Origin of the sequence: Clostridium sp. AM27-28, from assembly GCF_003480955.1 — a bacterium.
Classification (GTDB): Bacteria; Bacillota; Clostridia; order Lachnospirales; family Lachnospiraceae; genus Otoolea; species Otoolea fessa.
Window position 1 is genome coordinate 1 of the sequence record NZ_QUJT01000004.1, and the last position, 57,671, is coordinate 57,671.

Here is a 57,671-nt window from a genome sequence, read left to right on the forward strand (position 1 = left end):
CAAACCGGGCATTTGATTGAGGACTTTTTCCCAAGAAACGGTGTCCGCTATATTGCCATGAATGACGGTATCGACACCCTGCGGGATAACAACGACATCGCCCCGTTCAAGAATATCCTGAACGAGATGTACAGTAAGGATATTTCCAAGAAAGTCCATTCCTCTTATCTTCTGAAAGCGCAGAAAGGACAGTTTACCGGGTGTCTTGCCCCGTTTGGGTATCGGAAAGACCCGGAGGACAAAAACCATCTGCTCATTGACGAGGAAACCGCCCCGATTGTGCGGCTGATTTTCGGATATGCCCTGAACGGTCATGGTCCGAACTATATCCGCAGACGGCTGGAGGAAGAAAAAATCCCCTGCCCCACATGGTGGAACCGGGAACGGGGGCTTCGCAATACCCGTACCAAATGGGAAAAGAAAGACCCGGAAAATGGGCGGTATATGTGGGACTTCTCAGTTATCAAAGACCTTTTGATGAATCCCGTCTACACTGGGGCGATTGCTTCCCAGAAAAAGGACTACCGTTTCAAAATCGGCACGATTGGTGAAAAGAAGCCGGAGGACTGGATTGTGGTGGAGGGGCAGCATGAACCGCTGATTGACCGCATGAGCTTTGACATTGTGCAGAATAAGCTGAAATCCCGCCAGCGTCCGGGGCAGACCAATGAAATCAGCCTGTTTGCCGGACTGATAAAATGCGGCGAGTGTGGGAAGTCGCTGACGGTACGCTACACAAACGCAAAACATCCCCAGCAGATTTATTCCTGCAAGACCTACAATGCCTTTGGAAAGAACCACTGCACCCAGCATCGGATTGACTATGACACCCTTTACAGCCATGTGCTGCGGAAAATCCGGGAATGTGCCAGAGCTGCCCTGATGGACGGGGAAGCGGTTGCCGACCGCCTGACCAATACCTGTGAAGCCGAGCAGCGGGAACAGCGGGAAGCAATGGAACGCTCCCTCACAAGGGACGAGGAACGGATTGAGGTTCTGGACAAAATGGTAATGCGGCTTTATGAGGATATGATTGCAGGGCGTATCAGTGAACAGAATTTCAACACCATGCTGGAAAAGACACAGACCGAGCAGACGGAGCTTAAAACAAAAGTGTCCGAGGGCAGAAAGCGGCTGTCCGATGAAGTCCAGCTTGCCAATGACGCAAAACAATGGGTGGAAGCCATTCAGGAATACGCCAACATCACAGAGCTGGACGCAGCTACCCTCAACCGCTTAATCAAAGAAATCGTCGTGCATGAGCGCATTGACGAAGATAAAACAAGACACATTTCTATCGAAATTCATTTTAATCTCAAACCCATCCCGGAGGTGGAACAGGTCACTGCCTGACCTGTCCCGCCGGGACGGTTCTCTTAAAAACACCATATAGATTTTTTGTACGCCGCCGCCCGCCATCGAGCAGAGTTTTACACCTAATTGGGGATAAAACAGCTCATGGCTGGCGGCGGTGTCGTTCTGATCGGCCTTCAGCTTATCCCTCTGCTGTCCGGTCTGTTCAGCTAAGTGTCACCCGTTGTCCCTTTTTCCAGAAGGAGCTGATGTATGGACTTTATCATCGACGCAATCGTTGAATGGCTGAAAGGTCTGCTCGTCGATGGTATCATGGGAAATCTGGACGGCCTTTTCGATAACGTCAATCAGAGCGTTGGCGAGATCGCCACACAGGTCGGCACGACCCCGGCGGACTGGAACGCCGGGGTCTTTTCCATGATACGACAGATCTCTGAAACTGCCATCCTGCCAATCGCCGGGGTCATCCTCACTTTTGTAATGACCTATGAGCTGATACAGATGCTCATAGAACGCAACAACCTCCATGAAGTTGACACATGGATGTTTTTTAAGTGGGTGTTCAAAACCTTTGTGGCTGTGATGATCCTGACGAATACCTTCAATATCGTGCTGGCGGTCTTTGATGTGAGCCAGCATGTGATACAGCAGTCAGCGGGCATTATCCAGAACGGGACAGAGATCACGCCGGATGTGCTGGACAGTCTACGGACAGAACTTGAAGCGATGGAGTTGGGTCCTCTGTTCGGACTCTGGCTACAATCCTTCCTGATCCAGCTTACCATGATTGCCTTAAATATCGTGATCTTCGTCATCGTATATGGCCGTATGACTGAAATCTATTTACTCACAAGTTTAGCGCCTATCCCGTTTGCCACAGTCCCCAACAGGGAAACCGGACACATGGGGCAGAACTATTTCCGCTCCCTCTTTGCGGTGGGCTTTCAAGGTCTGTTGATCTTAGTCTGTGTCGCAATCTATGCGGTGCTGATCCAGAGTATCGCCACCGACGGCGACCCCATCGGGGCGATCTGGGGCTGCGTGGGATATACGGTGCTGCTGTGTTTTACCTTATTCAAAACAGGCAGTCTTGCAAAATCCATCTTCGGCTGCCATTAAGAGACTTCGGGCCATGCTGACCCGAAGCGGAAAGGAGGATCATGCCGAAAGAAAAATTTTCGATAATCTATGCAGATCCACCGTGGCGGTATGAGCAGAAAAACAGGCAGGGATCAGCAGAGCTTCATTATCCCACTATGAGTATTGAAGAAATTTGTTCCCTTCCAGTGGCCGACTTGGCTGCAAAAGACAGCGTTTTGTTTCTGTGGGCAACATTCCCACAACTGCCGGAAGCCTTAAAGGTCATTAAAGCATGGGGCTTTTCTTATCGTTCTGTGGCTTTTGTATGGATAAAGAGGAACCGGCGCTCCTACTCATGGTTTTACGGTCTGGGGTATTGGACCAGAGGCAATGCAGAAATTTGTCTTTTAGCAGTAAAAGGACATCCGAAGCGTAAGTCTACCGGTGTTCACCAGCTTATTGTTTCCCCGATAGAGCGCCACAGTAAAAAGCCGGACGAGGCCAGGCGGAAAATTGTAGAACTGATGGGCGATATACCACGAGTGGAATTGTTCGCCAGAGAAAAAAAGCCCGGATGGGACGTGTGGGGAAACGAAGTTGAAAGCACTGTAAACTTGTAACAGCTTCGGGTCATGCTGACCCGAAGCGGAAAGGAGAAATCCATGCAGGAAAAAAATGCGGGCGGAACACCAGCTGCCCCTATAAAGCTGGATGTAAGCGTGCGGGTCATCGAACCTGTGAAAAACCTCATGGGCTTTGCCAGCGTGAAATTCAATGACTGCTTTGTGGTGGAAAATCTGAAAATCGTACAGGGCAGCAAGGGGCTCTTTCTTGGGATGCCCAGCCAGCCAGACGGCAAAGGCGGCTACCGGGATATGGCCTACCCTGTCACAAAGGAGTTCCGGGAACAGCTCAACACCGCTGTTCTGCAAGCCTATGAGGCAAAGCTGGAACAGATGGCGGAGCGTGGCTCTGTGGGGCGTGCATCCATCAGCGACCAGCTCAAAGCCGGAAAAGCGGCTGCCGAACAGGCAAAGGCAGAACGGCCTCCGAAGGAAAAGCCCAGCCGCAGCGCAGAGCGTTGACCTCGGGCCATGCTGGCCCGAAGCAGAAAGGAGGCGGGAACCATGCCACGCAAACGGACGGGCTATGACGCGGCCTGCTATTACGACGGAAAACTGCTGGGCCGCTGTACCAAAGCGGACAGCGATGCCTATACCCTGTTGATGAACGCCTGCGGCGGGGAGGCCGCCCGTGTCCTGCGGGAATACGCCTACTTTTCCCCGGAACTTCGCGCCATATTGGAAAAGGCGGCGCTCATGCAGGCGGACCGGAGCCGGACGGGCGGAATGTTCCATGCGCCGAAAAGTTCCCCGTGGGGTGATGTGCAGAGCTGTGAAACCCTCTGTCCAGGGGTGTTTCTGGTATCTACCGCCAGCCACGGCGGAACGATGGTGGCAAACGAGGTAGCCGCCGTCCTCTCCCCAGCAGCGAAAAAGTGCGGCTTCAAGGATAAGGGCTATATCTGCTATGAGGAGGACGCGCAGGAAAGTGTGGTGCTCCGGGAACTGTTGGACAAAAAGCTGTGGAACATACCTGACCGCATTAAGGACAAAGGGCAGTTTGAAGAAAACCTCAACCAGTCCATCCGGCAGTATAATCCCGAATACTGGCGGGCAAGGCAGAGCGGACGTAAGGCCGCCGAAGCCGCCCGCAGTACAGCCCCGGCCAAAGAGGCCGCAAGATGACCTCGGGCCATGCTGGCCCGAAGCAGTAAAGGAGGTGTACCCAAATGGCCTATGTGCCAGTACCAAAAGACCTTTCCAAAATTAAGACAAAGCTGGCCTTCAATCTGACGAAGCGCCAGCTTGTTTGTTTTTCCGGCGCAGCGGCGGTGGGGCTCCCGGCCTACCTGCTTTCCCGTGACAGTATCGGGAACAGCGCCGCCATGTTCCTAATGATCGGCCTCATGCTCCCGTTCTTCTTTCTGGCTATGTATGAGCGGGACGGCCTGCCATTGGAAAAAGTGCTGAAAAACATCATCCGCACCCGGTTCCTCTATCCCCGGGTGCGGCCTTACAAAACCGAAAACTTCTATGCGCTGCTTAGCGCCAGAAAGGAGGCGCAGCCGATTGCAAAACAGCAGAAGGGCCGGAAAGCCCGCAGGCAGAAAGCCTGAAAAGCAGGGCCTTACCGGCCTGTTCACAAAGGGAAAGAACATTCCCACCACCGCCCAGCAGACCCTCCCTTACCGGGAAATGTACCGGGATGGGGTGTGCCGGGTAACGGACCGCTATTACACCAAAACCATTGAATACGAGGACATCAACTACCAGCTCGCACAGTCCGAAGATCAGGCGGCCATCTTTGACGGGTGGAGCGCCTGCCTCAACTACTTTGACAGCAGCCTTCCGTTCCAGCTTTCCTTCCTCAACCACCGAAGCCGCCCGGGCAGCCGGTACAGCGTGAACATCCCCATGCAGGATGACGATTACAACAGCGTCCGGTGTGAGTATGTGGAAATGCTGGAAAACCAGATCGCCAAAAGCAACAACGGCATTGTCCGCACAAAGCTCCTGACCTTCGGCGTGAACGTGGACGACCTTTCCACCGCCAGGGCAAGGCTGGAACGTGTAGAGGCGGACATTTGCGGGAACTTCAAAAAGCTGGGCGTCAAGTGCCGCTCCCTTTCAGGGCTGGAACGGCTGGAGCTTCTTCACGGGCAGCTCCACCCCGGCAGCGGCTCCCCCTTCCGGTTTTCATGGGATATGATCCCCAAAACCGGGCTTTCCACCAAAGACTTTATCGCCCCGGACAGTTTCGATTTTCGTTTCAGCCGACTGTTCCGGGTGGGGACGACTTGGGGCGCTGCCTCCTACTTGCAGATTTTGGCCTCGGAGCTCTCGGACAAGCTGCTGGCGGAGCTTTTGGAAATGGATGCGGAAATGACCATCACCCTCCATATCCAGACCGTTGATCAGGCCGCCGCCGTAAAATCCATCAAGGCCAAAGTCTCCGACATTGACAAGATGAAGGTGGAGGAACAAAAGAAGGCAGCCCGGTCAGGGTACGACATGGACATACTTCCGCCCGACCTCGTAACATACAGCAACGACGCAAAGACCCTTCTGGAAGATTTACAGAGCCGGAATGAAAGAATGTTCCTGCTGACCTTCCTTGTGGTAAACATGGCTCCGACCCGCCGGGAGCTGGACAATGACCTGTTCACGGTGTCCGGTATCGTCCAGAAATACAACTGCACCTTGAAGCGGCTGGACTTCCAGCAGGAGGACGGTTTTCTTTCCAGCCTTCCGCTGGGCCATAACGGCATTGAGATCAAGCGCGGCATGACGACCAGCTCCACGGCCATTTTCGTTCCCTTTATGACGCAGGAGCTCCGCATGGATGGCGAAGCCGTCTATTACGGGCTCAACGCACTTTCCCATAACGTCATCATGGCGAACCGGAAAAAGCTCAAAAACCCCAACGGCCTGTTCCTCGGCGTGCCTGGCTCCGGCAAATCCTTTGCCGCAAAGCGGGAGCTTGTGAATGTGTTCCTTGCCACAAAAGACCGCATTATCGTGGTGGACCCGATGGGCGAATATTCGCCCCTTATCAGGCGGCTGGGCGGACAGGTCATCGAGATCGCCCCGGACAGCCCCCACCACATCAATCCGATGGACATTGATTTGAGCTTCGACGAGGAAAACCCGATGGCGCTGAAAGCCGACTTTATCCTGTCGCTGATGGAGCTGATCGTTGGCGGCAAGGACGGCTTGCAGCCGGTGGAGCGTACCGTCATTGACCGCTGTGTGCGCCAGATGTACCGGGAACACTTGCAGGACCCGGAAACAAGCAAAATGCCGACCCTCCAAACCCTGTATGACCTGCTCTGTTCCCAGCCGGAGGGCGAGGCGGTGCGGCTGGCGACGGCTCTTGAAATCTATGTGTCCGGTTCCCTTAACGTGTTCAACCATGAAACCAACGTGGACTTAAACCGCCGTCTGGTATGCCTTGACTTAAAAAAGCTGGGAGCCGGGCTTCGGACGATTGCCATGCTCATTATGCAGGACTTGGTAAACTCGCAGGTGTCCATGAATTTCCTCCGCGGTATCGCTACATGGTGCTACTTTGACGAATTTCATGTGCTGCTCCGTGACCGTCTGACGGCAAGCTATTGTGTAGCGATCTGGAAAATGCTGCGGAAAAAAGGGTGCGTTCCGAGTGCTTTAACGCAGAACGTAAAGGATTTTCTGGCAAGCCCGGAGATCGAGAACATCTTTGAAAACTCGGACTTCCTTGTGCTGCTCTCGCAGGCACAGGGGGACCGGCAGATTTTAGCCAAACAGCTTGGGATCAGCCCCCACCAGCTTTCCTATGTGACCCATACCAATTCCGGCGAAGGGCTGCTGTTCTTCGGGAACACCACCATCCCGTTTGTTGACCGCTTCCCGCAGAACACCGAGCTGTACGCCATTATGACCACCCGCCCGGAGGACAAAAAACAGGAAATGAACCGGGCATAACACACTTCGGGCCATGCTGGCCCGAGGTTTGGAAAGGAGGGATACATCATCGGAAAGAAACCGGACAAACGGAGTTTTCAAAGGCCGGGGCCGACGGAGGATACCGGGGGCAATCGCCCCGGACCGGCGGAACGGGAAGGGCCTTCCCCTGCACCATCCCGACGCCTGCGGTTTGAGGACGAGGATACCGGGCAGGACAGCCCTTCGGGCCACGATGGCCCGAAGTCCAAAAGCGGCAAGTTTCAAGAGGACAGCCGCAAAAGCCGTCCCTCTGACCGCATGAGGCAGGAGGATGAAGCGGGCGGGCCGCAGGATACCAGCAAGGCACAGGAGCCGGAGGGCTCCGCAGAGAATGCCGGGAGCAAAAAGGACAAGTACCAGAAAGCACAGGCAAAAGCGGAACACGCCGGGAAAAAGCTGGGAAAGGCTCGGGAGAAACTGGACAAGACCGAGGCAAAACGGGCAGCGAAGAAACCGCCGGGGCTTGCAAAAAAGGCAGTCCGGGGAGCCCGTACAGAAGCATGGTTCTATGTCCACAACAAGATCCACGAAGTCGAGCATGAAAATGTGGGTGTGGAAGGAGCCCATAAGTCGGAACTTGTGGCCGAGGCCGGAGCCCGGAAACTGACCCGGTATGCCAAACGCCGCTGGCAGGAACACCCGGCCCGGAAGGTGGCAAAGTGGGAACGGAAGGACATAAAAGCCCGGGCCAATATGGATTTTCAGAAGATGGCCTCCGAGCACCCGGAGCTTGCCAGCAATCCGCTTTCCCGTGTGCAGCAGAAATGGAAACTGAAACGCCGGTATTCCAAAGAAGCAAAGGCGGCTGCAAAACAGGGCGCAAAGGCCGCAAAGAAAACCGCTGCCGCTTCGGGAACTGCGACCCGGCGGGCGGCGCAGTTTGTGACCCGTCATCCCGTGGCGGTGCTGGTCCTGCTCCTGCTGTTGCTGCTCTGTTTTCTTGTGTCGGCGGTAAGCTCCATCTTCCCCACGCTTGGCAGCGGCCTTGCCAATGCGTTATCCGGCACCTCCTACGCCTCGGAGGATACGGACCTGCTGGGCGTAGACGAGGACTACACGGCGCTGGAAAACGAGCTGGCGCAGACGGTGGCAAACATCGAAAGCACCCATCCCGGCTATGACGAGTACCGCTATTCCGTGGACGAGATCGGCCATAACCCCTATGAGCTGGCGTCCTATCTCTCGGCAAAGTACCATGTGTATTTCCGGGAACAGGTGCAGGACGAGCTGCGGGAGATCTTTGAGGCACAGTATGAACTGACCTTGACGGAGGAAGTCGAGATACGCTACCGCACCGAAACCAGCACCGACCCGGAGACAGGGGAAACCACCACCGAGGAAGTCCCCTATGAGTATTACATCTTAAATGTGACCCTCACAAACAAGACGCTGCCTGCCGTGATCCTGCCGAGGCTTAACGAACAGCAGCGGGAAATCTACACCGTTATGCAGCAGCTCAAAGGCAACAAGCCCTATCTGTGGGAAGGGATTTACAACGGCGGCGAAGATACCGGCCCCAGCTATGAGATACCCGGCGAGGCGCTGGATGACCCGGCTTTTGCGGCGCTCATGGAAGAAGCCACAAAGTATATCGGCTGGCCCTATGTGTGGGGCGGCTCCAGCCCGTCCACCTCCTTTGACTGTTCGGGCTTTGTCTGCTGGGTGTACACGGCCAGCGGCGTCCACAACCTGCCCCGTACCACGGCGCAGGGCATTTACAACCAGTGCGCTATCATTTCTCCCTCCGAGGCAAAGCCCGGCGACATTATCTTTTTCACGGGAACCTATGACAGCCCCGGCCCTGTGTCCCATGTGGGGATTTATGTGGGCGACGGGATGATGCTTCATTGTGGTTCGCCCATCCAATACGCAAACATCAATTCAAGCTACTGGCAGACACATTTCTATGCCTTCGGGCGTTTGTGAGCCAGAGGAAAGGAGTCCTTGCATGAACAAGATCGACAAGCTCGATAAGGAACTGGAAAAAGCCCGGGAGAAGGCAGCCGAGTGGCAGGCCAAAATCCGGGAGCTGGAAAAGCAGAAACAGGAGGAAGAAAACAGCCAGATCGTGCAGGCGGTGCGCTCGCTCAAACTGACCCCCGCCCAGCTTATGGCTTTTTTGAATGACCCCAAAAACAGCCTTACCGCTTCGGGCCATACTGACCCGAAGCCGGAGGCACCCGAAAAGGAGGACACAGCCCATGAAGAAAACTAAATACCGCAGGCTGGCGGCGATGGCTGCCAGCCTTTTGTGTTGCCTGATCTTTACGGTCCCGGCCTACGCCCAGAGCAGCGAGCCGCAGCCGGAGACAGCTCCCGCCCCGGTGGAAACCGAAGCGGAGCCGGAAACCCAGAACCCCTTTACCCCGGACGGGACGGGAACCGTGGTGGACAACGCCACCGACGAGGACGGTAAAGAGTTCTACACCATCACCACCGCAGACGAGAGCGTGTTTTATCTGGTGATCGACAAACAGAAAACCAGCGAGAACGTCTATTTCCTCAATACCGTTACCACAGACGACCTTCTGCCTCTTGCCGAACAGGGTAAGGAACCGCCCCAAGAAGTGACCCCGGAGCCAGAGCCAAAGCCCACCGAACCTGTGGAGGAAGTACCGGAACCCGAGCCGGAGAAAAAGGACAGCCCCCTTCTCTCTCTGCTCCTGATCGGTGCGGTGGTGCTGGCCGGCGGTGGGATTGGTTACTATTTCAAGATTTACAAGCCGAAGCATGAGGCCCCGGATTTGGAGGATGATTACTGCGAATATGAGGACGGGGAGCTGGAGGAGATCGCAGAGGAACCCGAGGACGAAGATACCCCGCCGTGGGAGGAAGATACGGAGGAATGAGAATGAATTTTACAAGCAGCCCTTTTGAACGAATGATGAAGGAAGTACCGCACCCCGGCTGGGACAATGACGATCCTTGTAAGGGATGCCGTTACTACAAGGAGTGCAAAGGAAAGAAAAAACAGTGCCGGAAGAAGTTCCGGGCGCTGATCGTGGAGCCCCGCCCTTCGGGCCATCGTGGCCCGAAGTCATAAATGGACGCCCGGGAGCTGACCCGTGACGAGAAGAAGAAAATCCGCACTCTGGTCACGGGGATGTGCGCCAACTATGACCGGGAAAGCGGCCTGTGCCTTCCTCTTGACTGTGCCTGCTATATGCTGCACAAGTGCTGGACAGGGGCGTACTGCCGTTATTTCCGTGAGGCTGTCCTGCCTCTTAACCCGGAGCTTCAAGCGTCGCTGACAACGGAAGGCATCTCCCCGGAGCTGCGGGCCTGTGCGGTCTGCGGAAAGGCGTTTTTGCCCGAGGGGCGTCAAGCCTACTGTTCCGACGCCTGCAAGGCCGAAGGGAACCGCCGGAAAAGCCGGGAACGCATGAGGAAAATGCGGGAGAAAAGGCCGGGCGGCTGTTACGATTTGCCGCCTCCAAAGGCTTGACATTCCGGGCTTTTTTGAGGGTGTTTCCGGGGTGGGAATATCTTATTACATTCCTCCCCGGTCTGCCCTCTTATTTCGTAACATCCAGCACTTCGGGTCATGTTGGCCCGAGGCACAGAAAGGAGGGATCTCTTGGAGACAGTACAAGGATATGTGATTTTGAAAGCTGCCACCTTTGAAACTGGACACGGCTTTGCGCTTGGGCATAATCCGGGAGCGCCGAGCCCCTTTGTGACCTGGCAGTTTACCGAGGGGGAAAACGGCCATCGGGATTACTACTGGGGCCGCTATGGAAACAGCCAGGCATGGGCGCAGCGGGATTTTGACCGCCGGGTGGACGATTATCAGCAGCTTTACCATGCGGCGGTCAAGCATACCGAGCTGGGACCGGAAGGCGTTTACCGCTATTATTCCACCCAGCGGCCCGTGGACATAGGAACTTACCCGAAGCCGCCGGATAACCAGCCTCTTTCCATTGTCAACTACGACGATGACAGGCGGCGTCCTGTGGCAGACGGCAGGCTGATGGCATGGGGCGAACTGACCTACACAAAGCCGCTGACCGAAAAGCAAATGGAGGATTATGAACTGAAACCAGCACCGGGCAATCCTGACCGGGTGCGCTCATCCATTACCGCCCGGCTCAAAGAAGGAACCAGAGGGCAGGAACCCCCGAAGGAGCCCGGCCAGAAGCGGAGCCATAAAAACCATGAGGAACGATAAAGGAGGATCGCCATGCACGAAAAAGACAACTATCTGAAAACCGCCGAGCTCTCCACGGAGCAGAACTGCAACATGATTGACGGCGTACCCAACAACACGCCCATCCAACCCACGCCCCCGGAGCTGGACGCAAAACCGCTGGATAAGGTAAAGGAACCCAAAAAGCGCCGGAAAGGCCGGGAGCTGGAACGATGATGGAGAACCGCAAGCGGAATGTCCATCTGCACGTCATGGTAACGCCGGACGAGCTGGCAGCCATCCATGAACGGATGGCCGAGGCGGGCATTTCCAACGCCGGGGCCTATGTACGGAAAATGGCTCTGAACGGGTATATCCTGCACATCGACCTTGCGCCCGTAAAAGAATTGATCTCTCTGCAACGGCGCTGTTCCAACAATCTCAATCAGGTCGCCGTACACGCACACACCTATGGCGTGTACCCGGAGGAAATCGACGGATTGAAGCGGGACTATGAAAAGCTGTGGGGCGAGGTGTCAAAAGTGCTGCGGGAGCTTTCCGAGCTGGTGGCAAAGTAAGACGAGGGCGGCAGGCTTCCGTTGTGGGGCTTGCCGCCCTGCTCTTTTTTTACCACTTCGGGCCAGCATGACCCGAAGCCCGTCATAAAAAATTCAGATTTTCAAGATTGTAGAACCAGCTCTATAATGATATAATAATTCAAGAAGGGAGGCTGATACCATGCTGAAAATGGTTATTCGCATGAATGATGATAAAATCACAGCCGAAAATAAGTACCGGCTGGATGGCATTTACAACACAATCAATCATACATTCCAAACCGTGGGCCTTCCCCGTATGGAGGATGGTTCCGGCGCTTTGGTATTCCGTGACTGCGGCAGAGCGAGGGATTTTAGTCTGTTCGGCCGGATCGTCAATACCTTGAAGCGGCAGACATGGTTCATGGATAATGTTTCTGTGTGGCGTCTTTGTGACAGTGACGATTCTGACAGTCCAGATGATTTCAATGAAGAAGATCTGTTGACCCACTATCAGGAAAAAACAGCAATGAGGGCTTGAGTTTTGGAGAGAAAATATTTCAAAGCCTTAAATTTTGATCTGGACACCCATCAATTAAAAGAGCATTACCCCGGAGCCAATTACCGGCAGGCGTATGACGACTTGCGCCGGTTCTTCAAACGGCATCGTTTTTCTCACCGTCAAGGCTCCGGCTACATATCGGATGATAAGCTGGCAACTGCTGATATATACGACTTGATGGATGAATTAAGCAGACAGTTTCCGTGGATTGGAATATGCGTGAATAAAATTGATGTGACCAACGTGGGACGGCAGCACGATTTGACAGAGCTCTTGAAACCAGCAGAGGATATTGTTATCGACACTTCGCTGCTGACAGTTCCCGATTGCCCGCAGCAGGAAACAGAATAGCAGAAATTTGGCAGGACATGAATGTGTCCTGCTTTTTCTGTTTTCGGGCCATCATGGCCCGAAGGTTTGGGACAGGATTCACTAATCTTTCGCAACATTTATGTCCCCGGGCAGGCATGATAAAATAGAGGTAGGAAGGATAGATAAAGGAGGTTTTGGAGATGAAGATACTGCTGAAAATATTGGTTGCTCCCTTTGCTTTAGCGTTGTCCCTTCTGGCGGCTCTGCTGGTATTCCTGTTTGATATTTGTGCCGTCCTGCTGACGATTGCCTCTGTGATTCTGGTGGTGCTGGGTGTCGCTCTCTTTTTCACGCCGACGCCCATAGGCGGGATTGTATTTCTGTTTCTCGCTTTCCTTCTTTCGCCGTATGGACTGCAAGCGGCGGCGGGCTCCCTTCTTTGGGCGCTGGACGGAGGCAAATCCGCTCTGTACCGGTTTCTGGCAAGTTAAACAGCCTCGGGCCATGTTGGCCCGAAGTCGGGGCGGTCTGGATGGGCCGCCCTTTTCTCATGGAAAGGAGGGATGATTTCTGGCTACCACAACTTTGTTGCAGCGCCATGCGGGCGAAGGCGAAACGATTGCCGAGGCAATCCGGGATTGTCTGGACTATGGCAAGGACCCGGAGAAAACAGAAAGAGGAAAGTATATCTCCGCTTATGAATGTGATCCGGCCACCGTGGCGGACGAGTTCCTTTTGGCAAAAGCCAGCTATGCCGCTATGACGGGCCGGGAACAGAAAAAAGAAAATGATGTGCTGTGCTATCAGATACGACAATCCTTCTATCCGGGCGAGATCACCCCGAAGGAGGCGAACCGTATCGGCTATGAGCTGGCTATGCGCTGGACAAAGGGGCGGCACGCTTTTATCGTTACCACGCACACCGATAAGCAGCACATCCATTGTCACATTTATTACAACTCCACCACCCTTGACTGCACCCGGAAATTCCGAAACTTTTGGGGCTCCAGCTTCGCCCTCCGGCGGCTCTCTGACAGGCTGTGCCTTGAAAACGGGCTGTCCATTGTAGAGAACCCGAAGCCCCGGAGCAAGGGCAAGTATCGGAATTATGGAGAATGGCAGAAAGAACGAAAAGGGCCGCTTTCCTATCAGGACAGACTGCGCCTTGCCATTGATACTGCGCTGGCGGAACGCCCCGCTGATCTGGACGAATTTCTCAATCTGATGAAGCGGGCCGGATATGAGGTCAAGACGGTTCGGGGCGGCGGTATCAGTTTCCGGCTGACCGGGCAGGGACAGGAACGCTTTACCCGTCTGCGGGCTTCCACGCTGGGAGACGGCTACGACTTGCAAGATGTTCTGTCTGCCATTGAGGGCAAAGAAAAACGCCCCGGGCGCTCGGAACGGAAAATCAGTCTGGCGGTGGATATTCAAGCAAAGCTGGCTGCCGGTAAGGGGCCTGGATATGAACGCTGGGCGAAGGTATTTAACATTAAGCAGATGGCCGCCGCTCTTGCCTATATACAGGACAATAACCTGACCGATTATGAGCAGTTGGCGCAGAAAGCCACCGAGGCGGCAGACCGTTTCCATGCTATTTCCGAGCAGGTCAAGCAGACGGAACAGGCTATGAAAACCAATGCCGGGCTAAAGGCTGCAACGGTTCAGTATGCCAAAACCCGCCCAGTCTTTGAGCAGTATAAGGCGACGAAGTACAGCAGGAAATTCCTTGCGGAGCATGAGGCCGACCTTGAACTGTACCGGGTTGCACAAGCGGAAATGCGCTCTCTGCTGGGCGGGGCAAAGCTCCCCAAAATGGATGTGCTGAAGGAAGAAGGCCGTAAGCTCACAGCAAAGAAAAAACAGCTCTATGGAGAATACCAGAAGGCACGACGGGATATGCAGGAGATCGTCACAATCAAGGCGAACATTGACACTCTGATGGGCTACACCGAGCCGGGAAGAAAGCAGGAAAAGGAGCGTTAAGGTTATGAAAATAAGGAGCAAAGCGACGCTGACACTTCGGGCCATGTTGGCCCGAAGATATGGGTTTGGGGCGAGCCCCAACAAGCAGCCTTTGTGCCACTTGTGGCCACAGAGGCATTGCTTGCCATTTAGCTATTTAGCAATATACTGCAAAAAAGATTATTGAGTTTATACAACATCTATTGTTTTACGCAATACCTCCTTAAAATATCTATATTAAGAAAATTCGCCACAAATTTTCGGTGATTTATCAATCGCTTTTCGAGTTTTTATATGTTTATGCAAAAAGAATGATATTTTTTTTATATCAACAAGTTCTCTTTCTTTTTATCGTTTTAACTCAAACATCAAAACACAAAACTTGAATACCCGGTTTTTATATCAGAAAAATATACGATATATGTTGATAATTAACAATTTATTAAGTTTTATTTACCATTTTTAGATTATATTGCATATATAGGGATTCTGTGGTATACTACAGTTAGTTATAAAAAGCTCATAACCGATTAGTAAAGGGAGGGATACCATTGGGGCTATAGAGGAGGAGAATTTGAGAGAATAGTGCCTTACATAATGGTGGGCGCTAAAAAATCTGAGTTTGTTACTATGGTAAAGTCTCAAGGAGGTCATTTATGAAGAAAGGTTTGAAAAAGGCATTGGGTCTGTTGGTAGCGCTGAGTCTCATGGTAGTTGGTAGCGCATTTAGTGCTCTTGCTGCTGATTCTCCAGAACAGAGACAAACATTCAGTGTCGATCTGAATAATTTTGACGAAAGCCAGCCCTATTCGGAAACATTACATTTCGAGAAGGACGGTCAGCCGGTAACAGTGACACTTAGCTATACGCCTCCTTTAACTCGTGATCCTGCTACTGAAGGAACGTGGAAATCGGATGCATTTTGGGGTGTCGCAGGTATGGATTACAGATTTGACTTATCAAAGAGTGGTAGCCAGTGGAAAATTTCTAATGCACGTGATTTAAATACCTACTGTGTTGGCGGAACGGTTGAAGATGAAAGTTTAGCCATTGGCCGTGCAACATCTACCTCAAGCAAAGCGGCCGAAGTGACTGGCTCTATGAGAGCAAATGTAGTCGGCGGAGTAGGAACACTTTCTTTCGCTTTAAGAACGGAAGTTTTTAATGGAGAAGTTTCTACCGTATTAAATTAAGAATAATATAAGTAGAGTCCTATTCAAAAAGGTGTTGATGTAAATATGTCGGCAATGTCTATATTTTTTCTAGTTGTATGCTCCGTCCTTGGACTTGGTGTTTTATACTGTATAGCTCGAATTATAGGATGGCTATTCAATCAGATAAAAAATAATGCTGATTAAGTGAAAGCAATTATACAATTTAAAAGGGTTGTTGCAAAGAGAAAAGTAATGTTCTGTATATGGTAGATTTAATAATTGACATATACTATATATAGTAAATTGAGTCTGTTTTGTAACAACCTTTTTAAAAGAAAATTTTTAGTAACAATTAGATAGAGTAGAGGTACGTTAACCATTAACATATCCTCTACTCTATTTTTTTATTTTTGCCTCCTATCTACGACAAATTTTGCAAAAAATACATTATATGATAATAAAAGAACTACGAGATTTTTACGCGGAGGTTGCTAATAACATGAGTTAGATTATTGAGAAAAAATAGATGAAGCAACGCCCCTTTTGCTTTACCTCCTCCTAGATGGGAGGAGTTTTATTCCAATTTAAACTTTTTTAAGGCTCAAACAAGCTGTTATTTGTTTGAGCTTTTTTTATGTTCGACACCTTATTTCAGGATTTGCTATCGAAACAGAGCCAGTCTTGAGATAAGCTGTCGAGGCTTTTTTAGAACGAGTAGCCATCTTTACTATTTTATAGATTTTTCACTGTTATTTTTTGAAAATTTCAGAAATTTCAGCCTACATATACGCTCCCCGCCGCTTCTGTTTTGTTGTCCATCCATCACAAAACAAAGCGGAGGTTCAATATGGCTATTATAAATTTACGGGACTATTACCCTTTTTATACGTCAGACTACTTTATGGAAGTACCAGAAGATGTTGTTGAAATGTTCAAGGAGTTTGACCGGAAGGAAGCCGCTTACCGTCTGCGTACATACCGGCACAAAGCCTATTACTCCCTGGATCGGAATGATGGAATTGAGCATGAGGCGCTTTTCGTTGCGTTCTCTCCCTATGAACTGTATGAGCGTAAAGTGACGATACAAGAACTCTATACCGCCATCTCACGACTGCCCGACAAACAGGCAAAGCGCATTTACGCTCATTTCATTCTCGGCTTGACGAAACAAGACATTGCCCGGGCCGAGGGTGTGGATGAAAAGGTCGTGCGGCTCGCCATTGAGCGCGGCCTTCGGAACTTGGAAAAAATTTTAAAAAAATTTTTATAAGGTGTACCGATTTCGCCTCAAAAATGAAATGGCTTATGAGAGGCAGTCAAAGCCTCGGGCCACATTGGCCCGAAGCGGGACACGCCTCACGCAGATTGAAAACTGAATAAAAGATAGACGGATACGAAGGGTGCTTGTGTCCAGTGACAGGCCCGCCATGACCTCTATTTTTACACTAGAGAGAGCGACCAGGCCCATGCCGTAGGCAGACTGTGGCAGGTCTGCCGGACAAAACACAAAACCCGGATACTTGCGATTAGTCACAATCCGAGCGTGCAGCGGTGTTGCGAACCGTGAGCCGTCGCAGGTAATGAGATCGCCTTGCCATCAGAATGGGGAGAGCTGAAATGCTATGGGACAAAAAGCCAACTGTCCGTCCGGTCTATCTGAAAAAACTTTCTAACCTGTGGGGCCCTTCCTCTATTACTGTCTGATGATAGGGCAACCGTTCTGGCTGGGCCCCATATTTTTCTATGAACAGGAGAATTTTATGAAGGAAAATATATCTAGTCCAGAATTAACGCTGAATATATGGAGTAATGACGCCTGCCGGGGCTATGTGATTATGGCCATGCAGGACTGTGGATTCACCCATAAAGATATTAGCCGTGTAGTAAATCAGCTTTATGGAGTGTTTGACTTATACACACTCAACGAGGCTGAACAGAAATATTATAACGGCGATTATTAGCTTCGGGCCAACGTGGCCCGAGGCTGGGGAAAGCTCAAAGGGCAGTTCCTTCCAGGGAGCCGCTTTTTTAGGTTTCCCCAGCAGACAAGAGGGAAGCTGGCCGCTGTTCATCCGTACTGAAAAGTGGAGGTTTTCGATGGTTCAATCTGTTACATACCAAAGCGAAAAACAATCCGTATATTTTCAAGGGAAACTTATCGTATTGGAAAATCTAATTCCGGTACTATCCCCGGATGAAAAGAACAAGCGAAAAAGAGAAATCGAAAATCACTTATATGATGTGTTCAGTAAATACACGGACAGATTTTACTAATCAACCGCAACATTGTTGTCCGGGGCTGCCTATGGTATAATATAATTGTAAGGTTGGTAGCTCCATTCCATACGGAAGGAGCCCAATATGGACATTATCAGAGAAGATTGTATATACGCGAGACAGTCGGTAGACCGTAAGGACAGTATCAGCATTGAAAGCCAGATTGATTTTTGTAAGTATGAGCTGAAAGGCGGAAGCTGTAAAGTATTCAAGGATAAAGGCTATTCCGGGAAGAATACGGACAGGCCGGAGTTTCAAAAGCTGTTAGGAGAAATCCGAAAGGGCCGGGTGCGGCGGGTAATCGTTTATAAGCTGGACAGAATCAGCCGTTCCATTCTGGACTTTGCAAACATGATGGAGCTGTTCCAGGAATATGACGTGGAGTTTGTTTCGTCCACAGAAAAGTTCGACACCTCAACCCCAATGGGGCGGGCCATGCTGAATATTTGTATCGTATTCGCACAGCTTGAACGTGAGACAATCCAGAAACGCGTCACGGACGCTTACTACTCCCGGTGCCTGAAAGGTTTTCACATGAGCGGACAGGCCCCCTATGGTTATCAGTTGGAGCCGACAGTGGTTGAAGGTATCCGCACAAAAAAGATGGTGGCAGACCCCGAAACTTCCCAATATGTAAAGCTCATGTTTGAAATGTATTCCGAGCCGGAAACGTCTTTTGGTGACATTACACGGTACTTTGAGGAACAGAACATCAAAGTTTACGGTAAATCGCTATTCCGTACCTTTATTTCACAGCTTTTAAGAAATCCTGTTTACGCACAAGCAGATTTAGAACTCTACGAATTTTTTAAAAGCCAGGGGGCGGCTATTGTCAATGACGCTTCCGATTTTGCCGGAACCAATGGCTGTTATCTCTATCAGGGCCGGGACGTGAAGGAGGATAAAGACAGGAGCCTGAAAGACCAGATACTTGTAATCGCTCCACATGAAGCGCTCATACCGTCTGATGTATGGCTGAAATGCAGGAAGAAGCTAATGACAAATAAGAGTTTTCAACAAGGACGTAAGCCGAAAAATACATGGCTTGCCGGAAAAGTTAAATGCGGGTGTTGCGGATATGCCTTAAAGGCAACACACGTTCCGAACAGCGAAGGCTATTTTCGCTGTAGTAAACGGACTGAAAATAAAGGCTGCCCGGGCTGTGGTAAAATCCGTAAATCTGAATTTGAGGAATTTATTTTCAGTGCTATGCGGGCGAGATTTAAAAATTTTCAAGTCCGCCATAGCCGGGAGGAAAAAGTCAATCCCAAACTGACCGCCCATCAAATTGAACTGGCGCAAGTTGAAGCCGAGATTGAAAAACTACTTGATACGCTAACCGGAGCCAACGCAACACTTCTTGCCTATGCTAACAAAAAAATTGAAGAACTGGACACTCGCCGCCAGACCATTTCAAAGGAGATTGCGGAAATGTCCATTGAAACAATGTCACCCCAAAAGGAGCAGGAACTCTCTTATTACCTCGACCATTGGGACAGCATTGAATTTGACGACAAAAGGAAAGCCGTTGACGGCCTGATTATTTCAATCAGCGCAACTAGCGACCACGTTCAAGTAGAGTGGAAAATCTAAGCTCTAACTTCTGGATTATCCCACTCTACTTACTTTCAAATCTATCTTTTCTTTTTAATCTTGTTTGTACCCCTTGTACACCGTTGCTTGGGAGAGAGTATGAAATTTCTAAAGATAAGTGCAAAATTATGTTTGATGCTGCTTGCAAGTCTGTTTGCAGGCATATTTTTACTATGGTGCGTATTTTTGCTGCCGGATCGTTTGACCCAGACGCATGCAGCCCGATCGGCGGAAACATTTTCTTATGAAGGGATAGGTGCGGCGGTTGGTTATACATATGCGGATCAGCTGGATAACTGGACGGATGCGCTTATGATTGGAAATGCCTGTTATCAGAAAGAAGATGCCAGTGCGCTGAACCGCGCGGCTGCAGCCTACCGACCAGATTATCAGAATGGAGATCCGATTACTTCGTTAGATGCATACGTGAAGGCGGAGGAGGACGTTGGCAGTATTGCGTACCCGCGTTATTGGCATGGCTATCTGGTGGCGCTTAGGCCGCTTTTGATGGTAACCGATTATTTGGGTATACGGTCAATTAATACAGTCTTTTTTGCGGTTACAATATTATTACTGGTGTTGGTTATAATAAAAAGAAAACAATATCAGTTGTTCCTGCCGTTGGGGATTACGATTTTATTTTTGCGTCCATTAGCGATTATTCATTCGCTGCAGCTTTCGACGGTATTTTACCCGACGATGCTGTCGGTTATTGTGTGTATTTATTTTCAGAAATGGATGTGCAGGGAGGGACATTTTCTTTATCTGTTTTTGATGAATGGGATTGTGATTGCATACGCGGATTTGCTTACATATCCGGTCGCTTCATTAGGGGTATTACTGACTGTTTTTATGATGATTCAGGAAAAAACGGCGCCTGCAGAGAAGATTCGGCAGATTGTGGCTGGTTCAGTCGTTTGGGGATTTGGCTATTTTGGCATGTGGGCAGGAAAATGGCTGATTTCTTCGATTATTTTACGTCAGAATGTTTTGGCAGATGCCGTTTCGCAGGCACAGGTCCGCGTTTCCAGCAGCTATGGAGAAAATCATTTTTCCAGAGTGATGGTATTTATGCGGAATATAGGTGCCGGATTTATAGGTGTTCTGGTATTAGCGGCGGTTGTCTTTCTTCTGTTGACGATTTTTATGCTGTGGAGAAATAGACAAAGCCTGCATGTTCGGAGTGGCTGGCGGGAGCTCTTCCTATGTATGTTGCCATATCTTATGATTTGCCTGATTCCGTTTGCCTGGTATAGTGTGTTTGTGAATCATTCTTATATCCATATCGTGTTTACATACCGGGCACTGGCAGCAGCGGTGTGCGCGTGGAGTGGAATGTGCATGGTAAAAATGGAGTTTGTGTTTTATAGATAGTAGTGTGCTAAAATTTTAGGAGCGGGTAAAACGCGAAAAAGAGCTTTAAACGAAATAAGGATGGAAGAAATCACCCCCAAAGTAAATTCTTCCATCCTTTTTCTTACTCTTTTACAATTCGAAACTCCCTCCATTTTCCGCTCCGGTAGCGCATCACAACTACGAAGCAGGCGATCAGCCATGCGGGCGGCATGCTCACATAGTAGCAGCGGAAGCCAACCGGGGTGAGCGCCAGCAGGAAGGAGAGCGCGAGGCGGATGCCCAGGTTGATGAAGCCGGAAGCTGCCGGGATCTTGACATCGCCTGCACCCTGCAGAAAACCGCAGGTGATGTTGGTGATCGTGCTGGTCCAGATGAAGAACATCAGGATGTCGAGATGTTCCTTTGCGCGCCGCAGGGACTCTCCGGTGATGTTGAAGATCTGGAGAAGCGGCCGGTCAAAAAGCAGAACTACGATACTGATGGAGATACTGATCAGGACGCCCATCAGGATGGTGGTGCGGTAGCCGCGGCGGGCACGGTCCAGTTTTTCAGCGCCGATATTCTGTCCGGCGAAGCTGGAAATGGCGACGTTAAAGCTCTGGGACGGGATGTGCGCGAGCTGTTCGACCTTCAGCATGGCAGCGTAGCCCTCGATGCTGGGAGCGCCGAAGGAGTTGATGAGACGCTGCAGGATGAGGAAACCGATCGAATTGACGCCCGTCTGCAGCATGATCGGAATACTCAGGCGCATCAGCAGCGCCCCCTGTCCCTTCCAGGCGCAGAGATAACGCCGTTTCGGCAGCAGATCCGGGAAAATATGCCGCAGATACAGGAAACTGGCGATGGCGGAACCTGCCTGTGCGATCACGGTCGCGGCAGCCGCGCCAGAGACGCCCATATGAAAGATGGAGATAAACACACAGTCCAGCACAATGTTCAGGGCGGCGGAGATCATCAGGAAAATGAGCGCGCCGCGCGAATCCCCGTGTGCCCGCAGGATGCCGTAGGTGACATTGTAGAGCAGCTGGAAAATAATTCCGCCGCTGTAGATCAGAAAGTATGCCATACTGTCGAAACGCATTTCTTCCGGTGCCTGCAAAAAGCCGAAAATAACTGGACGGGCTGCCAGAAAGCAGGCGGCAGTTAAAAATATACTTGCGATCACGGCAATCAGATAGGAGACGGAGATGGATTCCTGTATATCCGTCTCTTTTTTGGCACCGAAATACTGGGCGACTGCGATGTTGACGCCGGCACCGATGGAGGTGCAGATGGCGGTCAGAAGCCAGGTCATGGAGCTGGTCAGTCCGACGGCTCCAAGGGCGGTCGCGCTGATGAGGTTTCCGACGATCACGCTGTCAGCGAGGTTGTACAAAACCTGCAGCAGGTTTGCCCCCATGATGGGCAGGGAAAAGAGCAGGATGGAGGACCATTCCCGCCCTTCGGTCATATCTTTTTTCATATGTATAAAACTCCTTTGATACAGCTAAAATCATGAGTTTAGTGTAGCATAGGGGATGGAAAAAGTAAAGAGAACGGAAAGTGCTGTAAGATAATCTGGTGGCAGCAGAAATTTGTCGTGGGTTCAATGGGGCGCAATGGTAAGATGTAGGCTGTGATTGTAGAATGTAGGCAGGCTGGAATATTTATTTCGTAAGAAAATTGGAAGATTTAGAATACAGGAAGCGCTTGTCAAGTGGAAAGAGGAGGATCTATAATAGAATAGGTTTAATAAATATTAAGAAAAAGAGATGAGGAAATCTTGAATCACAACATGGAAATGACGGAGAAACCGACGGGAAGCGGGGCAGCACGGTGGGGCTTTTATCTGATGGGGCTTCTGATTCTGGCGATGGGGCTTACACTCAATACCAAAGCAGGACTCGGAGTGTCGCCGATTATTTCACTTTCGTATGCAGCGTCCGTGATCTGGAACCGGAATTTTGGTGATATGACCTTTGTCCTGTATGGTATCTTTGTCTTGATTCAGGCGGCGATTCATCTGCGGGAGAAAGGAGAAGCAGGACGCAGCTTGCTTATGAAAGATGCTCTGCAGTTTCCATTGAGTATTGCATTTACAAGATTTCTGAATGTATTTTCAGCGTGCATACCGCCGCTGGAAGAATGTGGACCGGCGGCTTCTGGACTTTTAGGACGCCTGGGAGTGCTGATGCTTGCCCTGATTTTTACAGGCATCGGCGCGGCGATGTCCCTGTCAATGCGGCTGGTGCCAAATCCGGGCGATGGTCTGGTGCAGGTGTTTGCAGACACCTTTGGAATCGACACAGGTCTGATGAAGAACTGTGTCGATGCAACCTGTATCGTTTTGTCACTGCTCATGGGGCTTTTGTTTGCGGGAAAACCGGTGGGAATCGGCATTGGAACGGTCTGTGCTGTCATGCTGGTGGGGCGCGTGATTGCGCTGTTTCATCATATTTTTGGAAAGGCGATGCTGCAGGCGGCTGGACTGGAAAGTGGCAGGAACTGACAGAGTGTGTGGAAAAAGGTGTGCGAAAGATAAAAGCAGCCGATTTTTGAGTGAAATTCAGATACATAAAATAATAGGAGATAAATAAGATGAAATTGAGAATGAAGCGGAAAGCAATGGTAGTATTGGCAGCAGGCATGTTGATGAGTGCGGCAGCTCCGGCGGCTGCGATGGCGGCGGAGAAAGCGACAGGACCGGCGCTTACGGCAAGCTACAACGGGGATGTAAATACACTGGAGGCGGCGAAGGATGCAACGCAGCTGATTGTGGTGATTGGCAACCGCCAGGATCCGGCGAAGAGCCGTCTGGACTGGTATAAACGCGATGCAGATGGAAAACTGGTGCAGGTGATGTCGAAAGAAGCGGTCAGCGGCATGAACGGTATCACGATGCAGAAGCAGGAGGGCGATAAGAAGACGCCGGCGGGTGTGTACCGCTTTACGATGGCATTTGGCCTGAAGGCAAATCCGGGAACGATTCTGCCGTATCACCAGATTGTGGACGGCGATTATTATGTGGATGACGGAAACAGCCAGTATTATAACAAGCTGGCAAATACGAAGCAGGTACAGAAGGACTGGAATTCGGCGGAGGATCTGATGGCGCAGGCGCCGCAGTATAATTATGGCCTGGTACTGGATTATAATCCGGAGTGTATACCGGGAAAGGGATCGGCGATCTTTCTGCATTGCCCGAAGAGCTGGAATAATACGGGAACTTCCGGATGCATCAGTATTCCGGAGGAAGATATGAAACAGGTTGTGTGCCAGGTGGATACCGGGACGAAGATTGTGGTGGTGCAGGATGAGAGCGATTTAGCAAATTACTAATTAGATAGGCTGTGAGAGTCAGATCTCATTTGGGGATTTTTATCTGGAAGCAGATAGGAACCCCCAGATGAGTTTTTTTGTTTCATAGGACATAATTTCCTAATGAAACCCAAAAACGCCGGACAATATCCGGCGCTCAGGTGTCTCAAAATATCTGTCCCTACGTTGGCATTATCCAAATCAGGTTTTGGGTCGGAACTTTTGGTTCCCTTTCAGCCTGCATCACAAGCTCCCCATTATCGAAATGAATTGTAGCATGATTTGGAAAAATAGCAGTGGCAACTCTGGTTTTATGATTTATTTGCCCCGCCCATCTGCTGGCTCAGCATCCGCAGCATTTCCGCCTGCCGTTTCTGCGCTGGGGGCATTTGGTCTGTCAGGATCGAAAAAAGAGTGTCCATTTCTGAGGTTGAGAATTGCGGGGAACCGTTGCTGCCCCGGAGACTCATGAGAAGCGGCAGAAGCTTGTCTTGCGGCGTGTTTCTTGCCTGATCGGCTAACTGTTCCATCTGTTTTATTTTGTCTGGATCCATGGAGCGGAGTCTCGGATCCTGTTTCCAGTTTTGAAATTCCATAGTGTGTGCCTCCTGTCTGTTTGAAGTGGATGTGCCAGATGCACGGTCTGTGGGTTTTTTCTGTCTGCGGGAATATTCGGCTTGCGGGTAAAGAACAGATGCCGGAACTGCATCAGAATTGGGTGAATCATTCTGGATATCTTGCGAAGTCGGAAAGGATGCTGTCTGCGGCATATTTTGCCAGTAGGATTCATAGAGGCGGGAACCTTCGATAAAATTTAAGACCAGATCGATCGAACTTTGCTCTTCCTCTGTGCCATACGGCTTGATCGCTTTCAGCATATCAACCGGCGAATCCTTGTCGCGTTCGCCCACCGAGCAGATTCCGATCTCACCGTCGGCCGGATCAGCAAATAGCTGCATCGTCTTTTCTAGTTCGCGGAATTTCACAAACAGGGAGAAAAAACGCTGTTCCGGGATGTGAATATAGGGAAGCGCCGCCTTGACAAGCTGCATATGTGGGAGTGAGGTCAAGCGGTCTAACTCGGTCATTTTGAGAGAAACATCTTGGTTCACGAAAAAAACCTCCCAAATCTTTGTCTCAATATATGCAGATGAGAGGAAAAAAAGACGTTTTGGTTCACGGGTAGGCACTTTTGGAACCGAAAAAGAACGGGAATGTTTAAAGAAAAAAAGCTCCGGGACAGGAAAAACCACATATAGTATATTATAAAAAATAAGAAAGAAAAGGATTCAGAGCTATGAACACCCGGCTGATCATTGATGGAAATGCCGTTTATGAAATAGATGAAGACTGTCTCGCCTGCCGCGGACGGCGGACTGGATGCAGACGCTGTGTGGAACCGGGTTCCCGCACCCGGGGACGAAGCACGCCTTTACAGAAATTGGAACCTGCCAGTGAAAAATCACAAACTCACAAATAAAGAAAGATGTGGTATAATGTAAAGAAAGAAATTCCCCTCATTCCAGCCTGCCCAGCCACTTCCTCATGAGGTGTCAGGGAAAGCTGGAATGGGGATACCGTAGCAGAGCTCCAGAGTCCTAAGACAAACTGGCTCACAACAACATTGCATCAGGAACTGAAAGGACGAATCCATATGAACCCATATAAAATCATGCTGGTAGATGACGAGGAGGAAGTACGGACAAGCATCATACGCAAAATCGACTGGCAGGATGCCGGATTCGAGGTGATCGGGGATGCGGAGAACGGGAAGGAAGCGCTGGAAAAGATCGAGCAGAATGAGCCGGATGTTGTGCTGACAGACATCCGGATGCCATATATGGACGGGCTGGAGATGGCGGAGAATATACGGCAGAGATATCCGTCCATCAAGATCGTGATTTTTTCTGGTTTTGATGAATTTGAGTACGCCAAAAAGGCGATCAAGCTCAATGTGATCGAATATATTTTAAAGCCGGTCAATGTCGAAGAGCTGACGGCGATTTTAAAGAAAATCAAGAAAAATCTCGATGAGGAGATCGAGCAGAAGCGGAATGTTACCCTGCTTCGGGAAAGTTATATCAAGAGTCTTCCGGCGATCCGGGAACATTTTTTGAATGACCTGATTCACGGCGGCATGGAGGAAGCGCAGATTGAGGAAAAACTGAACGAATATGCGATCGACGTTGCGGGTGCGGTCAAATGGGTGATTGCGGCGATCCATCTGGAACCGGATGAGAAGGTGGACAAGGCAGTTTCGCTGCATCAGCAGCGGGAGCTGATTCCGATTTCCGTCCGCAATCTGATTGAGGAAAAACTGGAAGGGCAGTACCGTTTTATTGTGTTCCACTCTTCCTTTGAGACGATCCTTCTGGTGGCGATCGACAAAGACAATACGCAGACCGGACTGATTGCCCTGCTGGGCGATATCTGCAAGGAGACGAAGAAAATTCTGGAGGTATCGGTTACGATCGGCGTGGGTGAGAGCTGCAGTTCGCTGACGGATTTAAGCCGCCCGTGCCACACGGCACTCAATGCGCTCGGTTACCGTGCGATCACAGGTTCCGGCGGTGTGATCTGCATCGGCGATATGGAGCCGTCCGGGCATGAAAAACTCCGGTTCGACAGCCGGATGGAGTCGGAGCTTATAGCGGCAGTCAAGTTTGGACCGAAGGAAAAGATCCGTTCCGTGATAGACGGGATTGTGAGCCGGATGGAGGATGCGCGGGTGCATTACCGCCAGTATCAGGCGTATGTGCTTGCGATCATCAATGTGCTGACACAGCTCTCCCAGCAGTATGATCTGCGGATCAGCGAGATGTTTGGCGTGGAAAATGATTATTTCGAGATTCTGGGGCGCGTCCAGAAGATGGAGAATGTCCGCCCGTACCTGACCGAGGTGGCGCTCAAGATGAATGCCGGAATGGAAGAAGAGCGGAGCAATACGACAAAAAACGTGATCCGCGAGGCGAAGCAGTACATTCAGGACAATTTTCAAGATCCGGATCTGTCGGTGGAGAAGATCTGCCGCCATCTGCATATGAGCCCGGCGTATTTTTCAACGATGTTTAAGAAGGAGACGGGACAGGCGTACATCGCCTATCTGACCGATGTCCGGCTGGGGCGCGCGGTCGAGCTTCTGATGGCAACTGACGACAAGACGTATATCATCGCGGAAAAGGTCGGCTACCCGGAGCAGAACTATTTCAGTTACGTATTTAAGAAAAAATTCGGTGTTTCCCCGACGCGGTACCGCACGGCACACCGGAGCGGGGAGGCATAATGGGTAAAAAAAGGACGATCTGGAAGAAAAAGCTCTTTGACGATGCCAGCATCCGGTCGATGATCTTTATCTATTTTACGATCACGGCGCTGGCGGCGAGTGTACTGATCTCCCTGTCGCTGTACCAGAGAATGTCACGGCAGGTCACGGAAGTAGTACAGGAGGAGAGCCAGAACCTGATCGCGCAGGTGGGGCGCTCTGTGGAGTCGTATCTCCGCACGATCATGAAGCTGTCCGACTCGCTTTATTATGGCACGATCAAGAATGCCGATCTGTCGAGCCAGTCGCTTGGAAGTGAATTTACGCTTCTCTACGATAATAATAAGGATAATGTGGAGAATATTGCCCTGTTTTCGGAGGATGGGGCGCTTCTGGAGGCAGTCCCGGCGGTGCGTCTGAAAAATGAGGTGGATGTGACGCAGGAAGAATGGTTCCGGAGCGCCTTAAACCGGACGGAAAACCAGCATTTTTCCCTGCCGCACGTACAGTATGTGTTTGACAATGCGGAAAATCAATACCGATGGGTCATTTCGCTATCGCGGGCGGTCGAACTGACACACGGAACCTCGACCTCGCAGGGCGTCCTTCTGGTCGATATTCGCTATTCGAGCCTGGAACAGCTCTTTGGCGGCATCACGACGGGGCGCGGCGGTTATTTCTATATGATCAGCGGAAATGGCGAGATTCTTTACCACCCGCAGATGCAGCTTCTGGATTCCGGCTGGGTGCAGGAGAACAATGGACAGGCAGCCGGCTATTCGGACGGAAATCATGAGGAGATATTTGCCGGAAAAAAGCGGATGGCGACGGTCAAGACGATCGGCTACACAGGCTGGAAGGTGGTCGGGGTGACGCCGGAAAATGCCGTGTCGCTCAACACGATCAAAACCCGGCTTTTTATCGTATTTGTCATTGCCCTCATTTTGTGCATTCTGGCTCTGATTAACTCTTATATTTCATCGAGGATCACGAATCCGATCCGCGAGCTGGAAAAATCGGTCGGCGTCCTGGAGGCGGGCAATTTAAGCGCATCGGTGTACATCGGCGGTTCGTATGAGATCCGCCATCTGGGAAAATCGATCAGTGATATGGCGGGTCAGATCCGCCTCCTGATGCAGGATATTGTGCGTGAGCATGAGGCGAAACGCAAGCAGGAGTTTGATACGCTGCAGTCGCAGATCAATCCGCATTTCCTCTATAATACGCTCGATATCATTGTCTGGATGATTGAAAATGAGCAGAAAACGGAGGCGGTCAAGGTGGTGACGGCGCTGGCGCGGTTCTTCCGTATCAGTTTAAGCCGCGGCAAGAGCTTAATTACTGTGAAGGATGAGCTGGAACACGTCCGGAATTACCTGATGATCCAACAGATGCGGTTTAAAAATAAGTTTACCTATACGATCGAGTCAGATGATGAGGTTTTGGAACTTGCAAGTTTAAAACTGATGCTGCAGCCGCTGGTGGAGAATGCGATCTACCATGGCATGGAATATATGGACGGCGACGGTGAGATCTTCGTGCGCGCCTGGCAGGAGGAAAAAGAGCTGTATCTGGAGGTGCGGGACAATGGGCTTGGCATGACGGAGGAACAGGTCGAGAGCCTCTTTACCGATACGGCGCACGTGGCATCCAAGCGCGGATCCGGCATCGGGGTACGCAATGTCAACGAGCGGATCAAGCTGTATTTCGGCGCGGAATATGGTCTTTCGATCGAGTCGGAGCCGGATGAGGGAACCGCGGTGAAGATTCATCTTCCGGCAGTGCCTTACGAGAAAGTGCTGGAAGAGAAGAAAGTGTAAAAGTGGGGGCGACAGATCAATGCGATATGGAGTGAGAAAAAAAAAGGAGCTGGTGCTCTGGGGAATCCTGTGTGTGGGACTTATTTTGCTGTATCTCCTTTCCTCCACGGATTGGATCATCAAGGAAAAAGAGGTGGAGGTCTACCCGGTGTCCCTGATTATCAGCGATACTTCGGATGATGATTACGTCAACTTCCGCAAGGGCGTGGATCAGGCGGCGGTTGAGTATAATGTAGATGTCAGCTTTATTACCCTGTATGAAAAGGATAATCTGGCACAGCAGATGGAGCTGGTGCGCCGGGAAGCGGCAGACGGTGCCGGGGCAGTGATACTGGAGCCGGTTGATGAGCTGGAATGCCGCCAATATCTGGAAGAAAATACATATGGAACGCCGATTATCCTGCTGGGTGAATTATCACCGGATGAGGAGGTCAAGGGGGCGGTTCATATGGACTGGACGGCAGCCGGGAGAAAGCTGGGCGAGGCGATTACGGCGGAACAGAGCCCCGATCTTCCTGTCTGGATCTTTGCAGATAACCCATATATCGGCAAGGCGGGGGAGATGAAGCAGGGGCTGACGGAGGTGCTGGAAAAACAGGGCTTTTCCTATACCATTGTGCCGCGCGGCACCGATGATACTTACCGTTCCGTCATTGAAAAAACAGTTTATCCGGGCAGCGGCACGGCGGTGGTGGCGGCACTGGATTTCGCCAGCACAGCGGAGGCGGCGGAGATTGTCGGCGGAAGCAGCGTGTACGGAAAATACATTTCCGGGCTATACGGCGTCGGGATGATGCCGTCCCTGCTGGATCAGCTTGACAAGGGGACAATCCGGGGGCTGGTGGTAACAAACCAGTTTGACGCGGGCTATTTTGCGGTCAAAAAAGCAGTGCAGGCGATTGAAAAAGAGCAGGAGAGAAGCCAGCTTTCATTGGAATCCTACTATATAGAGAAGGATGAGCTGCGCTCGAAGAAATATGAGAAGATGCTGTACCCGATTGATTAAAAATCCGGGAGGGAGTATAGAAAGATGAAAAAAAACGGAAAAAGCATTCAGATGGCGCTGGCACTTCTGGCAGTGGGCACACTTCTTTTAAATGGATGCAGCGCGGCAAAACCGGCAGAAAAAAAGAGCATCCGTATCGGTGTAACGCTGTACCGGGGCGAGGATGCCTTTATCAACAATATCCGTTCCAGCCTGGAGGAAAAGGCGAAGGAATATGAGCAGCAGACGGGCATTAAGGTCAATCTGGAAATCATGGATCCGAAGGGAAACCAAAATACGCAGAACAGCCAGGTAGATCGTTTCCTTTCCCTGGAATACGATGCGATCTGCGTCAATATGGTGGATCGCTCAGCAGCATCGTATGTCATCAACAAGGCGATGGATGCCGGGACGCCGGTCGTATTTTTCAACCGCGAACCGGTCGAGGAGGACATGAAACGGTGGGAGCACCTCTATTATGTAGGGGAGGACGCGCGGGAATCGGCGGTTCTGCAGGGAGAGCTTCTGGTGGATGCGTATCAGGAAAATCCGGGCAGTCTTGATTTAAATGGGGATGGAACCGTGGGATATGTGATGTTGGAGGGCGAGCGCAGCCATCAGGATTCGCTGATCCGGACAGAGTGGTCGGTGCAGACGATGCGCGACGGAGATATTCCGCTGGAAAAACTGACCGGTGGTTCGGCAAACTGGGATCGGAGCCAGGCGGCGGCGCTGATGGAACAGTGGATCCGCCAGTTCGGGGATGCGATCGAGGTGGTGATCGGCAACAACGATGAGATGGCGCTCGGAGCTGCCGAGGCGCTTGAACGCGCCGGTGACACAAGGGGCGTCAAGGTGGTCGGCATCGACGGAACCCCGCAGGGAATCGAGGGGCTTAAGAGCGGAAAACTGTATGGAACAGTCCAGTGTGACAGCGACGAGTATGCAGAAGTGATTTTTGAGATAGCTGCCGCTGAGGCACTTGGTCAAAATGTACAGGAAAAGGTCGAATTAGAGGAAGGAACCTATTATCAATGCAGTCAGAAAGCGTTGACTGTTGCTGATTTACCATAAAATCCCACAGTTTCACACCGGAAAAACAAGAATATGTGAATAAAATCACAAAGGATTTAAAAAAATTTTATATAAGAACCAAGAAAATTATATGGAAAAGTGTACAAACGATCCGTATAATAAAGGTGTCGATAAGAAAAAATGACGAATCGGCGAAACTGTATAATGTGTGTATGCGGAAAATTTAACTGTTCGGTGGATCCGGACAGCGCAAACGGATACGCAAGTTTAAGGGAGGACAAACATTATGAAACTGAAAAAAGTAGCAGCACTTGGTTTGGCAACTGCAATGGCATTTTCCGTAACTGCTTGCTCCAGCAAACCGGCAGAGACAACTGCAGCGGCAGAAGAGACAACAGCAGCAGCTGACGCAGCAGAGACTGTTAAAGAAGCAATCGAAGGAAAAGATCCGGCAGAAGTTAAAGTTGGTATTTCTATTTACCAGTTCGCTGATAACTTCATGACACTGTATAGAAACGAACTTCAGAAATATTTAGTAGATGAGCTTGGCTTAAAGGCAGAGAACATCTCCATCATGGATGGTAAGAATGACCAGTCCGAGCAGATGAACCAGATCCGTAACTTCGTTACTCAGGGATTTGATGTTATGATCATCAACCTGGTTCAGGCTTCTTCTGAGCCGGATGTAACCAACATCTGCAACGAAGCAGGTATCCCGGTTGTTTACATCAACCGTGAGCCGGATGCTGAGAGAGAGCAGGCTTGGGTTGACGACGGCATCAAAGCTACTTATGTAGGTGCTGATGCTAGACAGTCCGGTACATATCAGGGTGAAGAGATCGCTGAGCTTGAGAACAAGGGTGATGCAGACGGCGACGGCGTTGTTCGTTACATCATGGTTCAGGGTGATCCGGAGAACGTAGATGCTCAGTACAGAACTGAGAAATCCGTTGAGGCTTTAAAGGCAGCTGGCGTAGAGGTTGAAGAGCTGACCAAGCAGCGTGGTGATTGGGATCAGACAAAGGGTCAGGAGATCACTGCTAACGCTCTGTCCCAGTACGGCGACAAGATCGATGTTGTATTCTGCAACAACGATGCTATGGCTCTTGGTGCTCTGCAGGCTATCGAGGCAGCTGGAAGAACTGTAAACAAAGATATCTACCTGGTAGGTGTTGATGCTCTGGTTGAGGTTGTTGAGAACGTTATGAACGACAAGATGACCGGTACCGTATTCAACGATTACTTCGGACAGGCTCATACAGCAGCTGACAAAGCTCTTGATTTCGTAAACGGCAAAGATGTTGACAACGTATACATGGTAGACTATGTAAAGGTTACAACTGAGAACGCTGGCGATATTCTGGAAATGATTAAATAATTGTAGCTGTTCAGAGAAGGACGGTTATGAACATATCACTCCCCTGCGGGGGAGTGAATAAAGTGTCGGGTGTGCAGATGGCACACCCGATTTTATGAAAGGAGAGAATGGGATGGCAGAGTACAGATTGGAGATGCGCGGGGTATCGAAAAGCTTCCCTGGCGTAAAAGCTCTGGACAAGATAAACCTCAAAGTACGTCCCGGCACCGTCCATGCACTGATGGGAGAAAACGGCGCTGGTAAATCCACCTTGATGAAATGTCTCTTTGGTATTTATCATATGGATGAAGGTGAGGTATATCTGGATGGAGAAAAAGTGGAGATCCACAATCCGGATGAAGCCCTTCACAGAGGACTGGCCATGGTACATCAGGAGCTGCAGCCGATACCTGAGAGAACGGTAGCAGAGAATATGTACACCGGTCGTTATCCAACCAAGAAATTTGGTCCGATTCAGGTCATCGACCATAAAAAGATGTTTGAAGAGACAGCAAAATGGCTGGACGATGTTAAGATGCCGTATAACCCGAAGGCAAAACTGGGAACCATGTCCATCGCCCAGATGCAGTCTGTCGAGATTGCCAAGGCTGTATCCTTAAATGCCAGAGTTGTAATTCTGGACGAGCCGACTTCCTCCTTGACGGATAATGAGGTAGAGGCGCTTTTCCGCATTGTCCGTGACCTGAAATCACGAGGCGTATCCCTCATCTATATTTCCCATAAGATGGCGGAGATTCGTGAGATTTGTGATGATATTACCATCATGCGAGACGGCACCTATGTTGGTTCCTGGCATATGGACGAGATTTCGGATGATGAGATCGTCAAACAGATGGTTGGTCGTGAGCTGACCAATATCTATCCTCCGAAGAATGATACAAAAGCCGGAGAGGTACTGCTGGATGTCAGAGGATATTCCAGTATCCATGATCGTTCCTTCCAGGATTGCTCCTTCACCCTTAGAAGAGGCGAGATTCTTGGATTCGGCGGTCTGGTAGGTGCTCAGAGAACGGAACTGATGGAAGGTATCTTCGGTATGCGTCATATTAAATCCGGAGAAGTTTATATTAAGGGTAAGAAAATGAACATTAAGCGTCCGCAGGATGCAATCCGGGGCGGTATCGGTATGATTACCGAGGACCGACGCGGAACTGGTATTCTGGGATGTCTGTCCATTGCAGATAATGTATCAATTTCCTCCCTGGATCAGTATTTACACTATGGTATCAAACTGAATAAGAAGAAGATTGAGCAGCTTGTCAAGGATAACGTGGCAAAGCTTTCAATCAAGACGCCGAGCAGTAAGACACTGATTCAGTCACTTTCAGGCGGTAACCAGCAGAAGGTTCTGATTTCCCGCTGGCTGGCCAACAACCCGGATATCCTCATCATGGATGAGCCGACCCGTGGTATCGACGTTGGTGCCAAGTATGAGATCTACCAGATCATGATTGACCTGGCAAAGCAGGGCAAAGGTATCATCATGATTTCATCTGAGATGCCGGAGCTGATTGGTATGTCGAACCGTATCCTTGTCATGTGTAATGGTCACATTACCGGTGAGGTACAGGGTGAGGAAGCAACTCAGGAGCGTATCATGAGCTACGCGACTAAGTTCTAAAGGAGGAAGAGAGAATGGATAAGAAACAACTGAATGTAAAAGATATATTGATCAATAACGGTATCGTTATTCTGATCCTGTTGATGGTTCTCTTTGTTGGTGTGACAAAACAGAACTTCTTCAGCCGTAGCAACTTTAGCAACATTTCCATCAACGTAGCATGCCGTTTCATCATCGCAGTCGGCGTATCCGGCTGTCTGATTACGAAAGGTACCGACCTTTCTGCAGGACGTCTGGTTGGACTTTCTGCCTGCCTGGCAGGTACTCTGCTCCAGAAGAGTGATTACAGCGGACATTTTGAACTTACCAAAGGATTTGGCGAGCAGAACGTATGGCTGATTCTCCTTATCTGTATTGCTATCTGCTGTGTATTTGGTCTTATCAATGGTATCGTAGTTGCTTACCTGAATGTACCGGCTTTCATCGGTACCCTGGGTATGCAGATGATCGTATACGGTATCAACCTGGTTTACACAAAATCCGTTCCGTTAGGCGGTTATCGTCAGGAGTATACCATCATTGCAAATGGTAACTTCTTCGGTATTCCGTACCTGTTCATCATTGCATTTGTCATCGGCGCGATCATGTGGTTCGTATTTAACTACACCCGCCATGGTAAATATATGTATGCAATCGGCGGCAACGAGGCAGCAGCAGAGGTTGCTGGTGTAAATGTTAAGAAAACCAAGATCATCATCTATGTAACAGCTACTGCACTGTATGCTATCGCAGGTTTCCTTCTGGGAGCTAAGTCCGGTGGTGCCGGTGTAAATACCGGTAACGGTTACGAGCTGGAGGCTATTGCAGCTTGTACCATCGGTGGTGTATCTGTAAACGGTGGTATCGGACGTATCTCCGGTGTTATCATCGGTGTACTCGTATTCGAGTTCTTAAAGACCTGTCTGCAGTTCCTTGGCATCGACCCGAACTACCAGTATATCGCACAGGGTATCGTTATCGTTGTTGCGATTGCACTGGATATCCGTAAGTACATTGCGAAGAAGTAATAAGATTAACTGTGTTCTGACGAGAATGTATGTATCATATGAAAAGTCGTCGGGAACCGTACATAAATATTGAAAACAAATCCGAAACTCCCTCTCCATGGATGCATGGCGGGGGAGTTTTTTATATAATGGGAGAATCCGTTGGAATCTCCTATTATATAAACAGCCCTGCCGGGCAGGATTTTTTCTTGTATAAATCTGAAAAGTTGTAATCGGCAGGGGGGATGGTGGAGAAGATGGCGTGCCAGCGCTTGCTTTGACAGTGACGGAAAAATATTTTTGGATTGCCTGAACTTATTTTTATGGATATAATAAGAGAAGAGGCTGTTTCAGAGTGAGCAGCAGAGAAAACAAGCCATATTCTGAAAGGAACAAGGATGAGCGAAAACGAAATGCTGGAAAAGAATGAGACGATAAAAGAAACAGTGAGCGAAAAACTGGAGACGGCGAAAGAAGCGGCAGAGGAGACGGCAGATAAAACTCTGGAGGAACTGGAAGCGGAAAATGAAAAGCTCCGCCGGGAGCTGGAACTCATGAAAGAAAAGACCATCAAAGAGCGCATCTATGACCATGTGCATGTCTCTGTGCGGACGATGGATATTTTTATCGGCGTGATGGTGGTACTGTTTGTGGTGGTTGTGGTGATGGGGATGCTGAATAAGTAGAAAGCAGCCGTGGTTAAAACTGTTTTGAGGATAAATGAGAGGAGGAAGAAAGATGATGTACCCATTTATGACCTTAAATGATGATACGGAAATTACCCATTCTGAAATGCGGGCAGATGGCAGGGTTAAAGTTTATATAGAAACACCCGATGAAAAAGATGGATTTCACAATGCGATATGCTATTTGCCAGATTACAAGTGGGAGAATATAAATGGTTATTCAGATATGGAAATGAGTTATTTCAAGAAACTGATTCGGGAAAATGCACACTTGATTATGGAGTTTTCACAAGAGGGAGGAATTCTGAGTGCCGCAAATTTTTAGGATTGGACCATATATTGTATATTTTTGGTCGAATGAAAATGAGCCGCTGGAACCGGTGCATGTCCATATTGCAGAGGGAAGAGCAACTTCAAATGCGACAAAAGTGTGGATAACCAGTACGGGCAAGGCATTGCTCAGCCACAATTCTTCCAAAATATCAGCCCAAATTTTGAACAGTATGATTCGGGTGATAGAGGCCAACAGTGAAGAAATTATAGAAAAATGGCTTTCTCATTTTGGAGAAATACGGTACTTTTGTTAAGACTTTTTAAGAAATATAAAAAGGACAACTAATTTTATGGAAATCGAACGCAAATATTTAATTAGTCACATTCCATTTGATATAGCCGGATACCCCTTCCACCAGATCGAGCAGGCATATCTAAGCACTGCCCCGGTTGTGCGTGTCCGTCAGGAGGATGACACCTATTATCTGACCTACAAATCCAAAGGACTGATGGCGCGGGAGGAATACAATCTGCCGCTGACGAAGGAATCCTATGAGCATCTCCGCTCGAAGGCTGACGGCAGGATTCTGACGAAAAAGCGTTATCTGATTCCGATGGAAGGAACGGAGTACACGATTGAGCTGGACATTTTTTTAGGTGAATATGAGGGATTGAAGCTGGCGGAGGTTGAATTTCCAAGTGAGGAAGCCGCACTTGCCTTTGTGCCGCCGGAATGGTTCGGGCGCGAGGTGACGTTTACGGGCGAGTACCAGAACAGTCGTCTGGCGCTAGCGGAAAACCTGGTATTAAAAACGAAAGAATAAAAACGAAAGAACAATACAAAGGTATACTATTAATGATAAAACAAGTAATGAATTGGATCAAAACGCACCGCTACTGTCTGGCAGGACTCTATATGCTGGTGTTTCTGTCAGGATTTTTTCTGCTGGAGCTGCATGAACCATCGGATGTTCATATTATACACTGTGCGGTCGATGACCTGATACCGTTTAATGAATGGTTTGTACTGCCGTATTTTCTGTGGTACGCGTGGGTGCCGGTGTTTATGATTTATTTTATGATCAAGGATCGGGAGGCATATCTGAGACTTTGCTTTGTGATGTTTGCAGGAGCAACCTTTTGCTTATTTGTCTACCTGCTGGCACCAAACGGTTTAAATCTGCGGCAGGAGATCACATCACAGAATTTCTGCGCGCAGATTGTGCGGTTTCTGCGGAGGGTGGATCCGCCGAACAATGTCTGCCCGTCGATCCATGTATCGAGCACTGTGGCGGTACATCTGACGATCTGCCACGCGGCAAGTGTGCGGAACAAGAAACCGATCCGTACACTTTCGTGGATTGTCACGATTCTGATTTGTCTTTCAACCATGTTCATCAAACAGCATTCGCTGGTCGATGTGCTTTGTGGCTGGATTTTGAGCCTGATTCTTGACGAGGCGGTGAATGTGTGGGTACTAGTAAAGGCATTTTCAAAAGGAAAAATGATTGCTTTGTGGAAAACAAATAAATAATTTAATATAAAAAGTGTTATAAAAACAAAGAAAAGGAGGAAATAATCATGGCTGTAGTATACGCATTTTTAGCAGATGGACTGGAAGAAGTGGAATGTCTGGCAACGGCGGACGTGCTGATCCGCGCGGGTGTGAAGGTAAAACTGGTTTCGATTACGGGTAAAAAAGAGGTGAAGGGCGCACATGGATTTGGCATTCATGCAGACACCCTGCTGCATGAGATTGATCCGATGAAAGCGGATCTTCTGTTCCTTCCGGGCGGTATGCCGGGAACGAAAAATCTGATGGCGTGCAAACCGCTCTGCGATGCACTGGTGCAGGCAGATGCTGCTGGAAAGCGCCTGGCAGCGATCTGTGCGGCTCCGAGCATTCTGGGGCAGCTGGGGCTTTTGAAGGACAAGAAGGCAACCTGCTATCCGGGCTTTGAGGATGCCCTGACCGGTGCGAAGCTGACGGGTGCGGGCGTTGTGACGGACGGCAATATCACAACGGCGCGTGGACTTGGATATGCGCTGGATCTGGGAATTGAGCTGGCATCGCTCTTAGTCGATCGCCCGGTAGCATTACAGGTCAAAGATTCCATTCAGTATGACCAGGTGTAGTTTCAACTAAAAAACACACAGAAAATACATCAAAAATGGCATAAAACCCACCTAAAACCACTCATAAACCCGCAAAAAGTGAACGCAAAATTATATTTTCCGCTAGTATTTAGCACGCAGATATGCTATAATGCTATCTTGAAGTGTAACGCCCGGTAGAATGGCGGTTCACATATAGAAGCAAGGAGGACCCCTTAAAATGAGTTTACAGGTAGAAAAATTAGAGAAGAACATGGCAAAGCTGACCATCGAAGTTCCGGCTGAAGAGTTTGATGCAGCAATCAAAAATGCGTACAACAAGAACAAAAACAAATTCAGCATCCCGGGATTCCGTAAAGGTAAAGCACCGTTAGCTATGCTGGAGAAGATGTATGGCGCTGGCATTTTCTATGAGGATGCAGCAAACGAAGTGATCGACGCATCTTATCCGAAGGCAGCAGAGGAGAGCAAGGAAGAGATTGTTTCCACTCCGGAGATCAAAGTAACTCAGATCGAAAAAGGTAAGGCATTCATCTACGAGGCAACCGTAGCTCTGAAACCGGAAGTAACTCTGGGCGAGTACAAAGGCGTAGAAGTTAAGAAGGCAGAAGCTGTTGTGACAGACGAGGATGTAGAGAACGAGCTGACTGCAGCACGTAAGAAAAACGGCAGACTGATCGACGTAGAAGACGGCGCAATCGAGGACGGCGACAACACTATCATCGACTTCACCGGCTACATTGATGACAAGACATTTGACGGCGGCGCTGGTACAGATTATCCGCTGGTAATCGGTTCCCATTCCTTCATCGAGGGCTTTGAGGATCAGTTAATCGGCAAGAAAAAAGGCGAGACCTGTGACGTAAACGTTACTTTCCCGGCTGAGTACCATGCAGATGAGCTGGCTGGCAAACCGGCTAAGTTCGTTGTAACCATCAAAGAAGTTAAGAGAAACGAGCTTCCGGAGCTGAACGATGAGTTCGCAAGCGAAGTATCTGATTTCGATACTCTGGATGAGTACAAAGCAGACATCCGCAAGAAACTGCAGGAGAAGAAAGAGCAGGACGCTAAAGTAGAGAACGAGAACAACGTAATCGAAAAAGTAGTTGAGAACGCTCAGATGGAACTGCCGCAGCCGATGGTTGACACTCAGGCAAGAGAGATGGTAGAGAACTACGCTCGCCGTCTGCAGAGCCAGGGCTTAAACATCAACGATTACATGAAATATACCGGCATGACACCGGAGAAGCTGATGGAGCAGATGCGTCCGGAAGCAGAGAAGAGAATCAAGACCAGACTGGTTCTTGAGAAAGTAGTTGAAGTTGAGAACGTAGAAGTTTCCGATGAGAAGCTTGACGAGCAGATCAACGAGATCGCAGCATCCTATAAACTGGAAGGCGCTAAGCTGAAAGAAATGATGGGTGAGCGCGAGAAAGAGCAGATCCGTGAGGACCTGAAAGTTCAGGCAGCGATCGATTTACTGGTAGAGCAGGCAAAGCTTGCTTAATCAAACCGATAAAAGCGAATACTGAAATACGGCAGAATTCTATGGTGTCCTAAGGCATCATAGAATTTTGTATTACTGTTCACAGGCAGGCACTTTTGGAACCGAAAGTGCCGTGCGATAACATAGTGGCAGCAGATTTTGCTGATTTGTAATGCGAAGCATCAGCAAAATCCTGTTACAGTTTGCACGCGTGTGAACTGTAACAATTTTTGCCATAAACATTCATTCTCAATTATAGGAGGAAGAATCATGAGTTTAGTACCTTATGTCCTTGAATCCACCAGCCGCGGCGAGCGGACGTATGACATTTACTCCCGTTTGCTTAAAGATCGTATCATTTTCCTGGGAGAGGAAGTAAATGATGTGACAGCCAGCCTGGTTGTAGCACAGCTTCTGTTCCTGGAGGCAGAGGATCCGAATAAGGATATCAGCTTATATATCAACAGCCCGGGCGGTTCTGTTACCGCAGGTATGGCGATCTATGACACGATGAATTATATCAAATGTGATGTATCTACCATCTGTCTGGGTATGGCAGCCAGCATGGGCGCATTCCTGCTTTCCGGCGGTACCAAAGGAAAGAGATATGCACTTCCGAACGCAGAAGTGATGATTCACCAGCCATCCGGCGGCGCGAGAGGACAGGCAACCGAGATCCAGATCGTAGCGGAGAATATTCTTCGTACCAAGAAGAAATTAAACGAGATTCTGGCAGCCAATACAGGCCAGCCGTATGACGTGATTGTGCGTGATACAGAGCGTGATAATTACATGACAGCAGAGCAGGCGAAAGAGTATGGTCTGATTGATTGTGTCATTACCAACCACTAATTAGATTTCTGGATGGAATAATAGAAAGGAACAAGGTGGAAGTATGCCAGGCAGAACAGACGACAAAATACGCTGCTCATTTTGCGGCAAGACACAGGATCAGGTTAGAAAACTGATCGCTGGCACAGATAATGTATATATCTGCGATGACTGTATCGAACTCTGCTCGGAGATTCTGGAAGAGGAATTTGCCGATCAGGAAAAAGGACCGGATTTCAGCGGAATCAACCTGCTGAAGCCGAAGGAAATCAAAGAATTTCTCGATGAGTATGTCATCGGACAGGACGACGCCAAGAAGGTGCTCTCCGTAGCGGTTTATAACCATTACAAGAGAGTTATGTCTAAGTCCACGCAGGATGTAGAGCTTCAGAAGAGCAACATCCTGATGCTCGGACCGACCGGTTCCGGTAAGACATACCTGGCGCAGACGCTGGCGAAGATCTTAAATGTACCGTTTGCCATCGCGGATGCGACCACTCTGACCGAGGCTGGATATGTCGGCGAGGATGTAGAGAACATTCTCTTGAAGATCATCCAGGCGGCTGATTACGACGTCAGCAAGGCAGAGTACGGCATCATCTATATTGATGAGATTGATAAAATTACGAAGAAGTCTGAAAATGTATCTATCACCCGCGATGTATCGGGCGAGGGTGTACAGCAGGCGCTTTTAAAGATTCTGGAAGGAACCATTGCCAGCGTTCCGCCGCAGGGCGGCAGAAAGCATCCGCAGCAGGAACTGATTCAGATCGATACGACCAACATTCTGTTCATCTGCGGCGGTGCATTTGACGGTCTGGAGAAGATCATCGACAGCCGTTTAGGTGCCGGCTCCATCGGATTTAACTCCGATATTGTGGATCGCAAGCATCAGGATATCGATGAGCTTCTAAAACAGGTAATGCCGCAGGATCTGACGAAGTTTGGTCTGATTCCGGAGTTTATCGGTCGTGTGCCAATCACGGTATCGCTCCAGACGCTCAATGAGGAGGCGCTGGTCCGCATTTTAAGAGAGCCGAAGAATGCACTGATCAAGCAGTATCAGGCGCTTCTCGATCTGGACGGCGTGAAGCTGGAGTTCACGGATGATGCGCTGATGGCGATCGCCCACATGGCAGTCGAGAGAAAGACGGGAGCCAGAGGACTTCGTTCTATCATGGAGTCCCTGATGATGGATACCATGTATGAGATTCCGTCCGATTCCACGATCGGCATCTGCACGATTACCAAAGACGTAGTCGAGGGAAAGAGTGCGCCGGAGCTGGTATATCGCGACAATACGGTGCCCCGCAAGTCTTTTACAGGACGTTCTAAGAAAGACAGAACCGGCGAGATTGCGTAAATGTAAAGGAAAATAAATGCAGCAGCTTGAGAATGGCGGCTGTTAATGGGGTCTGTGAGATGGCGAACTGCCATAGGCAGACCCCTGTTTTTCTTTTCACAGGAAATAACGATACATTTGATTAAGAAAGATAAAGGTGTTATGGAAGATAAGAAACTGACAATGCCGATGATCGCGCTGCGCGGACTGACCGTGCTGCCGCAGATGACGGTAAATTTCGATATCATCCGGGATAAATCCATCGCGGCAGTGGAGCAGGCGATGGTGGGCGATCAGCGAGTATTTCTGGCGACGCAGAAGCAGCCGGATGAGGTGATCCCGGATATTGACGGGATTTTTCAGGTAGGAACGATTGGCTACGTGAAACAGCTTGTCAAGATGCCGGGCGGCATGGTGCGCGTCACGGTGGAAGGGCAGGAGAGAGCTGAGCTTCTGGAGATGGAGAAGGGCGAGGCATGCTGCACTGCGATCGTGGAGATTCTGGATCCGGTCGAGGACGATCTGGACACGATTCAGAAAGAGGCGATGCTCCGGATTCTGAAAGAAAAGCTGGAAGAATACGGAAAATTAAATGTGGCAGCGGGACGTGAAGTATTAAGTCCGTTGATCGCACAGCCAGATCTGACCGAATTAATGAACCAGATATCAGCCCAGTTCCCGTGGAACTATGAAGCGCGCCAGTCGGTGCTGGAATGCCGGACGCTGACGGAGATGTATGAGACAGAGCTGCAGCTTCTGCTGACGGAATTAGAGGTTTACCGCGTGAAACGCGAGTTTCAGACGAAGGTAAAGGCGGCGCTGGATAAAAATCAGCGTGATTATATTCTGCGGGAGCAGCTGCGTGTGATCCGGGAGGAGCTGGGAGAGGAAAATCCGGTTTCTGATGCGGATGAGATGAAGGAACAGTTGAAGAAGATCAAAGCCAGCGTGGAAGTAAAGGAGCGGATCCGCAAGGAGATCAACCGTTTCCAGAATATGCCGGCTGGCAGCCAGGATGCGAATGTGATCCGGACATATCTGGAAACGGTGCTGGAACTGCCGTGGAACAAAATGACGAAGGATAACGCGAGCCTGAAGCATGCGGAAGAGATTCTGGAAGCCGACCATTATGGTCTGGAAAAGGTCAAAGAGCGCGTGCTGGAATACCTGGCAGTCCGCATCCTGACGAAGAAGGGCACCAGCCCGATCCTTTGCCTGGTGGGACCGCCTGGAACCGGTAAAACTTCGATCGCCCGCTCGATTGCGAAGGCGATGGGACGCAAATATGTCCGCATCAGCCTGGGCGGCGTGCGCGACGAGGCGGAGATCCGCGGTCACAGAAAGACCTACGTCGGCGCGATGCCGGGACGCATCGTGGAAGGGCTCAAGCAGGCAGGGGTTGCCAATCCGCTGATGCTGCTGGATGAGATCGACAAAGTCAGCAGCGATTATAAGGGAGATACATCCTCGGCGCTCTTAGAGGTGCTGGACAGCGAGCAGAATGTGAAATTCCGCGACCATTATGTGGAGATCCCGATTGACCTGTCGGAGGTATTATTTATCGCGACGGCGAATACAACGCAGACGATCCCTGGACCGCTGCTGGACCGTATGGAGCTGATTGAAGTCAATAGTTACACGGAAAATGAAAAATATCACATTGCAAAAGACTATCTGATTCCGAAACAGCTGGAGAAGAATGGCCTTTCGAAGGAACAGTTAAATATCACGGGTTCGGCGCTGGAGAAAATGATTCACAGCTACACCAGGGAAGCTGGAGTCAGGAATCTGGAGCGCCGGGTTGGCGATATCTGCCGAAAGGCAGCCAGAGAGGTGCTGGAGAAGAAGAAACCGTCGATCCGCGTGACAGAGCGGAATCTGGATCATTATCTGGGACGCGAGAAAGTCTTCTTCGATGCAGCCGGAAATGAGGCACAGGTCGGTATCGTGCGCGGTCTGGCGTGGACGAGCGTCGGCGGCGATACACTGCAGATCGAGGTCAATGTCATGCCGGGCAAAGGCGTGCTGCAGATGACGGGTCAGATGGGCGATGTCATGAAGGAGTCGGCGCAGATTGCACTGACCTATGTGCGTTCGGTTGCATCTGATTACGGCGTGAAGGAGAACTATTTCGAGAAACACGATATTCACCTGCATATCCCGGAGGGCGCGGTGCCGAAGGATGGTCCATCGGCCGGAATCACGATGGCAACGGCGATGCTGTCGGCGGTGACAGGACGGAAGGTACTGCCGCGTGTGGCGATGACCGGCGAGGTAACGCTGCGCGGTCATGTGCTGATGATCGGCGGTCTGAAAGAAAAACTGCTCGCAGCCCGCATGGCGCAGGTGGAAAAGGTACTGGTACCGGCGAAAAATCAGCCGGATGTCGAGGAGCTTTCGAAGGAAATCACGAAAGGAATGGAGATCGTATACATCAAGGAGATGAACGAAGTCATCCGAGAGGCATTTGTACCGGAGAAATAGCGGTTTAGTAGGAGAAAAAATATGATTATAAAAGATGTAAATCTGGAAACCGTCTGCGGTATCACCAGTAAGCTGCCGGCAAATACACAGCCTGAATTCGCGTTTGCAGGCAAATCAAACGTCGGCAAATCGTCCCTGATCAATGCGCTGATGAACCGCCGATCCTATGCGAGAACATCCTCGCAGCCGGGCAAGACCCAGACGATCAATTTTTACCATATCAACGACGCGTTTTACTACGTCGATCTGCCAGGGTACGGCTACGCGCGCGCGAGCGTCGAGGTCAAGGCAAAGTGGGGCAAGATGATTGAGAATTATCTGCACAAATCGCAGATGCTTCGCTGCGTCTTCCTACTGATTGATATCCGTCATGAGCCATCTTCAAACGACAAGCTCATGTACGACTGGATCGTTTCCCAGGGCTTCCAGCCGATCCTGATTGCGACCAAGGCTGACAAGATCAAGCGCAGCCAGCTCCAGAAACAGTTAAAGATTCTCAGAACAGGTCTGGGAGTCGGCACCGAAGTGATGATGATTCCGTTCTCCGCCGAGACAAAACAGGGCAGAGAAGAGATCTGGAACTATCTGGAGACGGAGATCTGGAAGGTGGAACATCCGGGGGAATAGATGCCGGTGGGTAACTGTTCACAGGTAGGAATTTTCTGAACTGAAAATTCCGTACGATACAGTTCCGGCAGCAGATTTTGCCGATTTGGAATGCGTAGCATCGGCAAAATCCCGTTGCTGAGCACACGTGTGTGAACAGTAACGCCGGTGGAGAGTGCGGACGGCGAGAAATAGAATAGAGTTTTAGAAAAATTCGAAAAATAAACGTATAAACTGCGGTATCTGACCGGATATCAGGCGGCGCCTATCCTTGCGGGCAATGTCAAATATCTGGGCTGGGTGGCGCAGTTTTTTGTTTCACAGGAAATTGCGTCCTATGAAACAAAAAAAGCGTTAGGTTTTTTTGAGAGAATAAAATATATATTTCTGGAAAATATAAAAATTGAGGTAACTGTTCAGTAGGTCTGCGCATTTACTGCGTTTTAATGAATTTTTGCGCGTGACTGTGAAGGTACTGAACAGTTACGAATTGAGAAAAATAATAAGGCTATCTTGAAGTAAAAAGTGATAGGATGGAATTTAAGCCTTATGGTGGTGCGGGTTGTGATTGAGTTGTGAGATAGAAGGGAGCAGCCATGTTTGAAAATCGGACGGATCTGGCGTTGGAGGAGAGAGAAAGTTTTGAGGGGGATGGGGGCGAAATCGGCGGTGTGGCGCTGCGGGAATGGCGCTGTCATGGCAGTTCGATCCGGATGACGGAAGTCTCGATTTTGAACGAAAAAGGTGCGGAATCAATGGGAAAGCCGATGGGAACCTACCTGACGATGGAAGATCCGGGGCTGTCGGAGACAGAGGACGCATACTGTGAGGCGGCTGCCGGGGAGTTAGGACGGCAGCTGGCGTCCCTGATCCGGAAAAACTGTGCTTCAACCATGGCCGGACTTTCGATTCTGGTAGCGGGACTGGGAAACCGGCAGGTGACGCCGGATTCGCTGGGACCGCGCGTGGTGGATGGGCTTTCGATGAACCGCCATCTGCGGACGGAGCCAGGCAGAAGAAATGGCACATACCTCTATACGGCTGAGAAAGCGGGGCGGACGGTGCATCCGGTTCTCAGCGGTATCCATCCAGGGGTGATGGCACAGACAGGGATGGAGACGGCAGAAATTGTCCGCGGCGTCGTGCGGGAGAGCCGCCCGGATCTGGTGATCGCGGTCGACGCGCTGGCGGCGCGAAACGTCCACCGTCTGGCAAGCACCATTCAGCTGACGGATACAGGAATTCATCCGGGTTCCGGCGTCGGCAACCACCGCCGGGGAATGACGCGGGAAAATCTCGGCGTGCCGGTAATCGCGATCGGCGTTCCGACGGTTGTGGGCGCGGCGGCGATCGTTCACGGGACGGTCAATGCGTTAGTGCGGACACTAACCGCCTCAAAAGAGGGCAGCCGGTACGGTGAATACATCCGGGAACTGGATTCGGACAGCCAGTATGAGCTGATCCGGGAACTTCTGGAACCTGAATTTGGAGCGATGTTTGTGACCCCGCAGGACATGGACGAGCGTATCTGCAAGCTGAGCGCAGCAATCGCCGAGGGGATCCGGCGGGCAGTGGAGCGGCTGGAGGAAGAAAGATAACACTGAAAAAAATGCCAGATTGAAAAACAGAACCAAACAGGAAACTACACTTTGCTAATCGCATAGGATAGAACAGGAAAGAAGGGAGATGAATGCGGTGCGGTGGTGGCAGAGGGCAGCCGGGCTCCTGATGGTTCTGTTTTTGCTGACAGTCGGCTGGAAGATGCGTGCATTCATCTGGACAGCTGTGCAGAATGCGGTGGTAAGGTCCTGGTATCCGGTCTGGGGGACTAATTTGCGGGATATACCAGATTCGGAGGAGGGGAAAAGGCATAGACTTGCCGGGTGGAAGAAACAGACGCAGGGAGAAGCCGATCCGTCCTATTATAAATATCTGGAAGAACAGGAAGTCCGGCAGGAGTATATGGATTTCCTGGCACAGTTTTCCGGGAGTAGGCTGGTGGATGGAACTTTACTTGGAAAATGGAACGGGCTTGTTCATGGAAGTGGGAGACAGGGCGGCGGAGAGACAGACGAAGAGAGGCTGTATAGTGCTGGAAAGAATGGAGAAAAGACAGAGAGGGCAAATCCTGCCGCACTGGTGGACAGCCCGCGTCTGCGGAAAAAGCTGGAAGATTATGATTATCTGATCCAGCATTTTTTTACAATCCACCCGACGGCATCGATTGACCGGAGCCTGATGAACGCAGAGACATTTTTATCGATGGATCTGACAATCAGGAAGGACGAGGCGGACGGACCACAGATCTTGATTTATCATACCCATTCGCAGGAAAATTATAGAGATTATGCGGGAAGCGACGGAAAGGGAGCGGTGGTGTCTCTGGGGGAAGAGCTGGCAAAACGGCTGCGGGCGAAAGGATATCAGGTCTGGCACGATACAACTGCCTATGATATGAAGTCGGGGCATCTAGACCGGAGCCGTGCCTATACATATGCCTGCGAGGGTGTCACGAACCTTTTGCAGAAATACCCGTCGATTCAGGTGATTTTAGATGTGCACCGGGACGGTGTCAGCGAGCAGACGCATCTAGTCACGCAGATAGAAGGAAAACCGACGGCGCAGATCATGTTCTTCAACGGTACCAGCGAGACGCCGGACGGACCGATCGAGTATCTGGCAAATCCCTGCAGGAAGGAAAATCTGGCGTTCAGTTTCCAGATGAAGTGGAACGCCGATCAGATATATCCTGGGTTTACGCGGACGATCTATTTAAAGGGGCTTCGTTACAATCTGCATCTACGCCCGCGCTCGGCGCTGATCGAGGTCGGGGCACAGACGAACACATATGAAGAGGCGGTCAATGCGATGGATCCGCTGGCGCAGCTTCTGGATCAGGTGCTGGCAGGTTAATGGCAAGGCTTTTAGTCAAGGCTTTTTCTATTTCAGGACTTGCGGCGTACCTGAAAAAATGGTATATTCATTTAGATCAGGTGTTATTTATTATAAAAGATGATTTTAAATAAAAAATAAGATATCGCAGCAAACATGTTGCTGCCAAACAAAGTGATACAGAGAGAGGAATGAACGGATGGCAATTATAGATCAGAGCAAAATCAGAAATTTCTGCATCATTGCACATATCGATCACGGCAAATCAACGCTGGCAGATCGTATTATTGAGATGACGGGACTTTTAACGAGCCGTGAGATGCAGGCGCAGGTGCTTGATAACATGGATCTGGAGCGGGAGAGAGGTATTACCATCAAGTCGCAGGCAGTCCGCACGGTATATAAGGCGAAAGACGGTCAGGAGTACATTTTTAACCTAATCGACACGCCTGGACATGTGGACTTTAACTACGAGGTTTCCCGAAGCCTGGCGGCGTGCGACGGCGCGATTCTGGTTGTGGATGCGGCACAGGGAATCGAGGCGCAGACGCTGGCGAATGTATATCTGGCGCTGGATCATGATCTGGAGGTCATTCCGGTGTTAAATAAGATCGATCTGCCGAGTGCGGATCCGGAGCGCGTGGCAGCGGAGATCGAGGATGTGATCGGTCTGGAGGCGTCAGATGCACCGCGTATTTCTGCGAAGACCGGCTTAAATGTCGAGGCAGTTCTGGAGGAGATCGTGCAGAAGATCCCGGCACCGGCGGGCGATCCGGAGGCATCGCTGCAGGCGCTTATTTTCGACTCTCTGTATGATTCTTACAAGGGCGTTATCGTATTCTGCCGTGTGAAGAACGGTACGATCAAAAAAGGCACACGCATGAAAATGATGGCGACCGGAGCGGCTGCCGAGGTTGTGGAGGTTGGATATTTTGGCGCAGGTCAGTTTATTCCGTGCGAAGAGCTTTCAGCCGGTATGGTTGGCTATGTGACTGCCAGTATTAAAAATGTGCAGGATACCCGCGTGGGCGATACGATTACCGATCTGGACAACCCATGTGCAGAGCCGCTTCCGGGTTACAAGAAGGTAACGCCGATGGTATACTGCGGTCTTTATCCGGCGGACGGTGCGAAATATCCGGATCTGCGGGATGCGCTGGAGAAGCTGCAGCTCAACGATGCAGCGCTCTATTTTGAGCCGGAGACATCGGTAGCGCTGGGCTTTGGTTTCCGGTGTGGTTTCCTGGGGCTTCTCCATCTGGATATTATCCAGGAACGCCTGGAACGCGAGTACAATCTGGATCTTGTGACAACGGCGCCGGGCGTTGTATACCGGGTGCACAAGACGAACGGCGATATGATTGAGCTGACGAACCCGTCAAACCTGCCGGATCCGTCCGAGATTGCCTATATGGAAGAGCCGATCGTGTCGGCGGAGATCATGGTTACGACCGAGTTTGTCGGTGCGATCATGACGCTGTGCCAGGAGCGCCGCGGCGTTTACCTGGGAATGGAGTATATTGAGGCGAGCCGTGCGCTGCTGAAATATGAACTTCCGTTAAATGAGATTATTTATGATTTCTTCGATGCATTGAAATCGCGCTCCCGCGGTTACGCGTCGTTTGATTATGAGTTAAAGGGCTACGAGGAATCCAAGCTGGTAAAACTGGATATTCTCGTCAACCGCGAGGAAGTGGACGCGCTCTCTTTCATCGTATTCGAAGGTTCGGCATATGAGCGCGGCAGAAAAATGTGCGAGAAGCTCAAGGATGAGATTCCGCGTCATTTATTTGAGATTCCAATCCAGGCGGCGGTCGGTGGAAAGATCATTGCCCGCGAGACGGTCAAGGCAATGCGGAAGGACGTTCTGGCAAAATGCTACGGCGGCGATATTTCCCGAAAGAGAAAACTTCTGGAGAAGCAGAAGGAAGGAAAGAAACGTATGCGTCAGATCGGAAACGTAGAGATTCCGCAGAAAGCATTTATGAGCGTCCTGAAGCTGGACGAGGAATAATGGAATTATATATACACATCCCGTTCTGCGTCCGCAAATGCCGTTACTGTGATTTTCTTTCGTTTGCGTCCGATGCGTGCGTGCGGGAAAAATATGTGGATCAGCTGATCCGGGAGATTGAAAGCATTCCGGAAGAGGATGCAGGGCAGTGTCCTGAAAATGCGGCGCCGCGGCTAAACCTGACAGGGCGGACGGTGGAGACGATCTTTATCGGCGGCGGAACGCCGTCCCTGCTTCCACCATCGGCGATTGAGCGGATTCTGGCAGCCGTCCGGCAGGTCTTTCGGGTAGAGCCGGATGCGGAGATCACGATGGAGGCGAATCCGGGGACATTGACGCCGGATTCGGCAGCCGGTTACCGGAATGCAGGGGTCAACCGCCTGAGTCTGGGGCTGCAGTCGGCTTCGGAGGAGGAATTGCGGCTTTTAGGGCGGATTCATACGCGGGAGCAGTTTTTACAGAGTTTTCGTGCTGCGCGGGACGCTGGATTTGACAATATCAATGTCGATCTGATGTCGGCGCTTCCGGGACAGTCGGAGGAGAGCTGGCAGGAGACTCTGCGGTTCGTCTGCGACCTTGAACCGGAACATATTTCCGCATACAGCCTGATTGTGGAAGAAGGCACGCCGTTATATGAAGAGTACGGGGAGATGTGCGCGGATCTGGAAAAATACGGCGATTACGCCTCTATGCCAAAGCGTTTACAGACGAAGTATGAAGGCTGCAAATGTCTGCCGGATGAGGAGACAGACCGGAATATGTACCACCACACGAAAACAACGCTGGCGAAGCTGGGCTATGAGCGGTATGAGATTTCCAATTATGCCAGACCGGGCTATGCCTGCCGCCACAACATCGGTTACTGGACCGGTGTGGAGTATCTGGGGCTTGGTCTGGGGGCATCCTCGCTGGTGGGCGGGAAGCGCTTTCAGGTGACGGCGGATTTGAACCGTTATCTGGTGTTTACGAAAGAAGAGCTGGCAGCGGGCGCGCAGTATGAGGAAATACACGAATTGAGCCGTCAGGAGCGGATGGAAGAATTTATGTTTCTGGGGCTGCGGCTGACCGGCGGCGTCCGGACGGCAGAGTTTGAACGCCGGTTTGGCGTGGCGATGGAAGCGGTGTACGGTGAGGTGATCGAGAGGCTTTTGAAAGAAGGATTGTTGGAAGCAGCGGTCCAGACAGATAGCCATATCCGCCTGACTGAATATGGCTTGGATGTCAGTACCTATGCACTGGCGGAGTTTTTGCAATAAGAATAGAAATGTATGCCCGGAGTGCTTTTTGATTTCTGTTTTGCGACGGCAGGAGGAATTTGGGCGTGCATGAAAATTTTGGAGGATGTAGCATGGATTGCACGATACTGCAGTTTATAATCGTCTGCCCGATGGTATTTCTGGCAGGCTTTGTGGATGCGATCGCAGGGGGAGGCGGATTGATTTCACTTCCGGCGTACCTGATCGCCGGGGTTCCGACCCATATGGCGCTCGGAACCAACAAAATGAGTTCCATGATGGGAACGGCAATCGCGACCGGGCGGTTTGCCAAAAACGGTTACATACAGTTTAAGAAGGTGGTTTGGTTTATCGTGGCGGCGCTGATCGGTTCTTCGATCGGTTCGAACCTGACTTTGTTAGTCAGCGATAAGATTTTACAGTATATGATGATCGTGATTCTTCCGATTGTAGCATTTTATGTTATGCGGAATAAGAAAATGGGCGATGATTCGCTGGCGGGCACCCTGCCGGAGCGGAAATCGTTCCTGATTGCGCTGGCATCCGCGCTGATCATCGGTATTTATGATGGTTTTTACGGACCGGGAACCGGAACTTTCCTGCTGCTGGTGCTCACAGGAGCGGCGCGCTATACGATGAAAGAGGCGGCGGGTACGACAAAGGCGATCAATCTTTCGTCTAATGTGGCGGCGTTTGTCACATTTGTGATTCACGGCAAGATCATTTACACGCTGGGGCTGGCTGCGGCGATCTGCAGTATTTTAGGAAATTATATCGGTTCCGGTCTGGTAATGGGAAATGGACAGAAGATCGTGCGCCCGCTGATTCTGGTAGTGCTGGCGATCCTGTTTGTGAAGATTTTATTGGGAAATTAGAAAAGAAAATTAAAACGATTAGGCGGATTCTTCGTTTGACACATTTACAGTGAAAATGATGAAAAAATAGCTGCGTGATGAAACGTGAATATTTGGCTGATAAGTCGTTTCAATAAAGAGAGGTAACGAACATGAAATGGAAGAAATTTACGCTGACGACCACCACAGAGGCGGTGGATCTCATCAGCTACACATTGGATGAACTCGGCATCGAGGGCATTGAGATTGAGGACAATATCCCGCTGACCGAGAAAGAGACGAAGGGAATGTTCATCGACATTCTGCCGGAGCTTCCGCCGGATGAGGGCGTGGCGAAGGTAAGTTTTTATCTCGATGAGGATGATGATATCCCGGCGATGATGGCGAAAGTCAAAGAGGCGCTGGAAGAATTGAAGACGTTTACCGATCTGGGCGCCTGCACGTTTGCAGAATCCGAGACGGAGGATAAGGACTGGATCAACAACTGGAAACAGTATTTCAAACCGTTTACGGTCGATCACATCCTTATCAAGCCGACCTGGGAGACAGTGCCGGAGGAGCACAAGGACAAGCTGCTGATTCAGATCGATCCGGGTACGGCGTTTGGTACGGGCATGCATGAGACAACGCAGCTGTGCATCCGCCAGCTCGAGAAATACGTGACACCGGATTCAGAGGTGCTTGATGTCGGAACCGGAAGCGGTATCTTAGGCATCACGGCGTTAAAACTGGGCGCAAAACACGTATTTGGAACGGATCTGGATGAAAATGCGATCACAGCCGTTGGCGAGAATCTGGAAGCAAACGGAATTGCACCGGAGCAGTTCAAGGTCGTACAGGGCAACATCATCGACGACAAGGCAGTGCAGGACGAAGTAAAATACGAGTATTACGACATTGCGGTTGCCAATATTCTGGCAGACGTTATCATCATGCTACAGAAAGAGATCCCGGTTCATATTAAGAAAAATGGTATCTTCATCACATCAGGTATTATTGATATGAAGGAAGAGGCAGTCAAGGCGGCATTTGAGGCGAACGATGCCTTTGAGATTGTAGAGATCACCCATCAGGGCGAGTGGGTTTCTGTGACAGCGAGGAAAAAATAATCATGTACCATTTTTTTGTGGAACCGCACCAGATCGGGGCGGAAGAAATCCGGATTGAGGGCGCGGATGTCAACCATATCCGCAATGTTCTGCGGATGAAGCCGGGCGAGGAGATCCTGATCAGCAGCCGTGAGGGCGGCGACTATTTCTGCCGCGTGGAAGAACTGGAACCAGAGTATGTTTCGGCAAAGATTCTGGAAGAATGGGAAAACAAAGAGCTTCCGGCGCGGATTCACCTGTTCCAGGGGCTTCCGAAGGGCGATAAGATGGAACTGATCATCCAGAAGGCGGTGGAGCTGGGGGCATACCGGGTGGTTCCGGTCAGCATGAAGCGCTCGGTTGTCAAGCTGGATGCGAAAAAAGCGGACGCGAAGAGAAAACGCTGGAATGCGGTTTCTGAGAGCGCCGCGAAGCAGTCCAAGCGCAGCCTTATCCCGGAGGTGGCGCCGCTTATGACCTACAAAGAGGCGGTCAAAGAGGCAGCCGGGTACGATATGGTTCTTCTGCCATATGAGTCGGCGGACGGCATCCGGAAAACGAGGGAACTGCTGGCGTCGGTCAAGCCGGGTACGGATATCGCCGTTTTCATCGGTCCGGAGGGCGGTTTTGAGGACGAAGAAGTCGAGCTTGCCAGGGAAAACGGGGCGGAGATCGTAACGCTTGGAAAGAGAATTTTGCGGACGGAGACGGCAGGCTTGTGTATGCTGTCGGCACTGATGCTGCAGTTGGAAGTGTAATTGGAAAATTACAAAGGAGATAGAGATAAAAATGGAAGCCTATTTTGATAATTCAGCGACCACCAAGGTGCTGGACTGCGTAAAGGATGCAGTCGTTGATGCAATGTGCGTCAACTACGGAAACGCGGCGGCGAAGCACAGAAAAGGTGTGGAAGCAGAAAATTTGATTCGCGAGGCAAAGAAGGCGATCGCGGATACACTGAAAGTGCAGGAGAAGGAGATTCTCTTTACTTCCGGCGGAACAGAGTCGAACAATACGGCGCTGATCGGCACGGCGCTGGCAAACCGCAGAGCCGGAAAACACCTTATCACGACCGGTGTGGAACATCCGTCGATCTACAATACGATGTCATTTCTGGAGGAGATGGGCTTTGAGGTGACCTATCTTCCGGTCGATCATCTGGGGCATATTTCTCTGGAGGATCTGGAAAAAGCTATCCGCGAGGACACGATCCTGGTGTCTGTGATGTACGTCAATAACGAGGTTGGAGCAGTAGAGCCGATCGAGGCGATCAGCCAGTGCATCAAGAAGAAAAATCCGAAGACATTGTTCCATGTCGATGCGATCCAGGCATATGGAAAATATAAGATCCGTCCGAAAAAACAGGGAATTGACCTGCTTTCCGTCAGCGGACACAAGATCCATGCGCCGAAGGGCGTCGGATTCCTCTATATCCGCGACGGTGTCAAGATCCGCCCGATTCTGTTTGGCGGCGGCCAGCAGAAGGGCATGCGTTCCGGTACGGAAAATGTGCCGGGGTGTGTCGGACTCGGCGTGGCAGCACGCGAGGCGTACAAAGATTTTGATGCACGCATCGAAAAGCTGTATACACTCCGGGAGCACCTGATTGCGGGATTGAAACCGCTCGGCGGCGTCACCATCAACGGCAGTGAGGACCGCACCAACGCGCCGCAGATCGTCAGCGCCAGCTTTGAGGGCGTCCGCAGCGAGGTACTTCTCCATGCGCTGGAGGACAAAGGGGTTTATGTATCGTCCGGTTCCGCCTGCTCGTCCAATCATCCGGGCATCAGCGGTACTTTAAAGGGAATCGGCGTGAAAAAAGAACTTCTCGATTCGACGATCCGGTTCAGTCTGGGTGATCTGAATACCGAGGAAGAAGTAGACTATGCGATCGGCGTTCTGGGAGAACTGCTTCCGGTACTGCGCCGTTACCAGATGAAATAAAATGGCTGTTTAAAGAATGGCTGTTCAGTTTTTTTGCGGGAAAGCAGAAGAATGACAGCCTGTTGTAGAAAGGGAATTCCATGTTTCATACATTTTTGATTAAATATGCGGAGATTGGCCTGAAAGGTAAAAACCGCTATGTATTCGAGGACGCGCTGGTGTCCCACATCCATCACTCGTTAAAACGTCTTGATGGAAAATTTACCGTAACCAAGGAGGCAGGGCGTATCTATGCGACCGCAGCGGAAGAATTTGATTACGATGAGGTCATCGACGCACTGAAAAAGGTATTCGGTATTGCGGCGATCTGTCCGATGGTTCAGTTAGAGGACAACGGATATGACGACCTGAAAGCGAAGATTGTTGAGTATGTGGACAAAGCATACCCAGATAAACACTTTACGTTCAAGGTAAACACCCGCCGTGCCAACAAACAGTATCCGCATACCTCCGAGGAAGTCAACCGCGATCTCGGTGAGGTCATCCTGGACACATTCCCGGAGACGAAGGTAGACGTACACAATCCGGATGTTCTTTTAAATGTGGAACTGCGTGCAAAACGTATCAACGTATACTCTCTAGTGATTCCGGGACCGGGCGGTATGCCGGTCGGAACCAATGGACGCGCGATGCTGCTTTTATCCGGCGGTATCGACAGCCCGGTGGCAGGATACATGATCGCAAAACGCGGCGTTACCATCGAGGCAACCTATTTCCATGCGCCGCCATACACCAGCGACCGTGCAAAACAGAAAGTAGTCGATCTGGCAAAACAGGTAGCAAAATACGCAGGTCCGATCAAATTAAACGTAGTCAATTTCACAGATATCCAGCTCTACATCTACGAGCAGTGCCCGCATGAGGAGCTGACGATTATCATGCGCCGCTACATGATGAAGATCGCGGAAGAGCTGGCGAAGAAAGACGACTGTCTCGGACTCATCACCGGCGAGAGCATCGGTCAGGTAGCATCCCAGACGGTTCATTCCCTGGCGGTTACCAATGCAGTCTGCACACTTCCGGTCTTCCGCCCGCTGATCGGTTTCGATAAACAGGATATCGTCGATATTTCCCTGAAAATTGGTACCTACGAGACATCGATCGAGCCGTATGAAGATTGCTGCACCATCTTCGTAGCCAAACACCCGGTTACCAAGCCGGTCCTGCACCTGATTGAAAAATCCGAGCGCAATCTGGAAGAGAAGATAGATGCGCTGGTAAAAGAGGCGATCGATACGGTTGAGGTTATCCGGTGCTAGTCATATAAAATAGAGGATTTGGAGGAACAACGATAATCCAGAGAAGCCGCTGGAGCCGTTCTTCCAAATCTAAAAAAGAACCGCTGCAAAGCGCGTTGCTTAACAGCGGTTTTTTTCGTTTCAAACAGAACCATCTCGATCGTTCTAATGGTTGCTATACAATGTACGGAGCCAGTGTCGTTAAGATCTCGTCAATCTGGTTCTCAGAATGGATGTTTAAATCAATCGGTTTGGACAGATCCAGACTGAAGATACCCATGATGGATTTAGCATCAATCACATAACGTCCGGAAACAAGGTCAAAATCTACGTCGAACTTCGCTAAGTCGTTGACGAAGGATTTAACTTTATCGATCGAGTTTAAAGAAATACGAACTGTTTTCATGAAAAAAACCTCCTCTATCTACAATAATACTTTTATACTACAAAGTAATCTGACAAAAGTCAAGAGAGGATTCAATTTAAAGGAGATAAAAATGAGAAAAGCGGCATTCCACAATCTGGGCTGCAAGGTGAACTCATATGAGACGGAAGCCATGCAGCAGCTCTTAGAGGATGCAGGATATGAGATTGTGCCGTTCCGGGAAGGAGCGGATGTTTATATTATCAACACGTGTTCCGTGACAAATGTCGCCGACCGGAAATCGCGCCAGATGCTGCACCGGGCAAAGAAAATGAACCCGTCGGCGGCTGTTGTGGCGGTCGGCTGTTATGTGCAGGCAGCAGGCGCGGAGCTAAAAAAAGATGAGGCGGTCGATCTGATCGTCGGCAATAACCAGAAAAAAGATCTGGTACAGATTCTGGATGATTATTTTGCAGATCACGAAAATAGCGGTGAGATTCTGGATATCGGACATTCACAGGAATACGAAGAACTCCATATCCGCCGGATTGCTGACCATACGCGTGCCTTTATCAAGGTACAGGACGGCTGCAACCAGTTTTGCAGCTATTGTATTATACCATATACGAGAGGACGCGTCCGCAGCCGCCGCCCGGAGGACATCGAGCGCGAGGTGCGCGGGATTGCGGAAGCCGGATACAAGGAAATTGTCTTGACAGGTATCCATTTAAGCTCCTATGGTGTCGATTTCAAGGATGAGCAGAAAGAAAATCTGCTGACTTTAATCAAACGTCTCGACCAGATTCCGGGCATTGAGCGCCTGCGCCTTGGTTCTCTTGAACCACGTATCGTAACCCGCGAATTTGCCAAAGAGCTGGCGAGTCTGCGGACCATCTGCCCGCACTTCCATCTGTCACTCCAGAGTGGCTGTGACGCGACCTTAAAGCGCATGAACCGCCGCTACAATGCTGCTGAATACCAGGTGTGCTGTGAAATTCTGCGGGAAGAATTTG

Annotated in this window: 57 protein-coding genes, 1 pseudogene and 1 riboswitch (1 of these 59 running past the window's edge); of the genes and pseudogenes, 55 read left to right on the top strand and 3 right to left on the bottom strand. The window is 50.3% G+C overall.

Translation table 11 applies throughout. The features are described from left to right. The 25 genes and pseudogenes from DW720_RS05710 to DW720_RS05835 form a co-directional block, all read left to right on the top strand. On the top strand, window positions 1-1,353 hold a 1,353-nt coding region (locus DW720_RS05710), incomplete at its 5' end, for a recombinase family protein (RefSeq protein ID WP_118749366.1). A gap of 90 nt (window positions 1,354-1,443) precedes the next feature. Then, window positions 1,444-1,527: pseudogene (locus tag DW720_RS05715) on the top strand (Maff2 family protein); the annotation flags it as partial. A gap of 39 nt (window positions 1,528-1,566) precedes the next feature. Then, window positions 1,567-2,433: a VirB6/TrbL-like conjugal transfer protein, CD1112 family gene (locus tag DW720_RS05720; protein ID WP_009901636.1), complete on the top strand. Its 867-nt coding sequence runs from the start codon at window positions 1,567-1,569 to the stop codon at window positions 2,431-2,433. Between the two features lie 41 nt (window positions 2,434-2,474). After that, on the top strand, window positions 2,475-3,014 hold the full coding sequence (locus tag DW720_RS05725; protein ID WP_107001180.1) for an MT-A70 family methyltransferase: 540 nt from the start codon (window positions 2,475-2,477) through the stop codon (window positions 3,012-3,014). Between the two features lie 42 nt (window positions 3,015-3,056). Further along, a complete protein-coding gene (locus DW720_RS05730; RefSeq protein WP_227589684.1) occupies window positions 3,057-3,479 on the top strand; it encodes a SpoVG family protein in 423 nt (140 codons plus the stop codon). A 9-nt stretch (window positions 3,480-3,488) separates the two neighbouring features. Further along, window positions 3,489-4,142: a hypothetical protein gene (locus tag DW720_RS05735; RefSeq protein WP_107001178.1), complete on the top strand. Its 654-nt coding sequence runs from the start codon at window positions 3,489-3,491 to the stop codon at window positions 4,140-4,142. A 44-nt stretch (window positions 4,143-4,186) separates the two neighbouring features. Beyond that, window positions 4,187-4,573: a PrgI family protein gene (locus DW720_RS05740; protein ID WP_016306500.1), complete on the top strand. Its 387-nt coding sequence runs from the start codon at window positions 4,187-4,189 to the stop codon at window positions 4,571-4,573. A 79-nt stretch (window positions 4,574-4,652) separates the two neighbouring features. Then, window positions 4,653-6,920, top strand: coding sequence for a VirB4-like conjugal transfer ATPase, CD1110 family (locus DW720_RS05745; protein WP_107001296.1), 2,268 nt, complete (start codon window positions 4,653-4,655; stop codon window positions 6,918-6,920). A gap of 279 nt (window positions 6,921-7,199) precedes the next feature. Continuing rightward, window positions 7,200-8,867 (top strand): C40 family peptidase, encoded by a 1,668-nt coding sequence (locus tag DW720_RS05755; protein WP_107001176.1) that lies wholly within the window; start codon window positions 7,200-7,202, stop codon window positions 8,865-8,867. A 22-nt stretch (window positions 8,868-8,889) separates the two neighbouring features. Further along, entirely contained in the window at window positions 8,890-9,156 is a 267-nt protein-coding gene (locus DW720_RS05760; RefSeq protein ID WP_005927622.1) for a DUF4315 family protein, read from the top strand. Beyond that, window positions 9,143-9,790 carry a DUF4366 domain-containing protein gene (locus DW720_RS05765; RefSeq protein ID WP_107001175.1) on the top strand — a complete coding sequence of 216 codons (648 nt, stop codon included), beginning with the start codon at window positions 9,143-9,145 and terminating at the stop codon, window positions 9,788-9,790. The genes DW720_RS05760 and DW720_RS05765 overlap by 14 nt, the downstream gene beginning before the upstream one ends. Then, window positions 9,787-9,984 carry a hypothetical protein gene (locus DW720_RS05770; RefSeq protein ID WP_005927616.1) on the top strand — a complete coding sequence of 66 codons (198 nt, stop codon included), beginning with the start codon at window positions 9,787-9,789 and terminating at the stop codon, window positions 9,982-9,984. Before DW720_RS05765 ends, DW720_RS05770 begins: the two co-directional genes overlap by 4 nt. Then, window positions 9,985-10,386 carry a cysteine-rich VLP protein gene (locus tag DW720_RS05775; RefSeq protein WP_050005650.1) on the top strand — a complete coding sequence of 134 codons (402 nt, stop codon included), beginning with the start codon at window positions 9,985-9,987 and terminating at the stop codon, window positions 10,384-10,386. A 132-nt stretch (window positions 10,387-10,518) separates the two neighbouring features. Continuing rightward, window positions 10,519-11,109, top strand: coding sequence for a hypothetical protein (locus DW720_RS05780; RefSeq protein ID WP_227589686.1), 591 nt, complete (start codon window positions 10,519-10,521; stop codon window positions 11,107-11,109). Window positions 11,110-11,121: 12 nt separating this feature from the next. Next, the gene (locus tag DW720_RS05785; RefSeq protein WP_107001173.1) at window positions 11,122-11,304 is read left to right on the top strand and encodes a DUF4316 domain-containing protein; all 183 of its coding nucleotides are present in this window, start codon (window positions 11,122-11,124) and stop codon (window positions 11,302-11,304) included. Further along, on the top strand, window positions 11,304-11,645 hold the full coding sequence (mobC, locus tag DW720_RS05790; RefSeq protein ID WP_015553878.1) for a plasmid mobilization relaxosome protein MobC: 342 nt from the start codon (window positions 11,304-11,306) through the stop codon (window positions 11,643-11,645). Before DW720_RS05785 ends, mobC begins: the two co-directional genes overlap by 1 nt. A 160-nt stretch (window positions 11,646-11,805) precedes the next feature. Then, window positions 11,806-12,144, top strand: coding sequence for a hypothetical protein (locus tag DW720_RS05795; RefSeq protein ID WP_016306492.1), 339 nt, complete (start codon window positions 11,806-11,808; stop codon window positions 12,142-12,144). 3 nt (window positions 12,145-12,147) lie between these two features. After that, window positions 12,148-12,516, top strand: a complete 369-nt coding sequence (gene vapD / locus DW720_RS05800) for a VapD family protein (RefSeq protein ID WP_016306491.1) — start codon at window positions 12,148-12,150, stop codon at window positions 12,514-12,516. Between the two features lie 161 nt (window positions 12,517-12,677). Continuing rightward, window positions 12,678-12,968, top strand: coding sequence for a CD1845 family protein (locus DW720_RS05805; protein WP_023042378.1), 291 nt, complete (start codon window positions 12,678-12,680; stop codon window positions 12,966-12,968). Window positions 12,969-13,047: 79 nt separating this feature from the next. Beyond that, window positions 13,048-14,463, top strand: coding sequence for a relaxase/mobilization nuclease domain-containing protein (locus DW720_RS05810; protein ID WP_107001172.1), 1,416 nt, complete (start codon window positions 13,048-13,050; stop codon window positions 14,461-14,463). 635 nt (window positions 14,464-15,098) lie between these two features. Next, window positions 15,099-15,635 (top strand): hypothetical protein, encoded by a 537-nt coding sequence (locus DW720_RS05815; protein ID WP_107001171.1) that lies wholly within the window; start codon window positions 15,099-15,101, stop codon window positions 15,633-15,635. An 808-nt stretch (window positions 15,636-16,443) separates the two neighbouring features. Then, the gene (locus tag DW720_RS05820; protein ID WP_107001170.1) at window positions 16,444-16,866 is read left to right on the top strand and encodes a sigma factor-like helix-turn-helix DNA-binding protein; all 423 of its coding nucleotides are present in this window, start codon (window positions 16,444-16,446) and stop codon (window positions 16,864-16,866) included. Window positions 16,867-17,356: 490 nt separating this feature from the next. Further along, window positions 17,357-17,557: a hypothetical protein gene (locus DW720_RS05825; RefSeq protein WP_107001169.1), complete on the top strand. Its 201-nt coding sequence runs from the start codon at window positions 17,357-17,359 to the stop codon at window positions 17,555-17,557. 400 nt (window positions 17,558-17,957) lie between these two features. Further along, window positions 17,958-19,466 (top strand): recombinase family protein, encoded by a 1,509-nt coding sequence (locus DW720_RS05830; protein WP_107001168.1) that lies wholly within the window; start codon window positions 17,958-17,960, stop codon window positions 19,464-19,466. Between the two features lie 99 nt (window positions 19,467-19,565). Beyond that, a complete protein-coding gene (locus DW720_RS05835) occupies window positions 19,566-20,840 on the top strand; it encodes a hypothetical protein (RefSeq protein ID WP_118467379.1) in 1,275 nt (424 codons plus the stop codon). Between the two features lie 103 nt (window positions 20,841-20,943). Here DW720_RS05835 and DW720_RS05840 read toward each other — a convergent pair whose 3' ends face one another. Next, window positions 20,944-22,284, bottom strand: a complete 1,341-nt coding sequence (locus DW720_RS05840) for an MATE family efflux transporter (protein ID WP_118684547.1) — start codon at window positions 22,282-22,284, stop codon at window positions 20,944-20,946. Window positions 22,285-22,584: 300 nt separating this feature from the next. Between DW720_RS05840 and DW720_RS05845 the strand changes: the two genes are divergently transcribed. Continuing rightward, window positions 22,585-23,310, top strand: coding sequence for a DUF6198 family protein (locus DW720_RS05845; RefSeq protein WP_243023701.1), 726 nt, complete (start codon window positions 22,585-22,587; stop codon window positions 23,308-23,310). Between the two features lie 89 nt (window positions 23,311-23,399). Beyond that, window positions 23,400-24,140 carry a L,D-transpeptidase family protein gene (locus DW720_RS05850; RefSeq protein ID WP_118684549.1) on the top strand — a complete coding sequence of 247 codons (741 nt, stop codon included), beginning with the start codon at window positions 23,400-23,402 and terminating at the stop codon, window positions 24,138-24,140. A 140-nt stretch (window positions 24,141-24,280) separates the two neighbouring features. Beyond that, window positions 24,281-24,386, bottom strand: a riboswitch (TPP riboswitch). Between the two features lie 44 nt (window positions 24,387-24,430). On the opposite strand, the gene DW720_RS15925 is transcribed toward DW720_RS05850, so the two are convergent. Next, window positions 24,431-25,231, bottom strand: coding sequence for a hypothetical protein (locus tag DW720_RS15925; RefSeq protein ID WP_243023702.1), 801 nt, complete (start codon window positions 25,229-25,231; stop codon window positions 24,431-24,433). Window positions 25,232-25,773: 542 nt separating this feature from the next. Between DW720_RS15925 and DW720_RS05865 the strand changes: the two genes are divergently transcribed. The 27 genes from DW720_RS05865 to thiI all read left to right on the top strand — a co-directional run bounded on the left by DW720_RS05865 (window position 25,774) and on the right by thiI (window position 56,315). Next, complete coding sequence (locus DW720_RS05865; RefSeq protein WP_107001617.1) at window positions 25,774-27,402, top strand: response regulator; 1,629 nt, start codon at window positions 25,774-25,776, stop codon at window positions 27,400-27,402. Beyond that, a complete protein-coding gene (locus DW720_RS05870; RefSeq protein ID WP_118749367.1) occupies window positions 27,402-29,201 on the top strand; it encodes a sensor histidine kinase in 1,800 nt (599 codons plus the stop codon). The genes DW720_RS05865 and DW720_RS05870 overlap by 1 nt, the downstream gene beginning before the upstream one ends. 31 nt (window positions 29,202-29,232) lie before the next feature. Further along, window positions 29,233-30,207 (top strand): substrate-binding domain-containing protein, encoded by a 975-nt coding sequence (locus tag DW720_RS05875; RefSeq protein ID WP_107001676.1) that lies wholly within the window; start codon window positions 29,233-29,235, stop codon window positions 30,205-30,207. Window positions 30,208-30,231: 24 nt separating this feature from the next. Beyond that, window positions 30,232-31,260, top strand: a complete 1,029-nt coding sequence (locus DW720_RS05880; RefSeq protein WP_118570223.1) for a galactose ABC transporter substrate-binding protein — start codon at window positions 30,232-30,234, stop codon at window positions 31,258-31,260. A gap of 247 nt (window positions 31,261-31,507) precedes the next feature. Beyond that, window positions 31,508-32,599 (top strand): substrate-binding domain-containing protein, encoded by a 1,092-nt coding sequence (locus tag DW720_RS05885; RefSeq protein WP_181357250.1) that lies wholly within the window; start codon window positions 31,508-31,510, stop codon window positions 32,597-32,599. Window positions 32,600-32,711: 112 nt separating this feature from the next. Continuing rightward, window positions 32,712-34,220: a sugar ABC transporter ATP-binding protein gene (locus tag DW720_RS05890; RefSeq protein WP_107001613.1), complete on the top strand. Its 1,509-nt coding sequence runs from the start codon at window positions 32,712-32,714 to the stop codon at window positions 34,218-34,220. Window positions 34,221-34,234: 14 nt separating this feature from the next. Continuing rightward, window positions 34,235-35,227, top strand: coding sequence for a beta-methylgalactoside transporter (locus tag DW720_RS05895; RefSeq protein ID WP_107001612.1), 993 nt, complete (start codon window positions 34,235-34,237; stop codon window positions 35,225-35,227). 377 nt (window positions 35,228-35,604) lie between these two features. Beyond that, complete coding sequence (locus DW720_RS05900) at window positions 35,605-35,892, top strand: hypothetical protein (RefSeq protein WP_227589388.1); 288 nt, start codon at window positions 35,605-35,607, stop codon at window positions 35,890-35,892. A gap of 52 nt (window positions 35,893-35,944) precedes the next feature. Then, window positions 35,945-36,217: a hypothetical protein gene (locus DW720_RS05905; protein WP_107001611.1), complete on the top strand. Its 273-nt coding sequence runs from the start codon at window positions 35,945-35,947 to the stop codon at window positions 36,215-36,217. Beyond that, entirely contained in the window at window positions 36,201-36,479 is a 279-nt protein-coding gene (locus tag DW720_RS05910; RefSeq protein ID WP_107001610.1) for a DUF4160 domain-containing protein, read from the top strand. Before DW720_RS05905 ends, DW720_RS05910 begins: the two co-directional genes overlap by 17 nt. Window positions 36,480-36,515: 36 nt before the next feature. Then, window positions 36,516-36,989 (top strand): CYTH domain-containing protein, encoded by a 474-nt coding sequence (locus DW720_RS05915; protein WP_117795066.1) that lies wholly within the window; start codon window positions 36,516-36,518, stop codon window positions 36,987-36,989. A gap of 47 nt (window positions 36,990-37,036) precedes the next feature. After that, window positions 37,037-37,699: a phosphatase PAP2 family protein gene (locus DW720_RS05920; protein ID WP_182427913.1), complete on the top strand. Its 663-nt coding sequence runs from the start codon at window positions 37,037-37,039 to the stop codon at window positions 37,697-37,699. Between the two features lie 47 nt (window positions 37,700-37,746). Further along, a complete protein-coding gene (locus tag DW720_RS05925) occupies window positions 37,747-38,301 on the top strand; it encodes a DJ-1 family glyoxalase III (RefSeq protein WP_022359228.1) in 555 nt (184 codons plus the stop codon). 199 nt (window positions 38,302-38,500) lie between these two features. Further along, on the top strand, window positions 38,501-39,787 hold the full coding sequence (tig, locus tag DW720_RS05930) for a trigger factor (protein ID WP_022359227.1): 1,287 nt from the start codon (window positions 38,501-38,503) through the stop codon (window positions 39,785-39,787). 249 nt (window positions 39,788-40,036) lie between these two features. Next, a complete protein-coding gene (clpP, locus tag DW720_RS05935) occupies window positions 40,037-40,618 on the top strand; it encodes an ATP-dependent Clp endopeptidase proteolytic subunit ClpP (RefSeq protein WP_022359226.1) in 582 nt (193 codons plus the stop codon). 43 nt (window positions 40,619-40,661) lie between these two features. Further along, on the top strand, window positions 40,662-41,960 hold the full coding sequence (gene clpX, locus DW720_RS05940) for an ATP-dependent Clp protease ATP-binding subunit ClpX (protein ID WP_117795072.1): 1,299 nt from the start codon (window positions 40,662-40,664) through the stop codon (window positions 41,958-41,960). A gap of 141 nt (window positions 41,961-42,101) precedes the next feature. Beyond that, window positions 42,102-44,423 carry an endopeptidase La gene (gene lon, locus DW720_RS05945; RefSeq protein ID WP_118472498.1) on the top strand — a complete coding sequence of 774 codons (2,322 nt, stop codon included), beginning with the start codon at window positions 42,102-42,104 and terminating at the stop codon, window positions 44,421-44,423. A gap of 21 nt (window positions 44,424-44,444) precedes the next feature. Next, window positions 44,445-45,050, top strand: coding sequence for a ribosome biogenesis GTP-binding protein YihA/YsxC (yihA, locus tag DW720_RS05950; protein ID WP_107001606.1), 606 nt, complete (start codon window positions 44,445-44,447; stop codon window positions 45,048-45,050). Between the two features lie 575 nt (window positions 45,051-45,625). Then, window positions 45,626-46,627, top strand: coding sequence for a GPR endopeptidase (gene gpr, locus DW720_RS05955; RefSeq protein WP_118472448.1), 1,002 nt, complete (start codon window positions 45,626-45,628; stop codon window positions 46,625-46,627). 88 nt (window positions 46,628-46,715) lie between these two features. After that, complete coding sequence (gene spoIIP, locus DW720_RS05960; protein WP_118742440.1) at window positions 46,716-47,942, top strand: stage II sporulation protein P; 1,227 nt, start codon at window positions 46,716-46,718, stop codon at window positions 47,940-47,942. Window positions 47,943-48,120: 178 nt separating this feature from the next. Then, window positions 48,121-49,935 (top strand): translation elongation factor 4, encoded by a 1,815-nt coding sequence (gene lepA, locus DW720_RS05965; RefSeq protein WP_022359720.1) that lies wholly within the window; start codon window positions 48,121-48,123, stop codon window positions 49,933-49,935. Continuing rightward, window positions 49,935-51,191, top strand: a complete 1,257-nt coding sequence (gene hemW / locus DW720_RS05970) for a radical SAM family heme chaperone HemW (protein WP_118684557.1) — start codon at window positions 49,935-49,937, stop codon at window positions 51,189-51,191. The genes lepA and hemW overlap by 1 nt, the downstream gene beginning before the upstream one ends. 92 nt (window positions 51,192-51,283) lie before the next feature. Next, the gene (locus DW720_RS05975; RefSeq protein WP_118492080.1) at window positions 51,284-52,045 is read left to right on the top strand and encodes a TSUP family transporter; all 762 of its coding nucleotides are present in this window, start codon (window positions 51,284-51,286) and stop codon (window positions 52,043-52,045) included. A gap of 131 nt (window positions 52,046-52,176) precedes the next feature. After that, window positions 52,177-53,133: a 50S ribosomal protein L11 methyltransferase gene (prmA, locus tag DW720_RS05980; protein ID WP_118742441.1), complete on the top strand. Its 957-nt coding sequence runs from the start codon at window positions 52,177-52,179 to the stop codon at window positions 53,131-53,133. 2 nt (window positions 53,134-53,135) lie between these two features. Then, entirely contained in the window at window positions 53,136-53,870 is a 735-nt protein-coding gene (locus DW720_RS05985) for a 16S rRNA (uracil(1498)-N(3))-methyltransferase (RefSeq protein WP_117795082.1), read from the top strand. Between the two features lie 31 nt (window positions 53,871-53,901). Beyond that, window positions 53,902-55,056, top strand: a complete 1,155-nt coding sequence (locus DW720_RS05990; RefSeq protein ID WP_117795084.1) for a cysteine desulfurase family protein — start codon at window positions 53,902-53,904, stop codon at window positions 55,054-55,056. Between the two features lie 80 nt (window positions 55,057-55,136). After that, window positions 55,137-56,315, top strand: a complete 1,179-nt coding sequence (gene thiI / locus DW720_RS05995) for a tRNA uracil 4-sulfurtransferase ThiI (protein ID WP_107001598.1) — start codon at window positions 55,137-55,139, stop codon at window positions 56,313-56,315. Between the two features lie 154 nt (window positions 56,316-56,469). On the opposite strand, the gene DW720_RS06000 is transcribed toward thiI, so the two are convergent. After that, a complete protein-coding gene (locus tag DW720_RS06000) occupies window positions 56,470-56,700 on the bottom strand; it encodes an HPr family phosphocarrier protein (RefSeq protein WP_022359725.1) in 231 nt (76 codons plus the stop codon). A 91-nt stretch (window positions 56,701-56,791) separates the two neighbouring features. Between DW720_RS06000 and mtaB the strand changes: the two genes are divergently transcribed. Next, a protein-coding gene (mtaB, locus tag DW720_RS06005) for a tRNA (N(6)-L-threonylcarbamoyladenosine(37)-C(2))-methylthiotransferase MtaB (RefSeq protein ID WP_118742442.1) crosses the window boundary here: on the top strand, window positions 56,792-57,671 show its 5' portion. The gene runs 437 nt beyond the window's last position; 880 of the gene's 1,317 nt are visible here — the first part of the coding sequence; its start codon is at window positions 56,792-56,794; its stop codon lies beyond the right edge, outside the window.

Excerpts from the sequence above, each read along its gene's own strand:
- spoIIP (WP_118742440.1), top strand. The coding sequence starts at position 46,716 with ATGAATGCGGTGCGGTGGTGGCAGAGGGCAGCCGGGCTCCTGATGGTT.
- DW720_RS05775 (WP_050005650.1), top strand. The coding sequence starts at position 9,985 with ATGGACGCCCGGGAGCTGACCCGTGACGAGAAGAAGAAAATCCGCACT.
- yihA (WP_107001606.1), top strand. The coding sequence starts at position 44,445 with ATGATTATAAAAGATGTAAATCTGGAAACCGTCTGCGGTATCACCAGT.
- DW720_RS05905 (WP_107001611.1), top strand. The coding sequence starts at position 35,945 with ATGATGTACCCATTTATGACCTTAAATGATGATACGGAAATTACCCAT.
- DW720_RS05920 (WP_182427913.1), top strand. The coding sequence starts at position 37,037 with ATGAATTGGATCAAAACGCACCGCTACTGTCTGGCAGGACTCTATATG.
- DW720_RS05915 (WP_117795066.1), top strand. The coding sequence starts at position 36,516 with ATGGAAATCGAACGCAAATATTTAATTAGTCACATTCCATTTGATATA.
- DW720_RS05785 (WP_107001173.1), top strand. The coding sequence starts at position 11,122 with ATGCACGAAAAAGACAACTATCTGAAAACCGCCGAGCTCTCCACGGAG.
- DW720_RS05890 (WP_107001613.1), top strand. The coding sequence starts at position 32,712 with ATGGCAGAGTACAGATTGGAGATGCGCGGGGTATCGAAAAGCTTCCCT.
- DW720_RS05745 (WP_107001296.1), top strand. The coding sequence starts at position 4,653 with ATGTACCGGGATGGGGTGTGCCGGGTAACGGACCGCTATTACACCAAA.
- DW720_RS05880 (WP_118570223.1), top strand. The coding sequence starts at position 30,232 with ATGAAAAAAAACGGAAAAAGCATTCAGATGGCGCTGGCACTTCTGGCA.
- DW720_RS05840 (WP_118684547.1), bottom strand. The coding sequence starts at position 22,284 with ATGAAAAAAGATATGACCGAAGGGCGGGAATGGTCCTCCATCCTGCTC.
- hemW (WP_118684557.1), top strand. The coding sequence starts at position 49,935 with ATGGAATTATATATACACATCCCGTTCTGCGTCCGCAAATGCCGTTAC.
- DW720_RS05985 (WP_117795082.1), top strand. The coding sequence starts at position 53,136 with ATGTACCATTTTTTTGTGGAACCGCACCAGATCGGGGCGGAAGAAATC.
- DW720_RS05895 (WP_107001612.1), top strand. The coding sequence starts at position 34,235 with ATGGATAAGAAACAACTGAATGTAAAAGATATATTGATCAATAACGGT.
- DW720_RS05720 (WP_009901636.1), top strand. The coding sequence starts at position 1,567 with ATGGACTTTATCATCGACGCAATCGTTGAATGGCTGAAAGGTCTGCTC.
- DW720_RS05870 (WP_118749367.1), top strand. The coding sequence starts at position 27,402 with ATGGGTAAAAAAAGGACGATCTGGAAGAAAAAGCTCTTTGACGATGCC.
- DW720_RS05885 (WP_181357250.1), top strand. The coding sequence starts at position 31,508 with ATGAAACTGAAAAAAGTAGCAGCACTTGGTTTGGCAACTGCAATGGCA.
- DW720_RS05725 (WP_107001180.1), top strand. The coding sequence starts at position 2,475 with ATGCCGAAAGAAAAATTTTCGATAATCTATGCAGATCCACCGTGGCGG.
- DW720_RS05815 (WP_107001171.1), top strand. The coding sequence starts at position 15,099 with ATGAAGAAAGGTTTGAAAAAGGCATTGGGTCTGTTGGTAGCGCTGAGT.
- lepA (WP_022359720.1), top strand. The coding sequence starts at position 48,121 with ATGGCAATTATAGATCAGAGCAAAATCAGAAATTTCTGCATCATTGCA.
- DW720_RS05835 (WP_118467379.1), top strand. The coding sequence starts at position 19,566 with ATGAAATTTCTAAAGATAAGTGCAAAATTATGTTTGATGCTGCTTGCA.
- DW720_RS05865 (WP_107001617.1), top strand. The coding sequence starts at position 25,774 with ATGAACCCATATAAAATCATGCTGGTAGATGACGAGGAGGAAGTACGG.
- DW720_RS05755 (WP_107001176.1), top strand. The coding sequence starts at position 7,200 with ATGAGGCAGGAGGATGAAGCGGGCGGGCCGCAGGATACCAGCAAGGCA.
- DW720_RS06000 (WP_022359725.1), bottom strand. The coding sequence starts at position 56,700 with ATGAAAACAGTTCGTATTTCTTTAAACTCGATCGATAAAGTTAAATCC.
- DW720_RS05795 (WP_016306492.1), top strand. The coding sequence starts at position 11,806 with ATGCTGAAAATGGTTATTCGCATGAATGATGATAAAATCACAGCCGAA.
- DW720_RS05735 (WP_107001178.1), top strand. The coding sequence starts at position 3,489 with ATGCTGGCCCGAAGCAGAAAGGAGGCGGGAACCATGCCACGCAAACGG.
- mobC (WP_015553878.1), top strand. The coding sequence starts at position 11,304 with ATGGAGAACCGCAAGCGGAATGTCCATCTGCACGTCATGGTAACGCCG.
- gpr (WP_118472448.1), top strand. The coding sequence starts at position 45,626 with ATGTTTGAAAATCGGACGGATCTGGCGTTGGAGGAGAGAGAAAGTTTT.
- DW720_RS05760 (WP_005927622.1), top strand. The coding sequence starts at position 8,890 with ATGAACAAGATCGACAAGCTCGATAAGGAACTGGAAAAAGCCCGGGAG.
- thiI (WP_107001598.1), top strand. The coding sequence starts at position 55,137 with ATGTTTCATACATTTTTGATTAAATATGCGGAGATTGGCCTGAAAGGT.
- clpX (WP_117795072.1), top strand. The coding sequence starts at position 40,662 with ATGCCAGGCAGAACAGACGACAAAATACGCTGCTCATTTTGCGGCAAG.
- DW720_RS05830 (WP_107001168.1), top strand. The coding sequence starts at position 17,958 with ATGGACATTATCAGAGAAGATTGTATATACGCGAGACAGTCGGTAGAC.
- DW720_RS05975 (WP_118492080.1), top strand. The coding sequence starts at position 51,284 with ATGGATTGCACGATACTGCAGTTTATAATCGTCTGCCCGATGGTATTT.
- prmA (WP_118742441.1), top strand. The coding sequence starts at position 52,177 with ATGAAATGGAAGAAATTTACGCTGACGACCACCACAGAGGCGGTGGAT.
- DW720_RS05740 (WP_016306500.1), top strand. The coding sequence starts at position 4,187 with ATGGCCTATGTGCCAGTACCAAAAGACCTTTCCAAAATTAAGACAAAG.
- DW720_RS05850 (WP_118684549.1), top strand. The coding sequence starts at position 23,400 with ATGAAATTGAGAATGAAGCGGAAAGCAATGGTAGTATTGGCAGCAGGC.
- DW720_RS05765 (WP_107001175.1), top strand. The coding sequence starts at position 9,143 with ATGAAGAAAACTAAATACCGCAGGCTGGCGGCGATGGCTGCCAGCCTT.
- DW720_RS05925 (WP_022359228.1), top strand. The coding sequence starts at position 37,747 with ATGGCTGTAGTATACGCATTTTTAGCAGATGGACTGGAAGAAGTGGAA.
- DW720_RS05730 (WP_227589684.1), top strand. The coding sequence starts at position 3,057 with ATGCAGGAAAAAAATGCGGGCGGAACACCAGCTGCCCCTATAAAGCTG.
- DW720_RS05820 (WP_107001170.1), top strand. The coding sequence starts at position 16,444 with ATGGCTATTATAAATTTACGGGACTATTACCCTTTTTATACGTCAGAC.
- DW720_RS05900 (WP_227589388.1), top strand. The coding sequence starts at position 35,605 with ATGAGCGAAAACGAAATGCTGGAAAAGAATGAGACGATAAAAGAAACA.
- DW720_RS05990 (WP_117795084.1), top strand. The coding sequence starts at position 53,902 with ATGGAAGCCTATTTTGATAATTCAGCGACCACCAAGGTGCTGGACTGC.
- tig (WP_022359227.1), top strand. The coding sequence starts at position 38,501 with ATGAGTTTACAGGTAGAAAAATTAGAGAAGAACATGGCAAAGCTGACC.
- DW720_RS05825 (WP_107001169.1), top strand. The coding sequence starts at position 17,357 with ATGAAGGAAAATATATCTAGTCCAGAATTAACGCTGAATATATGGAGT.
- lon (WP_118472498.1), top strand. The coding sequence starts at position 42,102 with ATGGAAGATAAGAAACTGACAATGCCGATGATCGCGCTGCGCGGACTG.
- DW720_RS05805 (WP_023042378.1), top strand. The coding sequence starts at position 12,678 with ATGAAGATACTGCTGAAAATATTGGTTGCTCCCTTTGCTTTAGCGTTG.
- clpP (WP_022359226.1), top strand. The coding sequence starts at position 40,037 with ATGAGTTTAGTACCTTATGTCCTTGAATCCACCAGCCGCGGCGAGCGG.
- DW720_RS05770 (WP_005927616.1), top strand. The coding sequence starts at position 9,787 with ATGAGAATGAATTTTACAAGCAGCCCTTTTGAACGAATGATGAAGGAA.